Origin of the sequence: Rhodanobacter sp. MP1X3 (genome assembly GCF_014207165.1) — a bacterium.
Classification (GTDB): Bacteria; Pseudomonadota; Gammaproteobacteria; order Xanthomonadales; family Rhodanobacteraceae; genus Rhodanobacter.
In genome coordinates, this window is record NZ_JACHCO010000001.1 from 1 (window position 1) to 57,671 (window position 57,671).

The following is a 57,671-nucleotide window of genomic DNA, read 5'->3' on the forward strand; positions in this document are numbered from 1 at the left end:
TCAACCACTTGCAACCGATTCCTCGTGTTGCGTCTAAGACGTTTCGTCCTAGGTGAGCCGCCCATTCTATATCGTTTTTTGTGGCCGTCAACACCTTCGTTTCACTTTTTCGAAGATGCCGCGACTCGTCAAAACTGCGTGGACGACTCCGGGCCGCGCATCATACGAGCTACAGGAAAAAGCACAAGCACTAAATTTGAATATCGCGACTAAACCGCATTACACCGCGCGTTTTCAGACTGACACGAGACGCACCCGGGCAAAGTTGCGCTTGCCCACCTGCAAGACACCTTCAAATCCCACGCTGAAAATACGTTGTGCGTCTTCAGCCACCTCGGTGTCGATGCGCACGGCACGCTCCTTCAACTTGCGACTTGCTTCTGAATTGCTGGCCGTGATGCCTGCCGCCGTAAGCAATGCGGCGAGCCGGATGCCTTCGGCCGGAACGGCGATGTCGTTGAGCGGAAGCAGCGCGGTATCCCCTTCGCCACGCACTACCGCATGCCAACCGGCAATCGCCTGCTCGGCGGCGGCGGCATCGTGAAAGCGCGTGACCAGTTCGCGCGCGAGACGCAGCTTGGCATCGCGCGGATTCAACGTCCCATCGGCGATCTCGCGCTTCATCTGCGCCAGCTCATCCAGTGACACTTCAAAGCTGAGTAATTCGAACCAGCGCCACATCAACTCATCGCCAATCTTCATCGTCTTGGTGACCATGTCGATCGCCGGCTCGTTGATGCCGATGTAATTGCCGAGCGACTTGGACATCTTGTTGACGCCGTCCAGGCCTTCAAGCAGGGGCATGGTCAGCACGATCTGCGGTGGCTGGCCGTGGTGTTCCTGCAGCGCTCGCCCCATCAGCAGGTTGAATTTCTGATCGGTACCGCCGAGTTCGACGTCGCACTTCAACGCGACCGAGTCGTAACCCTGCACCAGCGGATATAGAAACTCATGAATGGCGATCGGCTGTTGCGATGCGTAGCGCTTGGCAAAGTCATCGCGCTCCAGCATGCGCGCCACCGTATGCTGGGCGGCGAGCTTGATCAGATCGGCAGCGGACATCTGGCCAAACCATTCGGAGTTGAAGCGCAGCTCGGTGCGCTCCTTGTCCAACACCTTGTAGACCTGACTGGCATAGGTCTCGGCATTGGCCAGCACGTCCTCGCGGGTGAGCGGTTTACGAGTGACGTTTTTGCCGGTCGGGTCACCGATCATGCCGGTGAAATCACCGATCAGGAAAATCACCTGATGGCCCAGATCCTGAAACTGCCGCATCTTGTTCAGCAATACGGTGTGACCCAGATGCAGATCGGGCGCCGTTGGATCGAAGCCTGCCTTGATGCGCAGCGGTCGACCGTTTTTCAGGCGCTCAATCAACTCTTCTCGCTTGATGATTTCGTCGGCACCGCGGGTAATCGTCGCCAACGCCTGCTCAAGCTCGCTCATGTATTTCTCTCGGATCGCAAGGTAATGAATCGGCCGTCATCGAAAGTCGTGACTATGCCAAAAGGTTAATTGTGCGTTAATCGGTAATGCCGCGCAAACCCTTGATGCAAAAGGGCGTTGACGCGATTTACACATGACAGTTATGGTACGACCTGTTTGCAATTCTGTATTGGCGGGCGGGTAAAAATGGCTGAAGAGAAGCAGGGCGCGCGTCAAGCGCGCAAGCAGGCCATCTGCCGCAAGGCCCAGCACCGTCACTCCCATTTCTACGAGCGTTTCGCACACTGGTCACTCCACCAGTCAGACGTTGTCGAGCCGATTCACTGGCATCGTGAGCGCTGGGTGCTCGCTGGCACCGCGCTGCTTATCACTCTGCTGTCCGGCTTCATCATGCCGGCCTGGGCCAGCGCGATGCGTCCCGCCGCCGTGCCGGAAGCTCATACATTACTGTCTCTTGCCTTGCCCAAAGTGGCAACGGTGAGCGCACCCACGCCAACCGTCGATGACTGGCAGGTCGTGCATGTGCAGCCTGGTCAAACGCTATCGGACATCTTCACTGGCCGCGGCTTGAGCATGACCGACCTGCAGAAGGTCATGGACGCATCGGGCACTGCCAAATCGGCACTGCACAATATTCACCCAGGTGAAGAATTCGATTTTCTGCTGGGCAGCGGTGGCAATCTCAAGGGTCTGCGTTTCGACCAGGATGACGCCAACCGCGCCACCGTGCGTCTTGACGGTGACCATCCCTCGGTCAGCATCCAGCAGCGTGATATGGATACACGTGAGCAGGTTGCCCATGGTGTGATACGGAGCAGCCTCTATGCTGCGGGCGATCAAGCCGGCATGGACGCAGCAATGGTCGGCAAGCTCGCTGATCTGTTCAAGTACGACGTCGATTTCGTGCAGGACCTGCGCGAGGGCGACAGCTTCACCGTGATTTACGACGACATCTATCGTGACGGCGTCCGCTACGGCGAAGGCAATATCGTTGCCGCCGAATTCATCAACCAGGGCAAGCGCTACACCGCCTATCGATTCAAGAAGGCCAGCGGTGACTATGGCTGGTTCAGCGAAGATGGCCGGCCGATCCAGAAATCGTTCCTGCGTATTCCGGTCGACTTCACCCGTATTTCATCCACCTTCAGCGTGGCGCGACTGCACCCGATTCTTGGCCTGATGCGCGCGCACAAGGGCGTGGATTACGCAGCGCCCACCGGCACACCGATCCATGCCGCCGGCGATGGTGTGATCAAGTTCAAGGGCTGGATGAACGGCTACGGCAATTTCGTCATCATCCAGCACAGCAGCACGATCAGCACGGCCTACGGCCACATGTCGCGCTACGGTACCGAACGTGTCGGCCAGCATGTCACCCAGGGACAGGTCATCGGCTTTGTTGGCATGACGGGTTTGGCCACAGGGCCGCATCTGCATTATGAATTCCGCGTCGATGGCGTACAACGCAATCCGCAGACGGTGACGCTGCCCAAACCCGAACTGCTACCCGCGGTACAGCTGGCCCGATTCAAGGCACAGGTGGTACAGCCGCAGCTGGCGCGACTGACGGAGTTGGACGCCCGTATCAAGCTCGCCCACGCGAACGCCCCTGCCAACAACGACAACTGAGCATGGCACGAGCGTGACTGATGATTCGGCGCTCTATATCGGACTGATTTCCGGCACCAGCGCCGATAGCATCGACGCCGCGTTGGTCAGCTTCGAAGGTGGCTTGCCGCAAGTCCATGCCACCTATGCGCACCCGTGGCCTTCCACACTGCGCGAACGCATGCTCAGCTTGATGCAGGACGAAGCGGCGCTGGATCTCGATGCATTTGGACATCTGGACGTCGAAATCGGGCACTGCTTTGCAGAGGCCGCGCTGCAGTTGCTGGAACAAAGTGGCACACCAGCTCACTTGGTGCGAGCGATCGGTTCGCATGGCCAGACCATTCGTCACCGGCCCACAGGGGACTATCCGTTCACCATGCAGCTGGGCGATGCCAGCGTGATTGCCGAGCGTTGCCACATCGATGTGATTGCCGACTTTCGTCGCGCGGATATCGCAGCCGGCGGGCAGGGCGCGCCGCTGTTGCCCGCATTGCACGCGATGCTGCTGGCGAAGGAAGGCCATGCCCGCGTCGTACTCAATCTTGGCGGCATTGCCAACATCACCGTGCTGGGTGCCGACGGCACGGTGCTCGGTTTTGATACCGGGCCCGCCAACGGATTGCTCGACGCGTGGTGCATGCGCCATCGTGGCGAGCCCTTTGATCGCGATGGCGCTTTCGCGTCCAGCGGCCACGTCGATGCCCACTTGCTCGAAGCACTCCTGGCCGATGCCTATTTCGCACTGCCACCGCCCAAAAGCACCGGACGCGAGCACTTCCATCTCGGTTGGCTGGCAGCGCATCGTGCCCTGGCTGGCATTCGTCCTGCCGATGTCCAGGCAACCTTGCTGGAACTCACCGCTCGCAGTGTGGCCGAAGCGATCGCTCAACAGACACCGACGACGGCCGATGTTCTTGTCTGTGGAGGCGGTACGCACAATCGCAGGCTCATGGAACGACTGACCGCACTGTTGGCGCCGCGCGTCGTCAGCAGCACGGCACAGCATGGCATCGACCCCGATTTTCTGGAGGCCGCCGCTTTCGCATGGCTGGCGCGCCAGCGCCTACTGGGATTGCCGGGCAACCTGCCGGCGGTGACGGGAGCGCGGGGTTCACGAGTGCTCGGTGCCATTTACTCGGCACCCACCGACGATGCGTCGGCATGGCGAAACCTCGGCCACAAGTAGAAGAACAGCAGTGTTGCTGGAATGATCGACAGTACGGTGATCACAAAGTACTGGCCATAACCCGTAGCCGCTGCGATGCCTCCGGCAAAGAAACCGAGTACCTTGCCTGGCAGATTGACCATTGAACTTAACAACGCGTATTGCGTGGCAGTGTGTTCACGATTGACCAGCGATGACAGGAACGCCACCGTCGGCGGGCCCAGCATGCCCAGCGTGAGGTTCTCCCCGGAAATCACCATGGTCAGCACAAGCAAATTGCCCGGATGCGCGATCAATGCCAGGTACAGAAGATTGCTGCAGCCACAAAGCACAACGGTGACACCCAGCGAGCGCCACGCACCCCAGCGAGCTACCGCTGCGCCACCGAGGAATACTCCGACGATGCCGATCCAGATGCCGTAGATCTTGGTGATACTGCCGATCTCGGTCTTGGAAAAGCCCATGTCGCGATAGAACGGACTCATCACGCCGCCAATGGTCGCCTGCTCGGGAATCTTGAACAGCAGGATAAACAACAGCGTCACAACGGCAATATGCCAACCATAACGGCGAAAGAAATCAGCAAACGGATCGATCACGCTTTCGCGCATGGCGGCACGCCAGCCGCGTGGAGCAACCAGGCGTACGTCAGGCTCCCGCGCCGCCAGTGTTGCCGCGATCGGTAAACCCATGGCGATCGCCATCACCATATATACCCAGCTCCAGGCGATGTGATCGGCGAGGATCAACGCCAGCGCACCGGCCAGAATCAACGCGATGCGATAGCCAAGCGAATACGTCGCGACCAGCGCACCCTGCGCCTCAATTGGCGCGATCTCGATACGGTAGGCGTCCACCGCGATGTCTTGTGTAGCGCCAAAGAACGCGACGACCAAGGTCGCGGCGACAAACGGAATCAATTGCGTCGGTGTCAAAAAAGCCATTGCCAGCAGGCCGGCGGCAACACCCAGCTGCGCAAATAGCAGCCAGCCGCGCCGGCGTCCCAGCCGTGAAAAGCCTGGGATACGCCAATGATCGAGTAACGGCGCCCACAAAAACTTGAGTGCGTACGTCATGCCCGCGCTGGCGATCATCGTGATGTCCTTCAACACGATGCCGTTTTCTTTCAGCCAATAAGCCAGTGTGCCGGCCACTAATAGAAACGGTAGGCCTGACGAGAAACCGAACAGCAGCATTGTCCAGGCCGCCGGCTGCGCAAACGATTTCCACACGGATGGCCTGGACGTCTTCACGTCACGCGCAGGCAGGCTTTTTCCGACCGACTCAATCGGCATAGTCGACGATATACGGCGCGTGATCGGAGAATCGCTGGTCGCGGTAGATCGAGCAATCCGTCAACCGCTCGCGCAGGTTTGGCGTGACGACCTGATAGTCGATCCGCCAACCGACGTTGTTGGCGCGCGCCTGGCCGCGGTTCGACCACCACGTGTACTCGACCGCATCGGGCTTGATCGCGCGAAAGCTGTCGACCCAGCCACGCTGCTGGAACAGCAGATCCAGCCAGGCACGCTCCTCGGGCAGACAGCCGGAGTTTTTCTGATTCGAGCTCCAGTTCTTGATGTCGTTCTTGGTGTGCACGATGTTCCAGTCGCCGCAGATCACATAATCGCGGCCGCTCTTCAGCCAGCCATCGAGGATCGGCGTGAACCACTCCATCGCCTTGAACTTGAACTGCTGACGCTCGTCACCGGACGAGCCCGACGGAAAATACAGCGATACGACAGACAGGTTGCCAAAGCGCGCCTCGATATAGCGACCTTCGTTATCGAACTCGTCCCAACCCAGCTCGGTCAGCACCTGATCGGGCTCTCGCTTGGCATAGATGGCGACGCCGCTATAACCCTTCTTGCTGCTGGCGTCCCGATAAAAACAGTGGTGCCCATCGGGGCGAAACATCGGGTCGCCGAGCTGATCTTCCTGCGCCTTGGTTTCCTGCAGACATACGACATCCGCATTTTGTGTGCGCAACCACTCGAACACACCCTTGGTCGCGGCGGAGCGGATGCCATTGGCATTGAGGCTGATGATGCGCATGAGGTATTCCGGCAAGTGATGCGTGATCATAACAACCTCGGGCCAACGTCATGGACCACGACGAGCGGTACCATGGTCGCTGTGCGCCGTGCGGCATCAGCACGCTGAACGATGCATCCTGAATTTTCCTGCCCTGAACATCCACAAACGAGGCGACCTGTGCACGATTACCAGCGCGACTTCATCGAACTCACGCTCAGCCGCGAAGTGCTGCGCTTCGGCGAGTTCACCCTGAAATCCGGTCGGCTGAGTCCGTACTTTTTCAACATGGGGCGGATCGATTCCGGTGCCGCTCTCGCACAGCTTGGCCGCGCTTATGCCGCCGCGGTGGTGGACTCCGGCATAGAGGTCGATATGTTGTTCGGGCCGGCCTACAAGGGCATTGCGCTGGCAGCGGCAACCGCCATCGCGCTGGCCGAGCAACATCAGCGCGATCTTCCCTGGGCCTACAACCGCAAAGAAGCGAAGGATCACGGCGAGGGTGGCACGCTGGTCGGCGCACCGCTGAAAGGTCGCGTGCTGATTGTCGATGATGTGATGACCGCCGGCACAGCCGTTCGCGAATCGTTGGCGCTGATTGAAGCCCAAGGTGCCACCGCTGCGGGCGTATTGATTGCGCTGGATCGTCAGGAGCGCGGGCAGGGCGAGCGGTCGGCCGCGCAAGAAGTGACGGCCGACTATGGCGTTCCGGTGATTGCGATTACCAGCCTCGACGACGTGCTGGCCTATGCAGGTGAACGGCCGCAGCTGACCGATGAACACGAGCGCCTGCTGGCCTACCGCGATCGCTATGGCGTCCAGCGCTGAGCACAACCCGTGCACTGCCAGCGTTGGCGACAACTGCAAACAGAGCATGCCGTATCGCCGGTTATACTGACGGCAACAGGGGGATTTATGCGCAAATTGTTATTTGTTTTTACCGCCGCCGCGTTGTTCGTAAACGTCGCGGCACATGCCCAAGCGCCGACCACAGGCAGCGGCATCCGCTACAAGTGGCACGATGGACAAGGCAAGCTGCACTTCAGCGACAGCCTCAATGCCGAAGCCATGAAATACGGTTTCGACGCGGTGAATGACCAGGGGATGGTGATCCAGCACGTATCGCGCCAGTTAACGCCGGACGAGCGGGCTGCGGCTAACAAATTAGCCGCCGAGCAGGCGGCAAAACAACAGGCCGAACAAAAGCGTCACGACGCCGAAGCGCAGATGCTGGATGCCTATCCCGACGAAAACTCGTACAAGATTTCGCAGCAACAGGCGCTCGATACGCTGGACCAGCAAATCCACACCACCCAGCTCAATTTGAAGACCCAGGAAAAGGCGCTGACCGACCTGCTTGGGCGAGCGGCGGAAATAGAACGGACGCAAAAAACGGTGCCGAAATTCATCAACGACAGCATCGCCAACCAGCGCGCCGTGGTTACCGGCCAGCAAAATACCTTGCAGCACCAGCAAGCGCTGCGCACGCAGATGGTCCAGGATCAGGCGACTCAGCTGGCGCGCTATCGTGAACTCAAAGCGGCACAGGCAAGTCCAGCGCAATAGTTATTGTCATTTAGATGGTTAGATCAGACTCATGGATCTGATCATTTTTAAAAAGGGCCGGTGCAGACCGGCCCTTTTTTATTCGGCTTCGAATCAGAAACACCGCACTATCAAAACGGCATCTTCAGCGTGAAGTCGACTGCCAGTAGCTGCTTGCGGAAAACCTGCTGAATGCGCTTGAGCGCCACCGCATCGTCAGCCTCGAAACGCAGCACAAGCACCGGCGTGGTGTTGGAAGCACGCACCAGCCCCCAGCCATCGGGCCAATCCGCGCGCAGCCCGTCGATGGTGATCAGCGTGGCGTCACCAAAACTGGCCTGCTGCCGCAATTTATCCATGAACGTGTAGTGCTCGCCTTCGGCCAGCTCGATCTTCAATTCGGGCGTGGAAACACTTTTCGGAAGCGTGGCGAAGATCTCTTCGGGCGTACGCCCCTGCATATCGCCGCCGAGGATTTCCATCAGTCGCGCCGCCGCGTAAATACCGTCGTCGAAGCCGTACCAGCGCTCCTTGAAAAAGAAGTGTCCGCTCATCTCGCCAGCCAGCTCCGCACCCGTTTCGCGCATCTTGGCCTTGATCAGCGAATGGCCAGTGCGCCACATCAGCGGGCTACCGCCAGCATCCAGAATCTGACCCTTGAGATGGCCGGTACACTTGACGTCGTAGATCACCGTGGCACCGGGCTGACGTGACAGCACATCCCGCGCAAACAGCATCAGCAGGCGATCGGGGAAAATGATCTCGCCCGAGCGGGTCACCACACCCAGACGGTCGCCGTCGCCATCGAACGCGATGCCCAGGTCGGCGCCGGTACTCTTCACCGAAACAATCAGGTCTTCCAGATTGTGCGGGTCGGATGGATCGGGATGGTGGTTCGGGAATGTGCCATCGACTTCGCAATACAGCGGAATGACATCACAGCCAATGCCTTCCAGCACCTGCGGTGCCAGCGCGCCAGGGATGCCGTTGCCGCAGTCGACGACAATCTTGAGCGATCGTTCGACTTGCACGTCACCGACGATTTTCTCGATATAGTCAGACGTCACGTCAACTTGTCGCAGCGCACCCTGACCGTCGCTGTTGAGCGCGCCTGTGGCGATACGCTGATACAGATCCTGGATCGCGCCTTCGGATAGCGTCTCGCCACCGACCACAATCTTGAAGCCGTTGTAGTCCGGCGGATTGTGGCTGCCTGTGACCGCTACACCGCAACCGGTGTTGTATCGAAACGCTGCGAAATAAACGACCGGGGTCGACACTGCGCCGATATCGATCACGTCGATGCCGGCAGCACGCAGACCATCCGACAGTGCACCAGCCAGTTCGGGACCGGACAGACGACCGTCTCGGCCCACCACGATTTCGCGCAGGCCCTTTTCGCCCATCAGCGTGCCGATCGACTGACCGAGTGCACGGGCAACCTCCTTGTTCAAGGTTTTTCCCACCACACCACGCACGTCGTACGCGCGGAAAATGCTGGGATCGAGCTCGATTGCCGGTGCAGAGGGCAACGGCGGGGAGGGTCGCGCGGCAGCTGCCGCGGTGTCGACCGGTGGACTGAGCTTTTTAATTCTTGCGGGCAGCGCCACCTCTTCGGGTTCAGGCGCTGCGGATTCAGTCGCACGGATGCGCAGGCGCAGCAGAAAAAAGGCACCCCCGATCCCTAACAGAGTCAGCAGAGCTGCCAGTGGCCACACGTGCGGCAGCACGATAAACGCATCCGGCAGCCCCGCATAGACACTGAATGCGCTACCGGCCACCGGCTTTCCCGCTACCTCTGCTATCGCCGACGTGGCGCCATCGGAGGACAAACCCATCTCTCCATGGTCGTCGCCCTGACGAAGCTCGAGCCGACCACCGGCTGGCGACACCGATTCGAACAGTTGCTGCAACGGCGCAAACGGCAACTCGACCCAGACCCAGACCGTCGGTTGTTGCGATGGTCCCAGCGGCACGATGAGGCTGAGATGACGATCCCCATTACCCACGGATACGCTTTGCATCAATGAAGGGCCATCGGCACTCCGCGCCGCCATCAACTGGGCTGCCTTGGCATAGCCAAATTCGTGATAGTTGGCGTGCAGCACTTCGTTCAGATCACCGCTATACAACTCCAGCCTTTGCACCTGTGGAAGCTGCTGGCGAAGCGCCAAGGCGCTCTTGACCGGATCGCTCATCACCGTGGCGGGATCGACCGAGCCCAATACTTTTTGGACCTTGCTGCGCTGGGCGGCGATCTCGACGGTCAGCGCATGCACGGCCTGATCCTGCGCCGCATGAACGCGCTCGATCGAACTGCCCTCTTCAGCAATCAACCAGGTCTGCCATGCGCAAAAAAGCCCGAGCAGGAACAGCAGCGTCGCGCCGGCCAACGGCAGCTGACGCCGCCAGTCAACCTGCGAATGCCGCAAACGTCCTACCGCGATGCTCAACGCCATGTTCCATCCCCGAGATTTTGGTTGCAGCCCCCCAACACATCCAGCCCATCCTACCTAATTGATACCGGTAGAACCGAACCCGCCAGCACCACGTTCGCTGACAACAAATTCCGTCACGACATTGAGGCGTGCCTGTGCGACCGGCACCAGTAGCAGTTGTGCGATGCGATCGCCGACGTCGATGGTGTACGGCTCGATGCCGCGGTTCCAGCACGAAATCATCAGCGGCCCCTGGTAATCCGCATCGATCACGCCAACCAGATTACCCATCACCAACCCATGCTTGTGGCCCAGGCCCGAGCGCGGAACGATCAACGCACACCAGCCCGGATCGCCAATATGAATGGCGATGCCGCTGGGCACCAGCACACTCTCGCCGGGCGCCAGTGTCAGTGGCCGCTCCAACGCCGCGCGCAGATCCATGCCGGCGCTGCCGATGGTCGCTGTCTCAGGTAGCGGAATGCTGTCGCCAAGGCGCACATCCAGAATTTTCAATGCTATGTCGATGACCGGTCGATTCATCCGGCGCGGCTCGCGCGATAGCACTGCGCAATCTGCGTAATGAGCTGACGGGCAAGCTCGGGTTTGGCTGCGCGCGGCAGCTCGATCGCACCATCGGCCCAGTAGACGCTCAACGCGTTGTCGGCCGCTTCGAAACCGAGGCCTTCACCCACCTGATTGGCAGCAATCATGTCCAGCCCCTTGTTTCGCAGCTTGTGCTGCGCGTAGTTCGCGACATCGTGCGTCTCGGCGGCAAAGCCGACCAGAAACGGATGCACCGGTTTGGCTGACAGGCTAGTGAGGATGTCGGGGTTCTCACTGAGCTGCAACGACAGGCCAGCCCCATCGCGCTTCTTCAACTTGTGCGCGGAGACATCGTTGGGTCGGTAGTCGCCGACCGCCGCCGCGCCGATGTAGATGTCTGCCAGAGCCGACGCATCCAACACGGCAACATGCATCTGCGCCGCGCTGCGCACATCGATGCGCCGCGCTACGCCAGCTGGCGTAGGCAGACTCACGGGCCCTGCAACCAGGGTCACGTCGGCACCGGCCAGTGCGGCGGCTTGCGCGACCGCAAAGCCCATGCGGCCCGAACTGCGGTTGCCGATGAAGCGCACCGGGTCGATATCCTCATAGGTCGGGCCGGCACTGACCACCACATTCAATCCGGCCAGCGAACCGTCGCCAAACGACGCGGCCATGGCATCGCGCAGCTCGTGCGCTTCAAGCATGCGGCCGCTACCCACGTCACCGCAGGCCTGGTCGCCCGACGCCGGACCAAGCAGGCGCACGCCGCGCTGGCGCAGCGTCTCGATATTTGCCTGAGTGGCCGCATGCGCCCACATCTGCTGGTTCATCGCGGGCGCTACATACAGCGGCGCTGCACTGGCCAGACACAGTGTGGTCAGCAGGTCGTCGGCAAGGCCGTGTGCCAGCCGCGCGAGAATGTCTGCACTGGCGGGTGCGATCAAAATGCGTTCGGCCCAGCGCGCCAGCTCGATATGCCCCATCGCCGCCTCAGCCTGCGTGTCCCACAGACTAACCCGCACGCTCTGGCCCGACAGCGCCTGAAAGGTGGTTGGGCTGACGAAATGCGTGGCGCTTTCCGTCATCACCACGCGCACGTCCGCGTCCAGATCGCGCAGGCGGCGAACCAGTTCGCAGGACTTGTAAGCGGCTATGCCGCCGGACACTCCCAGCAAGATACGGCGTTTGGCAAGACTCATGTAGGGCGGGCCTGACAATCGGGCAGACCGCTAGCTTACCGGATTCATTTGCCTCATCCGCTGCCTTTGATGTGCAGCAGCTGGCAGTCTGACGGCATGAGTATTCGAGACTGGCCCGAAGGCGAACGTCCCCGTGAAAAACTGCTATCCCGCGGCAGCGCCACGCTGTCCGATGCCGAGCTATTGGCGGTACTGCTGGGCAGCGGCAGCCGCGGGAAGGATGCCATTGCACTGGGTCGCGAGCTGCTCGGCAATGCCGGCAGTCTCGGCGCGCTACTGAGCAGTCCTGAGCAGCAGATCCGCGCCGGAGGCCTCGGTCCGGCCAAAAGAGCACGGATTGCCGCCGCGCTGGAATTGGCGCGGCGCAGCCTCGCCGAAGAGCTGCAGCAGCGGCAGAGTCTGGGCAACCCACGCGACAGCGGCGATTATCTGCGCGCCCGACTGCGTCATCTGCCTTATGAGGTATTCGGCTGTCTTTACCTGGACAACCGCCACCGGGTGCTGGCCTTCGAAGAACTGTTTCGCGGCACTATCGATGGTGCCAGTGTGCATCCACGCGAAGTCGTACGTGCCTGTCTGCAGCACAACGCCGGCGCGGTGATCTTTGCGCACAATCACCCGTCCGGAGTGGCCGAACCCAGTGCGGCCGATCGTGCGATCACGCATGAACTGCGTGACGCCCTGCAACTGGTCGGGGTACGCGTTCTCGATCACCTGGTGATCGGCAGCGGCGAGCCGGTATCAATGGCGGCGCGGGGGCTGCTGTGAGCTGCTACCACCGCCGCTACAAAATCCTCGGGCACAAAAAAGCGGCGTAGATAAACCACGCCGCCGGGCCGATTTTAGTGAGGGAGAGAGCGGCGTCTCCGGATGCCATGCATGGAGGGGAGTCATGTCAGGCACCTGCTTATCTTCGCCATGCTGCATGACAACCCGATGACCTCTGCCGTTCGAGAGGAGTGCTGCAGGTCTCCGAAACTTATACACAAAATGGTGATACCGCCCCCTGCAGAGGTCATTGTGTATACGGATCGAGGTATACATCGTAAGTATTTAATAATAATCATTTATTTATCGACTTTTGCCGATTCTGCCCATACCACCAACAGCTTGCGTTACCCAAGTCCTGATTTCCCCACAGACTTATCCACAGGCTCAAACACCGCGGTGCATCAAATCAGCACCCGTTTGCACGCGAGATGCCCGCAAAGTCGTTGAGGCGCCGTATTACCGCCTGCCGCATAAGGCGGTCTGTTAAGATCGGCGGTTCCATCCGAATTCGATCTCACCCGTGAAAGCACAGCTGCGCGAACTGGTTCTGCAGGCAATCAAGTCTTTGCAAAACGACACCACCCTGCCCGCGGACCTGGTGCTGCCCAGTTTTGTGATCGAACGCGCGCGCAGTCGTGAGCACGGCGACTTTGCCTGCAATATCGCGATGCTGCTGGCTAAACCGGCTCGTGCCAAGCCACGCGAGCTAGCCGACAAGCTGGTCGCCGCGCTGCCCGCCAACGCCCTGGTGGAAAAAGTGGAGATCGCCGGACCCGGTTTCATCAATTTCACCCTGGCCGCCAGCGCCTATCACGCAGAAATTCGTCAGATTCTCGATCAGGGCGATGCTTACGGCCGCAGCGAAAGTGGCGCGGGCAAGACCGTGGGCGTGGAGTTCGTCTCCGCCAATCCGACCGGACCATTGCATGTGGGCCACGGCCGCAATGCCGTTATCGGAGACTGCCTCAGCCGCCTGTTCGAGGCCACCGGCTGGAACGTGAAGCGCGAGTTCTATTACAACGATGCAGGCGTGCAGATCGCGAATCTGGCGATCTCCGTGCAGGCGCGCGCACGCGGCGTGACACCGGACGACAGCAGCTGGCCGGAAAACGGCTACCGCGGCGATTACATAGCCGACGTGGCGCGCGCCTACCTCGATCGTGAGTCGGTGATCGCCGATGGCGAAACGGTGGTGGGTGCCGGCGATGTCGACAATCTCGATGCAATCCGCCGCTTCGCCGTGGCCAGCTTGCGCCGCGAGCAGGATCTCGACCTGAAGGCGTTTGGCGTTGGCTTCGACGTCTATTTTCTCGAGTCGTCTCTCTACAGCGACGGCAAGGTGGACGAAACCGTGCGGGGATTGGTCGCCCATGGCCACACCTACGAGAGCGAAGGTGCACTGTGGCTGCGCACGACCGACTACGGTGACGACAAGGACCGCGTGATGCGCAAGTCCGACGGTACGTTCACTTACTTCGTGCCCGACGTGGCTTACCACCTCAGCAAATGGCAGCGCGGCTACCAGCACGCCGCCACCGTGCTGGGCTCCGATCACCACGGCACCCTGGCGCGCGTCAAAGCCGGCTTGCAGGCACTGGACGCCGGCATCCCGAAGGACTGGCCGGAGTACGTGCTGTACCAGATGGTCACGGTAATCCGCGGCGGTGAAGAGGTGAAGATTTCCAAGCGCGCCGGCAGCTATGTGACTCTGCGCGATCTGATCGACGAGGCCGGTCGCGATGCCACGCGCTACTTCCTGATCGCTCGCAAGACCGACTCGCAGCTGATCTTCGACATCGATCTGGCGCGCTCGCAGAGCAACGACAATCCGGTGTATTACATCCAATATGCGCACGCTCGCGTGTGCAGCGTGCTGCGCCAGGCGCCCGAAAAGGGCTTCACCTTCGATCTGCAGGATGGTCTTGCGCATCTCGCCCGGCTGGACAACGAACACGAGCAGATCCTGCTGACCGAGCTGTCGAAATACCCGGAGCTGGTCGAGGCCGCCGCAGTGAATCTGGAGCCGCATATCATTGCCGCGTGGCTGCGCGAACTGGCCAATGCGTTTCATACTTACTACAACTCGCATCAGTTCCTGGTCGACGACGACGCGCTGCGGAACGCGCGCCTTGCACTGGTGGTCGCCACCCGGCAAGTACTGAAGAATGGTCTGGGTTTGTTGGGCCTGAGCGCCCCGGAGAGCATGTAATGGCACCACGCAAGGGCAAGGGTCGGCAGGCCGTGCGCAATAACAGCGGCGGCTTTCCCGGCTGGGGTTATGCGGTGATCGGCATCGTACTGGGCGTCATCATGACGGCGGTGGTGATGCGCGGATCGCTGTTCGACAGCCTGCACAAACCCGATGGCCCGCAGGCCAATCCGCAGGCCACCGCGGAAAGCAGCAGCGATCCTGGCGTGGTGCCGGCAACCTCTGCCGAAGCCGCGCCGAAAAAGCCGCAGTTCGATTTCTATTCCGTGCTGTCGGAGAAGGAAGTGCGGATTCCCGATGCCGTGATCAGCGCACAGGCACGTGCCGAACAGCAAAAACAGGCGGCTGCCCAGCAGCAGGCTGCCGCTCAACCAACCGCCGCAGCGCCGTCAGCGCCCGCCAATACGAATGCGCCGGCGGCTATCAGCGAAACCATTACGGCCGCACCCGCCGCCCCGGCACCGACCTCCGCGGCTAGTAGTGGCTATCTGCTGCAGGTCGGCGCGTTCCCGAACCCGTCCGACGCAGAAACCTTGAAGGCAAAACTGGCCATGCAAGGCTTTGTCGCAACGGTGCAATCCGTCAATGTCGGTGGCCAGGCTTACCATCGCGTGCGGCTGGGACCGTTCCACTCCGCCACGGATCTGGAATCGACCAAGCAGCGGCTGGCCAGTGCCGGCATCAATGCGATTGCCCTGAAGGAAGGCAAATAGCTCAGGCTTAACCGCGCACATGCCTCATGCACAAGTTGCATAAGAGGCGCCGTTTTTGTTTGGACGGCTAAAACGACATCGCGTGTTTAACCGGTTATGCTCAGGGTTCGTCCCCGTATGGATCGTGCCCATGAAACGACTGCTGTTGCTGCTTACCTTGCTGATCGGTGTCAATGTGTCTGCCGCCGAACTGCCGTATAACACCACCGCCGATGCGAATGCCGACGTAGCGCACGCGCTGGCCCAGGCCAAGGCAAGGCATACGCCGGTGCTGCTGATCTTTGGCGCCAACTGGTGCGAGGATTGCCGCTCGCTCGATCGCGCGCTAAAGACCGAAAAGAATGCCGGGCTGATCAAGCAGCAGTTTCAGGTGGTGAAGATCGACGTCGGCAACTTCGATCACAACCTCGATATCACCAAGCGTTACGACGATCCGACCAAGAACGGTATTCCTGCGGCAGTGATCGTGTCGCCGGACGACAAGATTCTCTACTCCACGAAAGCGGGCGAACTGTCGAACGCGCGCCGGATGAATGACGATGGCGTCTACGGCTTCTTCAAGCAGGCGATTGCCACGTCGCAGTCCGCAACGAAGTAACCGCTGCGGGTTGGAAATGAGCTGGGCGGGCCTGAGCCGCTCAGCTTTTGCGCTTCAACCGGATCAGCGCCGAAATATCGTCATCGCCATAGCCCTGACTCATCAGCTCGGCGTAGTCGGCCAATGACTCTTTGATGAGCCGGCTATCGATTCCGGCCTGCTCGGCGATACCGCGTACGATACCCAGGTCCTTGTGCAGCAGGGCGAGCTTGAAGCCCACGCTGAACTCATCGCGCAGCATCGTCGCGCCGCGCTTTTCCAGAAACCAGTTGCCGGCCGCGCCAGCGCCCAGCGTGGGAATCAGCCGCTCCGGATCGAGTCCGAGCGCCTCACCCAAGGCGAGTCCCGCGCACACCGCCTGGGCGATGCCGGCCACCAGCACCTGGTTGACCGCCTTCGTCGCCTGTCCCGCCCCGACCGCACCGAGATGGGTCACCTTCAAGGCATAGGCTTCCAGCACCGGCCGCGCACGCTCGAGCACGTCAGCATCGCCACCGACCATCACCGACAGCTTGCCGTTCTTGGCGCCTTCCACCCCGCCGGACACCGGCGCATCGAGGAAATGCGCGCCGACTTCGCCAAGGCGTGTCGCGGCACGTCGTGCGGTGTCCGGCGCCACGGTCGAATGATCGATCACGATGGCCCCCGGCTGCAGCTGCGGCACCAGCGCTTCGATCGTGGACAGTACATCGGCATCGGCGGTGACGCACAGCGCAATGACATCACACTTCGCGGCCAGCTCGGCCAGCGTGTCCGGTGCGGTTACCTCTAGCTGTTGCGCCAGCGCCGTCGCTTTTGCATGCGTACGATTGGCGACGGCAACCAACAGGCCGTGCTCATTAAGATGGGTCGCCATCGGCGCACCCATCGCGCCCAGACCAATGAAACCTGCCTTGATGCTCATCTGTAGTCCTTGAAGGGTTGTCGATTTTCGCGCTGTACGCAACTAACCGTATCTACTGCATATGCCAGCCGTGGCTGACCACGATCGACTGTCCGGTCAAGGCGGCGGACGGGAAAGTGGCCAGATACAGCGCCGTCTGGGCGATGTCCTCGACCGTAGTGAACACGCCATCGACGCTGTCTTTCAGCATCACGTCCTTGATCACCGCTTCCTCACTGATACCCAGCGAAGCGGCTTGTTCGGGAATCTGCTTTTCGACCAGCGGCGTGCGCACGAAACCCGGGCAGATCACATGCGAACGCACGTTATGCGCAGCACCTTCCTTGGCCAGCGTGCGCGCCAGGCCAAGCAGGCCATGCTTGGCAGTGACATAAGCCGATTTGAGTTTCGATGCCTCATGCGAGTGCACCGAGCCCATGTAGATCACCATGCCGCCCCGGCTCTTGTCGGTCGTGTCATCTTTTTTGTACATGTGCTGCAACGCGGCCTTGGTGGTCAGAAAGCCGCCGTCGAGATGGATCGCCAGCATCTTTTTCCAATCGGCGAAATCGAACCGGTCGATCGGGTTGACGATCTGCACACCGGCATTGGAGACAAGGATGTCCAGACGTCCAAACGCCTTGACCACCGCATCGGTGCCGGCGTTGACGGCGGCCTCGTCGGTCACGTCCATCGCGATACCGATCGCCTTGCCGCCAGCAGCATTGATCTCGTCAGCCACCTTGTCAGCAGCTTGCTGGTTGATATCGGCAATGGCTACGATGGCACCATGCTGCGCATATACCTCGGCAATAGCCTTGCCGATACCGCTGGCCGCACCGGTGATCAGCGCCACTTTGCCGTCGAGACTTGTCATACCGACTCCTTCACGCAAGGGAAGTACCGATGATAGGGCGACTCGATACCTGGCCCTTCCAGACTCGGGCCTCTGCGAGTGCACCGGAAGCCTGCAGGGAGATTCAGGATTGAATCGGGTGCAGTGCAAACCAGCCCAGGCAAAGCGCGCCGGCCACGATGCAGTAGATGCCAAACGACGCCAGACGTCCGTGGCCTTCGAAATAACGCATCAGGAAACGCACACTGAGATAGGCGGCGATAAAGGTCAGTAATCCGCCCAAGGCGGCGGTGGCGAGCTGGGCGTGGTCATGCAGCAGCTTCGGCAATTCCAGCACGCCGGCCGCAAGAATGATCGGCGTGCCTAGCAGGAACGAGAATTCTGCCGCGTCCTTGCGGCTCAGTCCGACTCGACTGCCTGCGATCATGGTCAGGCCGCTGCGCGAAAAACCGGGAATCAGCGCACCAATCTGCGCAACCCCCACCAACGCAGCCTGCACGAGGGTCAGGCGTTGGGGTCCGCCCTGCGGCGCATCGTCCTCGCGCTGGCGACCACCGAGCCACAACACGATGCCATTCACCATCAGGGCCAGCGCCACAATGCGCAAATCGTGGAACAGATGTTCCAGCGGTTTTTCCAGCCACAGACCCACCAGGCCTGCCGGTATCGTGCCGACAATCAAACCCCAGGCCAACTGTCCGTCGTCACTGGAGCGGCCGCGTAAGGTGCCAAAAAATCCCTGGGCAACAGCCATCCAGCGGGCGCGGAAATACCACAGCAACGCCATCGCTGTTCCCAGATGCAAAGACACCAGAAACGGCAGCAGCGCCGGCGTATGTTTGTCCAGATGCACACCAAATAGCGCCGGAACCAGCAAGGTATGACCGAGACTGCTGACCGGGAACAGCTCGGTCACACCCTGGAGGACACTCAGCAATAGCAACAGCAGTACATTCATCTCGTCGTCCTTACTTCGATAGTCATGCGCGATGCGCGCCGATCACTCTGCGCAAGAGGGATCCGCATGGCGTAAGTAGTGATCAGGCGATTTCCGCCAAATAGGTATAACCAAGCAATCCTCGGTGTAGCGATCCGGTGAGCAATGCGGCCTCTTCGCCAACGATACCGGCTGCAGTCATCTTGTCAGCATAGGCTGCGCGCAGCGCGGCCAGGTCGTAGCCGACGTAATCGAGCATCAGATCGGTGGTGTCGCCGCTTCGCTTGTGCGCGAATACATAGCTGTCGCCGTCGACCCGCACGTTGACCGCATCGGTGTCGCCGAACAGATTGTGGATGTCGCCCAGCGTCTCCTGGTACGCACCAACCATGAAGATCCCGAGCCGATAGCTCTCGCCCTCGTTCAACGCATGCAACGGCAGGCTCACGTCGACGCCCTCGGCATCGACATAATGATCGATGCGGCCGTCCGAGTCGCAGGTGAGGTCGACGATCACGCCGCGGCGCGTCGGTTGCTCGTCGAGCCGGGCGATCGGGGCGATCGGGAAAATCTGCCCGATCGCCCAGATATCCGGCACCGATTCGAACACCGAGAAATTGACGAAGTATTTGTCGACCAGCTTCTCGTCCAGCTCGTCCAGCGCCTGCCGGTGCGAGCGTTCGGCAGGCAGCAGGCGCGTGCGTACGGCGTTGGCGATGGCGTAGTACATCTCGTCCAGCCGCGCGCGATCGGTCAGCGTCAGCTGGCCCAGCGCGTACAGGGCCTGACCTTCGGCAAGATGATGCTGGGCTTCGTGGAACAGTTCCAGCGGTGGGCGGCGATCCAGCTCCTCGTGCGTTTCGCGCAAGCGGCGCAGCACGGCCGGCTCGACCGCATCCGGCGGTGGAATCGAGCCGGTCGGCACTTCTTCCACTTCGGTGACATTGACCACCATCACCGCGTGGTGTGCGGTCATCGCACGCCCCGCCTCGGTAAGGATGTGCGGCGCGGTCAGCCCCTCCGACTCCACCGCCTCGGCCAGCGACTGCACGATGGTGGCGGCGTACTGGTCGATCGAATAGTTGATCGAATTGTGGCTGCGCGAGCGCGTACCTTCGTAGTCGACGCCAAGGCCACCGCCAACGTCGACGATCTCCAGCGGCACGCCCATGCGGGTCAGCTCGACGAAATAGCGCGTGGCTTCGCGCATGCCATTGGCAATGTCGCGCACGTTGGAAATCTGCGAGCCCATGTGGAAATGCTGCAGCTTCAGCGTGTGCTTGAGCCCGGCCGCATCCAGCCGCTTGATCAGCGTGAGCACCTGATCGGGCGACAGGCCGAACTTGCCCTTGTCGCCACCGGTGTTCTGCCACTTGCCCGCGCCGATGGACGCCAAGCGCACGCGCACGCCGAGCAACGGCTCTACACCCAGCGCCTTGGCCTCGGCAAAAACATGGTCGAGCTCGGACAATTTCTCGATCACGATATGCACGCGCAGGCCCAGCTTCAGCCCGATCAGCGCGAGTCGCACATACTCACGGTCTTTGTAACCGTTACAGATCACGATGGAACCGGGTCGCGCCATCGCCAAAACGGCCATCAGCTCGGGCTTGGAGCCGGCCTCGAGGCCGAAGCCGTGCGTGCCCGCGGCCACCAGCTCCCCGGCCACGCCGCGCTGCTGGTTGACCTTGATCGGGTAGATGGCCGTATAGCCGCCCGCGTAATTCCACTCGCCGATCGCCTTGGCAAACGCGTCCTGCAGCCGCGCCAGGCGATCGGCCAGGATGTCAGGAAAACGCACCAGCAGTGGTAACCGCAGGCCCTCTTCGCGGGCGCAGGCCACGATACCGGGCAAGGAAAGGACGGGGCCGGTCGGGCCGCGGGGACGCATCACGATATGACCGGCCGCATCGACGTCGACATAGCCGTCGCCCCAGTGCGCCATCGCATAGGTATCGCGGGCGGCGGCGGTATTCCACTGTTTCGCCATGGAAGGCATCTCCTCAAGTAACCAGATCTGGACGGCCGTGAGCGTCGTGCCCAAACAGCCTGTCACTAGCAGATGCGTCGCAGCGGCGAGCCTTGACGGCGTTGTCCGCTAACGCGCCGCCAACAGGGCTACGCGTCATCGGGCACGAAGTTCGGCCGACCGGAAGCCTCGCACGCCGCGGGGCCGATCGAACTTGCCGGCCGAACAACGCACTGCGCCGGTCAACCGAACCGCCATTGTAATGGTCACCTGTGACGATATGCGTATGGCAGTTGGACGCGCCTTGACGGCAAGCTTTTTTAGGATGCCGCCACAGCAGTTACAATGGACGACCCTAATCTCCCTTCGCACGTCAGGAACACCCGCCATGTCGCAGCAGCCCACGCCGAATGAAGCCCGCTGGTTCACCGAAGCCCACCAGGCTTCCGGCTCCTCCATCGGTTTCCGCACCGAGCAGCAGCTGCACGCCGAGAAGACGCCGTTCCAGACCATCGAGATCTACAAGACCACCGACTGGGGCAACCTGATGGTGATCGACGGCTGCGTGATGCTGACCACGCGCGACAATTTCCTCTATCACGAGATGATGACGCACCCGGCGCTGTTCACCCATGCACGCGCCAAGCGTGTGGTGATCATCGGTGGCGGTGACTGCGGCACGCTGCGCGAAGTACTCAAACACGAGGAAGTGGAATCGGCTGTGCAGGTCGAGATCGACGAGCGCGTGACGCGGCTGGCCGAGGAATATTTTCCCGAGCTGTGCGACAGCAACAACGACCCACGCGCCCAACTGCTGTTTATCGACGGCATCAAGTACATGGCCGAAGCGGAGCCGGAGTCGCTGGATCTGATCATTGTCGATTCGACCGATCCGGTTGGCCCGGCCGAGGGCCTGTTCAATTCCGCGTTCTACGCTAGTTGTTACAAGGCGCTGCGCCACGGCGGCATTCTGGTGCAGCAGAGCGAATCGCCGCTGGTCCATCTGGACCTGATCAAGTCGATGCGTTCGGCGATGCGCACTTCGGGCTTTTCCGCCGTGCGCACGCTGCCGTTCCCGCAGCCGTGCTACCCCACCGGCTGGTGGAGCTGCACCATGGTGCGCAAGGGCGGCGATCTGTCCGGCTTCCGCGAGCGTGGCGCGATCAGCAAGAATTTCCCCACCCGCTACTACAACGCCGACATCCACAAGGCCGCGCTGGCGCAGCCGGAGTTCATGCGCGAGGCTCTGGGCGAGTAATCGCGCGCGAGTCATCGAAGTGACACCACGACACGGCGCTTCCGCCGTGACGTGATGATTGGGCCACACTTCCTGGCCGCAGACTAGCGGGCCACAGGCCCGGCCTTTTGAAAGATTTGCTCAAACCTGATGCCCATGAACCAAGAGGTTCATGGCACGGGCGGTCGTGCGTTGGGCGAATACCCAACAGGACCATGAACACCGCAGATCTGCCAAGTCAATCGCATAATCCGCGCCAGAAGCCGAACTACCGCCCAAAACGGGCATCCGGACGCGCTGTGTTCCGCGGACGTTCGGTTTTCTTCGGATAGGGTGAAGGTGAATCAAGGACGTTCCATTTCGCATGGTGTGACGATCACCCCGGTCGCACATCTGTCTTGAGGCATGTTCAGAAATAGCCAAGGCCTTCACGTGTTCAAAAGCATCCTAGTCGTGTGTGTAGGCAATATTTGTCGCAGCCCTACCGCCGAGTACCTTTTCCGCCACCGCCTTTCCGCTACCGATATAAACGTTGAATCTGCCGGCCTAGGTGCGCTGGCTGGGAATGGCATGGATGCAACCGCTCTTGCTGTTCTTGCCGACCACGGCATTGATGGTGGCGCACACGTCGCACGTCAACTCAATGAAAACATGCTGCGCTCTGCAGAGTTGGTCCTGGTACTGGAGAAGCGTCATGTGGCCACGATTGTTCAAACCGCACCACAAGTCAGCGGCAAAGTTTTCATGCTAGGCAAATGGCAAGGGGACAGGAACATTCCTGATCCTTATCGCCAGCATCGCGTCGCTTTCGAACATGTCTACGACTTGATCGACGATGCAATCTCGAGCTGGGTCGAACGCCTCCAGTGATTCACCTCAACCCCCGCACATCAACGATCGTGCAAAGCAGGTAACGAATGCCCCATACGACCGATCAGAAAAAAGACGATGACAGCATCGACCTCCGTGAGCTCATTGGCACATTGCTCGACCGCAAATGGCTGATCATCGCCGTGACGCTTATTTTTCTGGTCGTCTCGCTGGCTTATGTGACGCTGGCCACGCCGATCTATCAGGCCGATTCGCTGCTCCAGGTAGAGCAAACCATGCCAACGCTGCCAGGGCTGAGCCAGCTCAGCCAGACCTTGGGAGCCTCCACTTCACAGGCCGTGACGGAAATCGCGCTGGTCACATCGCGCCGTGTGCTTGGCAAGGCGGTAAGCGATCTCAAGCTGGATATCCTGGTACAGCCATGGCGCTTTCCGCTGATCGGCGGCTACATATCACGCCATTACCTACCCGATCATCCCGGCGATGTGGCTCCGCCACATATAGGTCTTAGCCGCTACGCATGGGGTGGCGAAAAGCTGGACATCTATCAACTGGATGTTCCCACGCCACTATTCGGCAAGACACTGACTTTGCGGGCCGGGCAGAACGGCCAGTTCACCCTGTATGACAATCACGACGACCTGCTGTTGAACGGCGTCGTCGGTCAACCGGCCAGCGGACACGGTGTAACCATCCAGGTCGCAACACTCAAGGCCAATCCGGGTACCAGTTTCGACGTCGTCCGGCAGCGCACCCTGGCGGCCATCGATCAGCTGCAACAAAAGGATATCGATGCCGAGGAACAAGGCAAGGACTCGGGCATCATCCAGGTGACCTATCCCAACGCCGATCCTGACCTTGCGATCGCCGTACTGAACCACATCGACGACGAGTACGTACGTCTGAACGTGGCTCGCAACTCCGAAGAAGCCGCCCATCAGCTCGAGTTCGTCAAAGGCCAACTGCCCGGCGTGCGCCGCGACCTGGAAAAAGCGGAGGCAGCGATGAATGTCTTCCAGGTCAAGGCCCACTCGGTAGACATCACCATGCAGACCAAGGCCTTGCTGGATCAGTCCGTCGCCCTGGACAACAACATCGAGCAGTTGCGCATGCAACAAGCCGATATCGAACGTCGCTACACGAGCCAGCATCCGGCCTACAAGGCATTGATGCAGCAGATCGGCACATTGAATACGCAGAAGGACGGCCTTGAGAATCAGATCGGCCAATTGCCCGACACCCAGCAGCAACTGTTGAAGCTGGACCGTGATGTACAAGTCAGCAATACCACCTATACCAGCCTGCTCAATCAGGCCCAGCAACTCGATATTGCGCGCGTCGGTACGATCGGCAATGTGCGCGTGGTGGACGTGGCCGCAACCGACATTACCTCGCCGCTCAAGCCAAAAAAGATCCTGATCGTGTTGATCGCCCCGTTCCTTGGCTGTTTCCTGGTCATCGGATACGTGCTGCTGCTGCAGGTTTTCAACCGCGGCATCGAGGATCCTGCCAGCATCGAGGAAATCGGCCTGCCGGTTTATGCCTCTATTCCGCTGAGCTCGGCACAAAGTGAGGACTCCGCTCGCGAGCGGCGGCGCGATGGCAGACTGCATTTGTTGGCGGTTAATGCGCCGGCAGACCTGGCCGTCGAAGCATTGCGCAGCTTGCGCACCAGCCTGCACTTTGCCGGGCTGGAGGCGAAGAACAACGTGATGATGATTTCGGGCGCCAGCCCGAATGCGGGTAAAACCTTCATCTCGACCAACCTGGCAGCGGTGATCGCCAACGCCGGCCAGCGCGTGCTGCTGATTGACGGCGATCTGCGCCGGGGCGATTTGCACCGTACGCTAGGTGACAAACACAACAATGGTCTGTCCGAACTGCTCAGCGGCAAGATCGATCTGGAAAAGGCCAGACGCCATTCCACCGTGGAGAATCTGGATTTCATCCCGCGCGGCCAGGTGCCGCCGAATCCCTCGGAATTGCTGACGCACCCGAATTTCGGCGCGTTCATCGAGCGTATGGCCGCGTCGTACGATCAGGTGATCATCGATACGCCACCGATTCTGGCAGTGACCGACGCCGCCGTGATTGGTCGCCACGCTGGCATCAGCCTGCTGGTAGCCCGATTCGGCGTCAATCAACCGAAGGAACTGGCACTCGCCATGCAGCGATTTGAACAAAACGGTATCCCGCTCAAGGGCGCGATCTTCAATGCCGTGGAGAAGCGCACGTCCGGCTATTACAGCTACGGCTACGCTAACTATGGAAGTGCCGTTGACGACGGCTGAAGCAAAGTCGTCCGGGCGCCACCGGAAAACTTGGCTCAGCGCACACAGCGCAGAACCAGTTCCCGGCAATGGCGCCCCTCGGCATGGTGGCTCATCCAGGCGTCTGCCACGCACGGCCGTGTGGTTCCGACGGTCTGATTGTCGCTGTCAGCTGAATCCGCAGAAACAACCATGCCCTTGCACAAGGTAAGACAATTGCTCTTGAATCGATGGCGGTCACTCCATCAAATCGCCCTGCTCTGGGGCAGCTCCATCATTGCGGCCGGGCTCGCCTTCCTGACCCAGCTGGTGCTCGCGCGCCACCTCGATCCGGCAACCTACGGCATCTTCGGCAGCTCCCTGGCGCTGATTACCATGCTGTCGCAGTTTTCCGGCTTCGGACTGCAGGGCTTTTGGCTGAAAGCCTTTGGTCAGGAGGGCTGGACCGCCCAGCGCTGGGTCAGCGGCTCGCTGCATTTCGTGGTGCTCAGCACAGCTATCACCTTGCTCGTGTTTGCTGCCTGGGCGCAGTTCGGACCCAACGACGACACGACCCGAATCACCTTGTTACTGATGGCGCCCAGCATCGCCGGCCTGGCGGCCATCGAGCTAACCATCAGCAAGTTGCAGCTCGAAGAACGCTACATCTTCATCTCGCTGTGGCAGATTTCCCCGCAGGCTGCGCGGCTGATCCTGATCTCGCTGGCTTTTCTGTTCGTGAGCAGCGCCCATCGATTGGCCTGGATTGCCATCATCTACACCATCGTCGCGGTGGGACTGATTGCAGTCACCATCAAGCAGATCATCGAGATGGGCGCACCGGGCTTTGACCTTCGCGGACACGGTCCACGCAGCGCAACGCCGGCTTATCTGCCGCCCACCTCTTCAACTACCGCGACGCCCACCATCGGGACGGTGGCTCGGGAAGCATGGCCGTTCGGTCTCGATGTGATCCTGTACCTGGCCTATTTGCAGATCAGCAACGTATTACTCAAATATCTCGACGGCAACGAGGCGGCGGGCCTCTACTACGCCGCGTTCAATATCATGAACGCGATCTACCTGTTGCCCATCGTGCTGTACACGAAGTTCCTGCTGTCCAAGCAGCACCGCTGGGCACGCAACGACAAACCACGGCTGCTGTCTTCGTTGAAACTGGGCTCGGCGGCCATGCTGGCGATCGGCGTTGTCGCCATGCTTTTCATCTGGCTGGTGGCGCCCTACCTGGTGCCCCTGTTGTTTGGTCACAAATACGCCAATGCCTCGAGCTTGCTTGACATCCTGGCCGTGTGCGTGCCGCTGCGCTTTCTGAGTACCAGCGTCGGCTCGGTGCTGAGCACCGGCGACCACATGCGGCATCGGGTGAAGCTGAAAACCATCTGCGCCATCGTCTGCATCGTACTCAACGTGGCGTTGATTCCTCACTACGGCACCACGGGCGCGGCGGTAGTCACCGTCATCACCGAACTGACCCTGCTGCTGCTTTTCACGGTCAGCGTACTCAGGCGCTACGATCAATTGTTCACCGATACGTCTCCCCAGGCCGCGGAAGCGCATTCATGAAAAATGTGATTTTTACCGGCTATTACGGGATGAAAAACTATGGCGACGATCTGTTCGGCGTCGTCAGTACCTACGGTGCCAGGACTTGGTGGCCGCAGTTCTCTCCCACCATTCTCGGTCCGCGCATTACCGGGCAGACTGAGCGGTTCTCCGTGCCGACTTTCATCTCCGCCGACCACTACGCCAGCGAGGGCAAGGCCGGCAAGCTGATCCGTACACTTTTCTCCACCAAGGAACTGTTGAGTGGTGGCAAGTTCGTGTTCAGCGGTGGCTCGCTGTTTTCGTCCAATCGCTCCCGCATCATGGACATGGCCGAACGCATCTCCAGGCTCAGCGGCAAGAAGTTCTCGGCGATCGGCGTGTCGATCGGGCCATTCGACTCGCGCGCATCCGAGGACGCCGTGGTCTCTTTCCTGCGTCGTTTCGAGTACATCTCGGTGCGCGACCAAGCGTCATATGCGATGTTACAGAGCTATCAGCTCGATGCGCGCATCGCCGTCGGACGTGACCTGGCTGGCCTCGCACCAGCGCTGGCGGGGCCGATGGAAAAGACCGCAAGCGAGACCAAGGTGATCGGCTACGCTCCATGCAACATCGGCGGCAAGCCCGAGACCACCCGACGCATCGACGATCTGTTCGTCGCGACCGTCAGTAAACAGCGGAATGTTCGCGTCAAGATTTTCAGCCTCAACAGCCATGCCATCCATGGTGATACCGAACGCAGTCAGTACGTAAGCGAGCGCCTGAAGGCTACCGGCGTCGCCGTGGAACGAATCGAATATGCGGAACGCGGCGTTATAGGCACCTGGCGGGATATCGCCGCCTGCGATGCCGTGGTGAGCGTGCGTCTGCATGGTGCAATCACCGCCTATCTGTGCGGCGTACCCTTCATCCTGTTCGAGTATCACAAGAAGTGCAGCGACTTTCTGGACGACATCGGCCAGCCCGGTGCGATCCGGGTTGGTACCGACGACGCGGCGCTGGCCAATGAGCTCGCCGGAGATTTCGAACACAAACTCCTGCAACTGTTCACCGATCAGTCCGCTCCGAAGTTGTCCCCGACGCAATATGCCGAGGAATCGACCCGTCACTTCACCGGCGCTCCCTGGGTCAGTCAACACCAGTCAGTCGACGCCAGCGCGACGCGGCCTGAGTCATGAACACGCATCCCATCATCCCCGCATTCCGAGCGCCGCACGTCCCTGTAAGCGTCGTCATCCCGTGCTATCGCTGCGCGGACACGATCGCGCGTGCCGTCAAGTCCATCGCCATGCAAAGCCAGCTGCCTGAGGCAGTCATTCTGATTGATGACCTGAGTGGCGACGACACCCTGGATCAGCTCTACCTGCTCCAGACGCAATACCCGCCCGGCTGGATCCAGGTGATCGCGAAGCCTCAGAACGACGGTCCTGGTGCCACCCGTAATGCGGGGTGGGATGCGGCAACGACAACCTACATCGCCTTTCTCGACGCCGACGACAGCTGGCATCCGCGCAAGATCGAATTGCAGTACCGCTTGATGACTGACAATCCGCAGCTCGCGCTCAGTGGCCACCGTGGCGGTCACATGGAGACGTCAGGTCAACCAGCGGATGAGCCTGCACTGTCATCGCAATCCGATGGTCATGCCCGTGCCGTGAGCAAGACTCGGCTGCTGCTTTTCAACGAATTCATTACCCGTTCGGTGATGTTGCGCAGAGATCTCCCGCAACGTTTCGAACCCAAGAAGAAATACTGTGAGGACTACCTGCTGTGGATGCAGATCGTCTTCGCCGGCAACAAAGCCAGCGTGCTCGAGGTGCCGCTCGCCTTTGCCTACAAGCCTGATTTCGGTGCCGGCGGGTTGAGCCAACAGGTATGGCGCATGGAGCAGGGCGAGCTGGACAGCTATCGTCGGATTTTCCGTGAGCAACATATCGGCGTATTCACGGCGGTGCCGATCTACCTGTTTTCGCTGGCCAAGTTCGCAAGGCGCTACCTGCGTTCCCGATTACGTCGATGGAACAAAAAACCGGTCGGGCCCCATCAGCCCGTACGTAGCTAAGCCTCATTCTGCGGAGCCACTACGTTGCCGACCAACCTCAGATTCAGTCCGACCAAAGCCATCGCAACACTGCTGTTGGTGTTTCTGTTCGTCCAGATTCCGCTGACTCAAAACACGGATGACAAGACGCATATCAACGTCTATCACATCCTGCTGCTGCTGCTGCCTTTCCTGTATGTCCCATCGCTGAAGCACTTCCGCATCAATACGGCCACGATCTTCATCGTGGTACTGACCATCACGACGATCTTTGCCGCGCCGGCCTATGGCGCCGGCCTGCGCTCGACCCAGCTGGTCTTTGTAGTGATGGCCTTCTTCATGGGCAGCATGTACGGCCGCAAGTTCGACGATCAGGACTGGACGAAGATCTTCTCGATCGTGTTCGTCTGCACTGTGATCTTCGTCATCCTGCGCGACATCGCTTTTGCCGGTCAGCTGGCGGCGATCTACACACGTACCGGCTATGCCGCGAACATGCTCTACCTTTCCACCGGCGGGCGTAATATCGAGGCCAGCTTGCTGGTCATGCTTTCCATCCTGCTGCTAGGCACGCGCCTCTACTTCCCTTCGATCATGCTCGCTTTGCTCACCAGCGGCATGATGCAGTCTCGCGCCGGCCTGATTGGCACCGCCATATCGCTGTGGATCTTTCTCTGGCGTACGCGCAAAAACAAACTTTATTACCTGAATCTTGCACTGGGGCTTGCTCTACTGGTGCTCATGGCCGCGCTGATCTTCACTTCGGTCGTGGATATTCCGGTGCTTGACCGCTTCAACCTGAAATCGGAGACCGAGCTCGAACAAAACGGTGTCGGACGTCTAGTCCTGTGGCACTACGCTGGCGTCGCTCTGCACAAGAACCTGCTTGGCTATGGCATCGGCAACGGGGTGCCGGTGATGGAGAAACTATCCGGCATCGCGTTCGTGGAAAACAACGTCCACAACGTCTATCTGCAGTTTCTGCTCGAAGGCGGTGTGCAGTCTCTGGCCGCTTATCTGATCATGATCGTGGCGATTCTGTTCAAACGCGCCACCACGCCGATGCAGCGCAACGTCAAGGCGTACCTGATCTGTTATCTGGTCCTCAGTACGATCCAGTTCAACGGCTCCGAGGCCTACCTTTGGTTTTTCATCGGTGCCTTTTTTGCCTTTCCCAAGTGGACCGCAGACGAAGCTCCGACTCCCGTCGATCACCCGGGGCCGGCTCAGTCGTTGCCGCTTGCTTACCAAAACGACAACCCGGCACTGATCCATTTGCAGGAGCCTCGATGAGCGATTTCCGCAAAGATTGCCAACGCTACAAATCCTTGCCCGGCTACCGAGGCATGATCTGGTGGATGCTCGACCAATCGTTCTGGGTGATCCTGACCTATCGATTGATTGCCAGCGCTCAGGGCAAATGGTTCCATGCCCCGTTGCGCCTATTCGAGAAGGTCGCCGAGTTCATTTTCAAATGCTATGTGCCGACCACGGCCAAGATCGGACCCGGTCTGGTCATCTATCACGCTTTCGGGCTGATCATTAACGGCAAGTCGGAAATCGGCGCCAATTGCACGCTCTATGCAAGGGTCTGCATCGGCAACCGCTGGCCCGGTGACGGCACGCCGATCATCGGCTCCAACGTCACCATCGGCACGGGCGCGTGCATCTTCGGGCCCGTACTCATTCCTGACAACTACACCGTGAAGGCCAATGCCGTCATCACGCCATCGACCGTACTCTTTCATTGAGGCATTCAGCATGGATGACTTAACGTCGTGTCTCGTCACCCACCCCGGCATGACTTCCACAGTCGGGCCTCTGCAGCACCGAATCAACTATCGCCCGTCAGGAAAATTTCAATACGTCCAGACAACCGCGCCCACGCCGTGAAACATCTATGGGAATTTCTATGAGCGCAAGACCGGTACGCCTGTCCATCATCATCATCACCTGGAACGAGCTGGAGAATCTCCGGCGTTGTATCGATTCGCTGCTGGACAAAGTGGATTTCGAAAAAGACGAAGTCATCGTCGTGGACAACGGCTCCAGCGATGGCAGTGCCGAACTGATGGCCCAACATCCGCAGATTCGCTATTTCCCGCTCGACCGCAACTATGGCGTCGGCCCAGCCCGCAACCGGGGCTTGTTTCTGGCCCACGGCGAGTACTGCATGACGCTGGACAACGACACCATTTTTCTAACCCAAGATCCGGGCACCATCGTTGAAGATTTCTTCAATGCTCATCCAGATACCGGCGTGGTCGGTTTCCAACTGCTCAATGTCGACCGCACCCGTCAGGACTCCACGCGCCGCTTTCCGCGCTTCTATCAACCGATCGCCGCGCGCATCGCCGCCAGTCGCAAGCTGAAATTCGTCAACGATGAACTTGAGCGTCACCTGATGACCGATGTGCGCTTCGATGAAGCCAGCGACCCGATGGAAGTGGACTACGTGCTCGGTGCCAACCAGACCTTCACCAAAAAGATCGCCACGCTGCTGATGGGCTACGACGATCAGATTTTCTTCGGGCCCGAAGATGCCGAATTCTGCGTGCGCACGCACAAACTGGGCCTGCGCAACTATTACTGCCGATCCATCTCGATCGTTCACGACTACAAGCGCAGGACGCGCAAATTCTCGAAGCTCACCATCAAGCATCTGGCCGGCTTCGCCTACATGCTCAAGAAGCATGGCGGCATTTATCGCTATTCGCTGAGTGCGCGTAGCTGACATTTTCCTTGAATCATTTTCTCTGGAGTAAAGCCAATGAACCGACGTGATTTTCTTCGTCACTCGACCATGGCCCTGGCTGTCGCTGCATCCTTCGGTATGGGTACCGGAACTTCGTTTGCCGCGGCAACCGGGGGCCGCACTTTCTACCTGGATGGTGAAGCCGGCAACGACGGCGCGCCCGGAAACAATCCGCAGCAGGCGTGGCGCAGCATCACGAAGCTCAATAGCGTCACCTTCCAGCCGGGTGATCGCATTTACTTCAAGCGCGGCAGCAGTTTTCCCGGGCAGTTCCATCCGCAAGGCTCAGGCAGCGCCAGCCAGCCGGTCGTGGTGGACAGTTACGGTAGCGGCGCGCTGCCGCACATCCATGCCTATGGCAAAGCGCAGTGCTCGGTTTACCTGCACAACGTCGAGTACTGGACGCTGCGCAATCTGCAAGTCTCCAACAAGGGTACGCAGAATCAGGGCAATCGCGCGGGCGTCTACGTGCACCACGAAGATTTCGGCGTGGCCCACGGCATCGTGCTGGACGGCCTCTACGTGCATGACGTCAACGGCTCGCCGATCAAGAAACAGGGCGCCGGTGCCGGCATCATGGTCAACGCTACCGGCAAGCAGCGCCCCAGCCGCTACGAAGGCCTGCAGATATCCAATTGCAGCGTCATCAACACGCAGCGCAACGGCATTCATTTTCTGGCCGGCGGCAGCCGCGAGGGCGGCCTTGGCCGCAACGTGATCGTGCGCGGCAACAAAATTCAGCAAGTACCGGGCGACTGCATCCTGATCATCGGCTGCGATGGCGCCCTGGTCGAGCACAACACGGTCAGCAACTGCACGGAACTACCGCCCGGCGAAGCCGCCGCCGGCATCTGGCCGTTCAACAGCGACAACACCCTTATTCAGTACAACGAGGTCAGCGGTCATCAGGCACACGCCGACGGCGAGGCGTTTGATGCTGACTTGGCCTGCAACCACACGGTGATTCAATACAACTATAGCCACGACAATATCGGTGGCCTCGCGCTGATCTGCAACATGGGCAATAAGAATCTCGGCGCCGGCAATACCGGCACCATCGTGCGTTACAACGTCAGCATCAATGATTCATTGCGCCCGTCGAACAGCGCATCGGTGCGGATAACCGGTCCGGTCGAAGGCAGCGCGATCTTCAACAACATCTTCATCATTCCACGCCGCCCCAGCGGCGACGCTGGCACCTTGTTCAAGGCCGACAACTGGCAGGGCGTGCCGAACAACACGGCGATCCACGACAACATTGTCTTCGCCGAGCAAAGCCCCGGCGTGGAACTTGGCCTGGCCCAGAAAAACGTCCTCAGCCGTAATACCGTCATGGGGCCAGACGCGGCCGCTATTCATTCCATGGTGAGCGGCCTGACAGCCATGCCGGTGCCGGCAGCGAACGGCGCGAGCGCACAGGCGGAGAACCTCGACAGGATGCTTGAGAAATATCGGACATTTCGGCCCAGCCTGGCGACTGTCGTGCATTGGGCGCAGACGTGCTTCGTCAATGGCAAGGCAATACCCAACGCCTATGCGGTGATCGAGAATACGGCTCAGATGAGCTAGCTCGTCCCGCGCACGGGCCAACGGATTGGAGATCGACACCTTGTCGGGCCGGCATGGCGCGGCGAACGCGAATTCCCTGCCATTACTGGTGCATGAAATGGGGATATCACGTGCACCGCTACATCGCCAAAAGTCCAGGCGAGAGCGGATAAACCTCGACGGCCAATACCAGCCAAGAAAGGGTGGGGCGGACAAGAGAAGTCAATCCGCAGCCGACTGGCGGCCAAAATCTTCGCTATCTGTCAACGTCACGACGATGAACAGTATGCCGCTGTCGGTCTGCGGCCGGTCACTTGGCTAATACGAAACGCTCATAGCAAGCGTTAAGGCCTTCGCCGCCAGCGACTAGTCTTCCAGCGCTCGAGCATCAAATTCGTTGCGGCTCAGTGGCACCAATGCCGACTGGCTGGTGGGTTGAAATGGGAATACCCGCCGAAATACCGCTGCCGAATTAGATCCCATTATTAAATCTCATTCCCGGAAATATCCGGATGGATACGTACGCATTAACGGCCGACCAAACACCGCTTCACGCCATTCCGGAAAGCATCCACGCTTTGTGCACTTATCTTACCTGTACTATAAAAAATCTTAAGCGTTTGAGATTTATATCACACTAATGAGTTATGAATGGCCTGAATAAGGCATGACTATCGAATCCACCAAGAGCCGTAAGTAGTACCTGCTTGCAAGTGAATCTCGGGGTAATAAGTCCCGATTTAAACATCTCTTGGAACGTCATCTGGATTGCATCTGCGTTTAATCAAGAACGGCTTGGGTTACGGCCATAAAACTGAAAGAAAAGGCACGCGCCTGCAGCGATGCGGCGCGCAAGTCGCGATGTTCGAATTCGGTTGAAAGCAAATCCATTTCGAACAATGCAATCCAAGCTGAGGAGTCAACGTGTTAGACATTACCCGCTCCTATCTCCCCAGCCTGACGAAGTACCTCAGCTATGTCGAAGGCATCTACGCGCGAGGTCATTTGACCAATAACGGCCCGCTCGTGCGTGAGCTTACCGAGCGCCTTGAGGCCTACTTTGGCATACGCAATCTGGTGTTGGTCTGCAGCGGCAGCGCTGCGCTCGATCTTGCCTATCACGCCCTGGATGTATCTGGCAGCGTAGTGACGACCCCATTTAGCTTTGTAGCCAGCAGCAGCGTTCCGGCATGGCATGGAATCGAACCGATTTTCGCGGATATCGATCCACAAAGCTGGAACTTGGATCCTGGCGAAATCGAATCAGCCATTCGGCCAGATACGACGGCGATCGCTCCGGTGCATGTCTACGGAAACCCTGCAGATGACGCGCGCATTAGCGAGATTGCCCGACGGCATGGGCTGAAAGTGATTTATGACGCCGCACACTGTTTTGGTGTGCGCAAAGGCGGGCAGAGCATTCTCGATTGGGGTGATGCCTCGGCAATCAGCTTCCATGCGACGAAGGTGTTCCACACGATCGAAGGTGGCGCGGTGGTGTTCCGCGACGACGATGCCTGCGAGCGCGCTCGCCGCATGATCAATTTCGGCATGGATGCGCATACTGGCGCCATCGTCGATGTAGGTACAAATCTGAAACTGAGTGAAATGCACGCCGCCATGGGCCTGGCCATGCTCGACGACATGGATTACGTGATCGAACGACGGCGCAGTCTGACTGATCTTTATCAGCGGAGGCTTGGCGACCACGTGCAGTGCCAGAAGGTCGAACCCGATGTGACTACCTCCGGCAGTTACATGCCACTCGCCTTCGCCGACGCGAGTACATGCGAACACGTCGTAACGTTATTGAACGATCAAGACATCAGGACTCGACGCTATTTTTTCCCGTCGCTGGACGCGAACCTGCCGTATGCCCGGTTCGGCTCGACTCGACACTCACCGCGTATTGCCCAGCGTGTGCTGTGCCTGCCGTTGTATGCCGAGTTGCTGCCCACAGACGTGGAACGGGTCTGCGCGACGATCTTGAATGCCCTGCCGACGAAAACCTACATGGCCTCGCAGAGTGACTTGCTGTCGTGTTCGGTTGCGCAATGAATGCGGGCACCTTCAAGTTACCGCATACGTCGCTGATGGAGACCACGCATTGCCGAGAAGACATCCCGGGCTCACTCCGACTAACCGTCTGCGTCATCACATACAACCAAGCACCCTACATTCGTCAGTGCCTGGACAGCATCCTGAGCCAGGATCTCGATGAGCCATTTGAAGTTCTAGTGGGAGACGATTTTTCTACCGACGGCACCCGGAAGATCATCGAGGAATATGTCGCGCAATATCCCGGTGTCGTGCGTCTGCTTCCTGGCGAACAAAACCGGGGCGCGACAGCAAATTACTTCCTTACACATGCCGAGGCCCGCGGGGAATTCGTCGCCCATATCGATGGCGATGATTACTGGTTGCCAGGAAAGCTGCGTGCTCAGCTGGATGCCATGCAGCGACATCCCGAGTGCGCCATCTGTGCTCATGATTGCCTGGTCTTCGACGAAGCAACCGGCCGTATCGAGGCAAACCATTTCTTCCGCAAGCGGCTAAAGGTAAACCCGCAGAGCGAAGCAGTGCTCGACCTTGCCTTTCTTGCAGCACACCTTCCGTTTTTTGCTCACTCGACAAAGATGTATCGCCGCTCGGCCGCCGAGGGGCTGATCTACGAAGGGCGCGAAATGATCGATTGCCACTGGCACCTGTACCACGCGGGCCGAGGATCGATCGTCTACATCAACAAAGTTCTGGGCGCGTATCGCCGGGGCGTCGGCGTAAGCCATGCCTCGCTGAGTGTGCAGGTGCCAAGCCAATACCTGCGCGATATGTTCGAGGATTCTGTTGTCTATGGCGTTGCGCTGGGCATTCCACAGGCGGCATTGAACAGATCTGCCGCGAGAACCTATGGTCGCTGGGCGGTAAAGTTCGCGCTTGCCGGGCAGATGGAAGAGTTTGCGCAATACGCCAAAAAGTCGCGCGCATCGGGAAGGATCGCCGCCTATCTCTGGATCATGGAGATACTGGCTCCGTTTCCCTTCATGTCCCGCCGACTCGCAAGGTTGGGCGTCTGGGGGCTGCGCTTCTGGAATGAGCGCGATGAGATCTGAGCCATTGGGCTGCGCCATCGTAGGACTGGGGCCGGCAGGCGCAGGTTTCTTGTTCAATGCCTTCAAGAGCGGCAAATGCGAACGTCTTGCCGCGCATGGCCTGCTCATCCTGGATGGCGCAAACAGCGTTGGCGACGGGCGGCTCGGCGAGTATCAGGTGAGCGCCAACTCGGTCAACGATGTGTTCCTGAATTGTCTCGTGGACCCTGCGTTTGGCAATATCTTCATGCCATTGCAGCAGCTGCCCGCTTATCAGCGTATGCATGCAAACCCGCAGAGTGTTTCCATGCTCCCCGAAGTGGCGGCGGTGCTTGGCGCCGCTACCGAGCTGCTCGTTGCGCACATCGAACGGACTTATGGCGTGCTCGTGCGGCGGGCGAGCCGGGTCGAATCCGTCATCCGGCGGGGAGAGCATTTTGATTTGCGCGTGCGTGCGCCGGACGGTTCACGCTACGAAGTACGCACTGCTTCAGTCGTCATGAACATCGGAGGCACCCAGACGCCGCATCTGTTGCGGGATGCGCTGAGAGAAATGAAGCTTGTTGCGCCTCAAGAGGACGAGCGGATGCTCACCTCTGACCGCGTTCTCAGCGAGCCGGTAGCCGCGCTGCGAGCGCATTTCAGTCAATTGATGCGAGATAGTCAATCGCTGGTGGTGGTGGGCGGTTCGCACAGTGCATTCTCGGTGCTGGAACGTCTGGCGGTTGAGCTGGAAGCCGTTGGGCTGAAAGAAATCGTGCTGTTGCATCGCTCACCGATCAAACTGTTTTTCGAAACCCGCGAGGCAGCACAGCAGGCGGGATATGTCTTTGACGAAGAGAGCGATGTCTGTCCTGTGTCGGGACGCATCAATCGATCAGGGGGATTACGCTATCGGGCTTTCGAGATAGGCGGTGGTGTGCTGACCGAGGGCGTGGTGCCTGGCACGCGCGTAAAGGTGCGCACGTTGCCGGTCGGCGGCGGCGATGCTGTCGCCATTGCAGATGCCCAGGGTTGCCTGAATGCCTGTGCCGGCGTTATTCAGTGCATCGGCTATCAGCCCAGTCTGCCTGAACTGCTTCGCGACGATAAAGAGCCTGTCGCCCTGCGAGAAATCCAGGGAGGTCTTGATTCAGATGCGGCCGGCTGCCCATGTGATACCGATGGCCGTCGTATCGAGGGACTGCATCTGTTTGGGCTCGGCAGCGGCTTGGCCGTGGACCCGAAGATCGGCAGTGAGGCCTCGTTCCACGGACGCATCTACGGCATCTGGCAGTTCCATCACGACGCCAGCCGGCCGGCCCTGGAGCGCGTGCTGACCAAGGCGGCGTGGCATGAGCAACTCGCCCATTCGCAGACTCTTCATCGTTACCGCCTGGGTCGGGGAAGGCGTTAGGGCGTTAGGGCGTTAGGGCGTTAGTACGTCGGCAGCATCGCTGCCTTTCACAGTGCGGTCTCCAGATGCTGCGTTCGAGTCGCGACTCTGCTTACTCTCTCAACGAGATGAAGTTGAAACAGTGTTGTTATTTATCCGTGGCATCACGGCCGAACGGGAACTGGAAGACGCGGTGGATTTGACCGACGATTTGACGGCGCCCGGACTACCATCGCCCCACATGGCGGCCGAGACACCTTTCACGTAGATCGGATCCTTGGAAAGATTGACGGTGATCACGCCGTTGTTGGTCTGTACGGTCTGACCATTGCCCATCCAGTCGTAGACGACGACGGAGCTGGCGCCCGTGTTCACGCTGACGTTGTTGCGCGGACCGTAATAGTCCCAGAGCGCCAGCGTGGTATCGGTATCGTCGGTGTTCGCATAGGCATAGCCGATCGCGGTGCTGCCCAAGCCGGTGACCGGCTGCACGCCATGATGGCCTTCGAGCAGGTAGGTCATTGCCGAATATGCAGCGGCGGAAGGCTTTGGACCTACCTTTGCCGGGTGATACCAACCGTTGGCTGGATCGAGGTTGTAGTAGAGACCGTAGTAGCCCTGCTCGGAGGGCGTTACATAGTCGGAGCCGTAAAACGAGACACCCAATTTTAAGCCCTCACCCATGAGGATCAGGTTCTCGCGGATAAGACCCTGTGCCTGACCAAGCTCCATCGATACGCAGGGTAATTCGGAGTCCGGGCATTTGGTGTTGCCGCCGAACTCGGTGGAGTACATCGGAATGTCGTGACCGATGCGATTGCTGATCTGCTGCTTGGCGATCTGAATCGACTGAGCCAGCGTGTAATAGGGGCCCGGCGGAGTTTGCGGATCCGGGTCGCTCACGGAATGACCTTGCGCGGTTTCGGATGGCCACACGGTATAGGTATGCATGGCCAGGCCATCCATGTACTGGAGCAGGTTCGCATTGAAGAAACGGGTCAATTCGAACATGCGCTGGGCATCATTCATCGCCGACGCACTGGGACCGGCCACGATGGCATGCGGATCGACGGCATGAATCAGCGGGTACGCGATCTGATAGATGCGCGTGATCTGATCGTATGTGCCCTTGTAGCGTGGCTCCCAGGTAATCTGATAAATGCGCTCGTCGTAGGTCGTATCCGGATGGAAGTCGACGAAGGCCTGCGCGGCCTCTTGGGCAAACGTGGCCCACCAGGTCACGCCCGCCGGATTGCCCTCGGTCAGCGCCGCCGTCATGAAACTCGCCGTGCTCAGGATCACCGGCAGCGGAGTGGTCTGCCAGTCTTTCGCCTGCGCATCCGGGATCGGGTACATGAACAGCGTAGGGATCTCATACAACTGCCAGAGACCGCCTTTCCAGGTGACTTTGTCGGTAGAGCCGGGGAAAGTGGGATCGGCGGTACGACGATTCAGGAACTGCCCCGGATACTGGTGTTCGCCATAGCGCCAACCGTAGTCCCAACTGGCCAATATCCAACGCACGCCCAGATTGGGTGCCAGATAGGTGATGGTATCCGGCATCTGCAGGCCGAAAAAGGTTTGGCTGGCCGGATACTGCACCCGCAAGGTGGGATCGGGCAGCACCACATAGGTCAGGTAACCACCGGGCCGCGAACGCAAGGCTGCGAGGGTCAGATTGGTGCGCATAAGATGGATGCCGGCACGGTAGAAGCCGAGCTTGCTGCTGGACACGGGTATGCACTGGTGCCAGTACAGCGCACTAGGGACGATAGGGACATACTGATCGGTGACGATCACCCCATCCGCATCTTTGATCACCATGTGCAAGGTGTCGTTGGCGGACATGCCTTGAACGGTTACACAGACGTTTGCCAGCTGACCAATGGTGTAGGTGCCATTCTTCGGATGATCGGTATCGGCATAAAAATGGATATGCGATACATCCAACTGTTGTGTGCTGCTGGTCTGTGCAGCAGTTGTCTTGGCATTGGCCATATTGTCGACGGCGTCACCGGCCTCCGGCGCCACCGACAAACCCGCAGGCATCGGTGCATGGTCGTCACCGGGGGCATGCATTTCCAGCCGGTCCCTGGGCGCTCCCGAATCATCGTCGGCTGCAGCAGCTGCTGCAGCCTGGGACTGGACCTGAGCTTGAGGGGCTGCTACCTGAGGCGAAGCAATCGCATTGCCAGTAACAGCGCATATCAGGCATATCAGGGGAGGAAGTGACCGCCTCGCCAGCGGGAGCAAGCGCATGTCATCGAATCGGGAGATCGCTCTGCTGAATCTGGCCATCTGCCATACCTCTCCGTTTCTGCAGTTCATTTGCAGTGGTGAGCCGCATCGCGACGTCCAGCTTGACGTTAGTACGATGCGCTAGCTGATTCTCGTGACTCGGTGCCGGTTTTCGACATCAGCACTGTCGTCTCGAGACAAGGTCGATCTGCCGACGCTCAATAGGCTGGCTTGGTATGCCAGTCCCAAGCGCTAGCGAGAATGTCGTCCAGACGACTGAACTCCGGCTGCCAGCCAAGCAGTTCGCGCGCGCGCTGTCCTGACGCCACCAGCGTCGGCGGGTCTCCTGGTCGGCGCGCGACCATGTCATAGCTGACCTCTTGTCCGGTGACACGCTCGGCTGCCGCAATGACTTCGCGCACGCTGAAACCTTCGCCATTACCCAGGTTGAAGATATGCGCACCTTCATGATCAAGCATGAACTCGACCGCCTTAAGGTGTGCCGAGGCCAGATCGTTGACGTGTACATAGTCACGCACACAAGTGCCGTCCCGCGTCGCGTAGTCGCTGCCAAAAACCTTCAACTCGGGTCCCTGACCAAGCAGCGAACGCAACACGTTCGGGATCAGATGCGTCTCCGGGGAATGTGCTTCGCCGATCTCTCCGGAGGGGTCCGCGCCAGCCGCATTGAAATAGCGCAGCGCCACTGAGCGCAGCCCATAAGCGTTCGCTGCATCGCTCAGGATCTTTTCGACCATCAGCTTGCTTTGCCCGTAAGGATTGATCGGAGTCGTCGGATGCTCTTCGGTAATCAACAGGGTTTGCGGATTGCCGAATACCGCGGCCGTCGACGAAAACACCAGACGGTCGACGCCGGCCGTCCGCATCGCTTCCAGCAGAACAAGCGTGCGGGCAACATTGTTGGTGTAGTAGAGATAGGGTTTGCTGACCGATTCTCCGACCAGCGAAAGAGCACAAAAGTGCATCACAGCATCGAAGCGATGCTGCGCAAACAACTGGCCAAGTGCGGTGCCATCGCCTATATCACCGATGACCAGTCCCTCTGCGGGTACCGACTCGCGGTGCCCCGTGGACAGATCATCGTAAACCACGACTTCATGCCCCTGCCTCAACAGGTAACGCACCATATGCGAACCGATGTAGCCCGCACCGCCGCAGACAAGAAATTTCAAGCGATATCCTCAAGCCAGATTCAAGATAATTGACGATTAACTGCGAGTGCGTGTCAGACCAATGCTTTGGCGCATTACCAATTTCTGGAAACGACAACGGTCAACTTGACGCACTTACCTCTTCTTTTTCCGCAGCTGTTTTCTCTGCCCCCTTCTCGCTGTGCACGAAGCCTTTGAAGATGGTGAGGAAGATGATCTTCAAGTCGAACCTTAGCGACCAGTGGTTGATGTAATAAAGGTCGTATTCGATTCGCTTGACCAGATCGGTATCGCCACGCCAGCCGTTGATCTGGGCCCAACCGGTGATACCCGCCTTCACCAGATGCTTGTGCATATAGCCCGGGATTTCCTGCTTGAACTTTTCCACGAATACCGTGCGCTCGGGACGCGGGCCGACGATCGACATGTCACCCTTGAGCACGTTGATGAACTGCGGTAACTCATCCAAGCTGGTCTGGCGAATGAAGCGACCGAAACGAGTGGTGGTCTTGCTTCCCGCGCCACCCCATTGCACCTTGCCTCGCTCCAAGTTCACCGGCATGGAGCGGAATTTCAGCATTTCAAATTCCTCACCATCCAGGCCGATGCGGCGCTGGCGGTAGAGAATCGGCCCGGGGCTGGAAAACCTGACACCGCAAGCGACCACCACGAGTACCGGGCTGATCAATAGCAGGATCATCGCGGCGATCAGCCGATCCTCGAAAGCCTTCCATATCCACGCGTAGCCCGACAGCGGGCTGGCGCGCAAGGTCATGACCGGGGTGCCGGCGAAATCGTCAATGCGGTGATTGATCAATTCGGAACCCAACGTGTCAGGTACGAACTTCACTGTGATGACGCGATCTTCAGCACAGTCCAGCATATGACTGATGGCTTTGGCGGCCTTGTTGACTGGAAGAGCGATCAGCACCTGACTCCATGCTTCCGAATCAAACACGGCATCAATGTTGTCTAGGGTGCCGACCTGCTTCAGATCGATTGGACCGGCCTGATCATAGGGAGTGGATACGTAACCGGTGATATTCATCCCCAGGCCGGGGTCGTTGCGTGAATGCTCAAGAATGCGCAGGCCGGCATCAGTGGCGCCAATCAGCAAACAGTTGCTGAGGCCCACGCCGCGCCGGGACATGTTGCGCAAAATGGCCAGGGCAACTACGCGGGTCAGCACCAGCAAAGCCATGCCAATGGTAAAGAACAACGTGACCCAGGCACGCGAATAGCTCTCGTCGATCTTGAGCATAAAGCCGAGAGCAATAACCAAACCGAAAATCGCAATCCATGATGCTGCGACGCAGCAAAAATGCGTCACCGGCCTTTCTTCCAGCGGTTGCTCATAGAGTTTTAGCGCGCCGAAAACGGCGAAGGCAGCGACGACGACCATCGCCTGCGCCCCGATGTAAGCATTGCCCATGCTCAGCGTGTGAAAACGCATCGCATAAGCGATACGGGCTGCGACAACAATGCACAGCAAGTCGGCTATGCGCAGCCCCATGTCGAGCAAGGCCTTGAAATTTGAGTAATTTGATTTAGATGGATGCATGGTCCGTACCTTCCTTTGGAATCGACTCGCGTCGATTTCCTATGGATCCCAGAAGGTACGTGCCCCCTGTGGGCACGTCGATCCATCGTTTAAATGGATCAACTCATCCAACACGCTTTCCTGACCTCAGCAATTATTTGCTCAGGCTTGGGATGGCGATAGTGAAAATAACTCAAATTTTGCGGCTTGGAAATTCATGTTGCGATGCCACAAAATTTATCCTACGCCGCAGCGAATTCGAGGGCAATCGGAATGTTTCGTACTTAGCTAATCAAATTTTCAATCGGTGATGAGGGTCACACGTTTGCATCTTTTTGCTTAACCCACAGGGAATACAGCCATCGTCCAACGAGCTGTTGAAAATTTCATTCAGGCATCACGCTCCTGGATCAAACCTGCGCCAAGGCGCAACGCAACACAGCGACCAGTCATACCGTCCGTTTTCCTTTTACGTCTGCGAATTTGCCGACTCGTGACGTCACTATTTTCTCGTATCGCAAGTCCGTTGCTGGCAACGCTCGCACGTACTGACTAGAGGCATCATGTACTCGAAAAACTTCTGCGTGATCGCTTGGCGGAGCCGACAGACATCTGCTTCTGCATAGCGTGAACAGCGCACTCGAGCTTCCTTGGATGACATCAACCATCATCGCAACTAGCTTTTCGGATGATCGTCCGGAAAGCGTTTCGCTACTGACAAAGTCAAGATCACGCACTGCTGTTGAGCGTCGAAACTGGCTACTGGCGCAAGTATTCGAATCATCCAAACATCAGAATCACCTAATGTCAGGCGCATTCACCCAGGCAACAGGGTCTGGCGTTCATGATTATGGCTCGCAGTCTTGCGGCCCACCGCCCTGGAGGTATGCATTTAGCAATCAAACATGCGTTGAACTTGGTCTACCGGGTGTTGGCATCGTCGCGACGACCCATACGGCTGATGTAATTTGCAGTATCGCCGAAGCTACTTGATCGATTGTCGCAGCACGACTGCGGGTCGAAGATCTCCGCTGATTGCAAGGGAGTTTTGCGCCCATTTCTTACCATCTTTGCACTGATTTCCAATGCACCGGCTGTTCAACTTGAAGGCTTTCTTCAAGTTGAACAGCCGGGCGTCGGAATTAAATAATCTCTACAAAGGCCGATCGCACCCATGAAGATTTTTCCGATACTAGGGGCAGTGACTTTCTGCCTCGCGCTGAATGGATGCGTTTTGTATCCGGGCCAGCACATGAACCTGCGCGCTTCTGCCGACAACAGTAATCCTGATGTCGCACACTTCAAGGTCATACCGATTACCCCCAGGCAGATCGCCGCAGACCAGGCCGCCACGCCACCACCGAGCATTCCGCCCGCGCTGATTTCCTACCAGCCCGAACCTTATCGCATCGGTCCGGGTGATTCGCTCTACATCACGGTATGGGATCACCCCGAGCTGACCTCGCCTGCAGGCGCACAGCAGCAGGCCTTGGCCAACGGCCGCCTGGTTCGTCCCGACGGTACCCTGTTCTATCCTTACGCAGGACTGCTGCAAGCCGCCGGCAAGACGGTGGAGGAACTGCGGTCCGAGCTCACACGTCGCCTGGCCAAGTATGTACCGTCGCCGCAGGTGGATCTCACCATCATCAGCTATGGCAGCCAGAAAGTGACTCTGGGTGGCGCCTTCGTGAGTGCCGCACCGCAATTCATCACGGTCACCCCGCTGACCCTCGCACAGGCCATCGGCACGGCGAATGTCAACACCACCCAAGCCGACCTGTCCAATGTGGTGTTGAGCCGAGACGGGCATGACTATCATCTGGATATGGACGCGCTGAGCGGCGTGCCGAAGGGCATGCAGGATATCTACCTCAAGGGCGGTGACCGCGTTTTCCTGTCTTACAACGACAATCACGAAGTCTATGTGGTGGGCGAAGTCGTGCAGCCGCAGGCTTTGCGTTTCAAGACAAGCACGCTGACTCTGACTCAGGCCATTGGGCGCGCGGGAGGACTCAACCAGGACACCGCCAAGGGCAAGGCTGTGTATGTGATTCGTGGGGTCAAGAACCTGCAGCAGGAACCGTCGGAAATCTATCAGCTCGACGCTTCCTCGCCGGACGCTTTTGCCATGGCCTCGCAATTCCCTGTGCGGGCAGGCGACGTGGTGTTCGTCGGCGCAGCCGGTGTCGCGCGCTGGAATCGTTTCGTAAGCCAGCTATTGCCGTTCAGCACCCTGCTGAATAACACCTCGAACACACGCCTCACCAACGAGCAGACCAATCAGCTTTGATTGGCAATGCCTCCCGCGTCAGCATGCGCGGGAGCATCGCTTGGTCCAGCGCAGCCAAGGGCTCAGGCTCTTGGCTGCGTCTAGTCTCCTGTCACGGGCCCCGAAGCGCCATGGACTAAGTAGCGATGAGCCGTGCGATCCGAGTCCAACCGGGGATATGGACCCTGAACAGCAGCGGCCGAGCGAGCCACTAGGTCAGACGCGGTGTTATGGAAAAGCCGGCTGGACAAACTGAACGCTAGAGTGCGCCCGGTTGGCGATCATCCGGGAAAGGCTTTAGGCATCTTTGATGCAGCGCACCATAGCTGGATCCGCTAACCCGGCGTCCTTTTCATCGACGCGGAAATTTGCATGCATATGTGGCTTTTAATCACCGCTTTTGGCGATTGCTCGGTATTACTTCCGGTTTTCCTGGTCACCGCGGCATGGCTCATCAGTCGTGCTGCCACGCGGCGTAACGGCCTGCTGTGGATCCTGACGGTGTTCATCTGTATCGCCGTGGTGGGTTTGTCCAAGCTGATGTACATGAGCTGGGACATCGGCATACCCGGTCTGGATTTCAGCGGCTTCAGCGGTCATACGGCCCTATCCAGCCTTATCTGGCCGTTGGTCCCGGCGCTGCTGATTCCCGAGCGAAACGTTCTGCTTCGGCGAACCGCTATCGCCTTGGGCGTGCTGCTGGCGGTTGGTGTGGCGGCATCGCGACTCGGCCTCGGTGTGCATTCGATCTCCGAAGTGATCCTCGGTGGAATGCTTGGCTTCGGCTTCACAGCAGGGTTTTTCTTCAAACTACGCAATACGACTCCGCGAAACAGCGCACCCGCCTGGCAGATCGGCATCAGCCTGCTACTGCCTTTGCTTCTATGCTACGGACATACTTTTCCCTCGCAGCAACTGCTCAAGGATATTGCGATCTCCGTCAGCGGCCACGATACCGTCTTCAACAACGCCCCCGGAACACGTTATTAGGTCAAGCCTGCAACCTCTGTTGAGGACCGGATCACTGGTGCACGTGGTGTCTTAGCTAGTGGACCTCGCTCTGGTCGGCTAAAAGAGCTTCGTACGCACCTTGGGCAGCAGCACCAGCAGCAACGTCGCGAATGGGCCGAACAGCAATGACAGCACGAACCAAAGCAGTCCGTTGCGATTTTTTCCCTGCGCCAGTGCCGCATTGATCAATGCCAGCGTGCCCCAGCCGACAAACCACGGCGCGCCATTGGCGAAAGTAAGATAGTGGTCCACTGTGGATCTCCCGAACGATTTGTGGCCCGTCGCGTTCTCGCGCCGGAAATAGCCATCCTAACAAGCATCGCATGCTGTGCCTGCCCGCGCGACCGCTCGGATCAGCAGCGCTTAATCCCCGCAAGGTATGCTGACCGCTTTGAATTGCGGACGAAAGCCCATGATGCGTGGACTGCAAAGCCTTGCCCTCTCCTGTGCGTTGTCGCTTGCCATCGCCCCGGTATTCGCCGACGGCGTCAGTAAACAAGCCGTTGCCGCAGGGCAGCCAAGCGCTGCAGCGCGGTCCCGCGACAAGGCACTGCTGGCATTCCAGCATGATCTGGTCAGCGTGCTCGCGCCGCGTGCCGATGCGCTGCCGTTGCTCGCCGCCGCCATCATCTCCCGGCCATTGACCGACCTGCCCAAGTTCAACAATTTCCACGGATTGATCAATCGCGCGACACATGCCGAAGGCGCGGCCGATATCGATGCAGCGATCAGCTGGACGCGCCTGGCCGATTGCGACAGCAAGGCCGACGCCTGCCCCAACACGTCGGCGCTGGATCAGCTGACCACGCAGGCGCCGGACAACGCGGCCGTGTGGCTGCTCAAGCTGGGCGAAGACACCCGCAACATGAAGCAGGACGCCGCGCGCGCGGATCTGGCCAAGGCCGCCAACGCCAAACTCTACGACGACTACGCCGGCACCAGTCTGAAGGCGCTCGCGAGTTCGATCGGCGTACTGCCGCCGCCAGCCAATACGTTCGACTCCAGCAACGCCAGTGGCGGCGCCGGGGTACAGGCCGTGCTCGTCTACGGCTTGGCCAGCGCCCAGCCGCAGCCGGTTCTGCAAGTGACGGCCAAACTCTGCGATAGCGCCGCCGGCGACGCCGCGATCAAGACAGACTGCCTGAAGTTGGGCAAGGTGCTCGAATGGGGTTCCAGCCCACTCGGCCGCTCGCTCGGCCTGCATCTGCGCGAAGTGCTGGCGGACGATCCCGCCCAGCAGGAAGACGCCAAGCACGCGCGGCTCAGCCTGATCTGGCAGGTACAGAACTTCGGCCAATTGCTGGGTCGTGCGCAAAATGACGCAGCCATCGCGCAGCATCTGGTGAACATTGCACGCCACGGTGGCACCGAAATGAGCGTGCTGTTGACCGCGCTGCGTGACAACAATATCCCTACCGAGGCCCCGGCCGACTGGAAGCCGCAATCGTCAAAGCAGCCACAAGGCTGAGTTAATCGCAGCGCAGCTTTGCGCCGCATCCCCAGCCGTGTAGGCTTGGCCCACCTTCCGCGGCAGGGGTCAGTCGATGCTTACGACGCTGGTGGCAAGCAGCAAAGGTGGTTGCGGCAAAAGCACGCTGGTGACCCAGCTGGCTTCGCACTGGGCGCAGGCGGGTCAGCACACCGCCATCCTCGATGCCGATCGGCAGGGTTCCAGCTTTCGCTGGGCGACCCTGCGGCCTGACAACGTACCGGGTGTCCTGGCGCTGGAGGGCGGCAAAAAATCCCTACAGAAGGTCCCGCCGGATACCCAGCAACTCTTGATCGATACGCCGGCCGGCGTCGGCGAACGCGAGCTGGAACCGTATATCGAAACGGCTAACGTACTGCTGGTGCCGGTGCTGCCGTCGTCATTCGACCTGCACGCCACGCTCGGCTTTATTGAAGAGCTGCAGAAGATCAATCGCATCCGCCGCGGCAAGCTGCCGGTTGCGCTAGTCGCCAACCGGCTCAAGCCGTGGACCCACGCCAGCCAGGACGCGGTGACCCAGCTCGCCGAACAATCCCCCTTCCCGATCGCGGCGCAGCTGCGCGACAGCCAGGCCTACGTGCTGCTGAGCGCGCTGGGCAAAGGCATCTTCGATTACCAGTCCGAGCAGGTGCGCAACCATCAGCAGGACTGGAAAGCGCTGCTGCGCTGGATCAAGCGACATCAATGAAGGATCGATCCCATGAGAGACGAACCAAGCAGGAGCTCCAGGGTCAAATGAGCGCCAGATCACCATAACCTTCGGTTGCCTGCATCCATCTGCCCGCAGCCATCCTTGCGAAGCAAGCCCGCGCGCCGACGGCGCGACATCACCTGACGGAGTCAACCATGCACGAACTTATCCTGCTGCGACATGCCGAAGCGGTCCCCATAGAAAAGGCTGGTGACGACCAGCAGCGCTCGCTGAGCGCGCGTGGCGAGCAGGAGGCCCAGGCCGCCGGACTCTGGCTGGCGGGCCATGGCGCCCATCCCGACCGCGTGCTGTGTTCGCCCAGCCGCCGCACCGACGAAACCGCGCGACTGGCGCTGGCCGCCATCAACAACGCGCCCGTTCCCCAGTTGGCCAACGAAATCTATGACGCCTCCCCGGGTGAACTGCTAGCGCTGCTCGACCAGCACGGCGATGCCGATACGGTAATGCTGGTTGGCCACAATCCCGGCATCGAGCGGTTGGTGGCGCTGCTGGTCGAAGGTCGTTCCGATGAGTTTCGCGGCATGCCACCAGGCGCGCTGGCGGTATTGCATCTCAACGGTGCGCTTGAACCAGGCAACGCTCGACTGGACGCCTTCTGGTCGCCGTGAGTCGCCCGTTCGTGCCGTCCCTGATTACTCCATCCCTGATTGCCCCTTTTTTGCTCGTCGCGCTGTTGCTCTCCGCACCAGCGGCGAGCTCGATGGACTACCGCATCAACCCGATGCGCTCGGATGCCGAATTCGGTATCCGACTGCTGTGGCTGCAAACCATCAGTGGGCACTTCACTCAGATCGCCGGTGAGGTAAAGCTCGATGACCATGGCCTGGCCACCGTCGATGCGCGCATCACCGCGGACAGCATTGTGATGAACTCCGATCGACTCCGCCGCTGGGTGATGGCGCCGGATTTTTTCGATGCCGTGCAGTACCCGACTATCCGTTTTCTGTCCCAGCCGATCACCTTCGCCATGCTTACCAGCGGCGGTGTGCTGCAAGGTCAGTTGACCCTGCGTGGGGTTACGCAACCCATGCGTTTTGAACTGCAGCCCGCCCACTGCACACTCTCGACCGAGCAGACCTGCATTATCGAAGCACGCGGTTCGCTGTCGCGCAGTGCGTTCGGCATGAACACCCATCGAACGGCCCTGTCGGATCAGGTGCAGCTGGGTCTGCTGATCGCACTTGAGCATGCTCCGAACTGAAGCACACTGCCCGTATCATGCAGGGTATGTCCCTGCGCGCGCTCACCCTGTTGAATCTGCTCCTTGCAGTCCTGCTGCTGCAGGGCTGCGTGGCGTCGAAGACGCAGATCCGTCGTGCCGATGCCGTGGTCGCGGCCACGGTCGATACGCACGTGAACTGCGATCGCGCCGACCATTGCGCCACTGCATCCCCGCTACTGGATGCAGCAACGGATGCCGTGGCGGCGTCCACACCGAAACAGCCGGTACATATCGTCAGCCTGCTCAACGACAGCGAGGCGGCAATGGTGGCGCGGCTCAGCCTGATCCGCGCGGCGCGAAGTTCGATCGACGTGCAGACCTACATCTGGGATGAAGACGATGCCGGCCAACTGGTGCTCGATGAGCTGCTGCAGGCGGCACGGCGCGGCGTAAAGGTGCGCATCCTGGCCGATCAGCTGTCCTCGTTCGACGACATGGCGCTGCTCAACCGGCTCGCGCGGATCAGCCCGAATCTTGAGGTACGGCTGTACAACCCGACCTTCCACGATGCACATACCTCACCGCTGCAATGGGCCGCGGGCATCGCCTGCTGCTTCTTCAAGTTCAACCAGCGCATGCACAACAAGGTGATCCTGGTGGACGACAGCGCCGGCATCACCGGCGGGCGCAATTACCAGAATCGCTACTTCGACTGGGATAACGACTTCGACTACGTCGACCGCGACGTGCTGGTCGGCGGCCCTGCCGCCAAGGCAATGGCCGACAGCTTCGCGTTGTTCTGGAACCACCCCCGCTCGGTGCCGCTGACGCATCTGCGCGACGTCAACCGCTATATCGTGACGCATCCCGCCGCACCGGACTGGCCGGCACCGAAATACCTGCATCCCCAGCGCGTCTATCGCGCGCAGCAGGAAGCCAGCGATGCCGACTGGCTGCGCGCGCACGTGCTGGCGGACAGCATCCAGACCGGCAACGTGGAATTCTTCAGCGACATGCCGGCAAAAACCGACAAACCGAACAAGAAAAGCGCACGCGAATTCACCCGCCATGTGATGCAGATGGTTGCCAGCGCAAAAAGCGAAGTGATTCTGCAAACGCCCTACCTGGTGATGAGCCGTCGGGCACGCAAGATTTTCGACAAGCTGCACAAGCAGACACCCGCGCCGCGCATCGTGGTAGCCACCAATTCGCTCGCCTCCACCGACGCCTTCGCGGTGTATGCGCTGTCGTACAAGCACCGCAAACCCTATCTGAAGGATTACGGTTTCGAAATCTACGAGATGAAACCCCATGCGCCCGGGCCGGCCGAAGCCAATGCGTATGCCAGCATGGAATCGCCCGAGGAAAACGCGCCGAACGGTAGCGGCGATTCATCGGATAGCGGCAGTCAAGTCGGCAGCAACGGCCAGTCGACCGGCAACGTTCCATCCAAAACCGGCAACACCAAAAGCAACAATGCCTCACGCCACTTCGTCGATACCGAAAGCCATGGTCTGCTTGGCAGTCACGGCAGCAGCAGCAGACCGGCGCCCTTGCTCAGCAGCGGCCGTCGCTTCGGTCTGCACGCCAAATCGATCGTGATCGACGATGACATCGCGATGGTCGGCTCGCACAACTTCGACCCGCGCTCGGATCACTACAACACCGAGGCCGGCGTGATCATCGTGGACCAGCGCTTTGCCACCCAGCTGCGTCAGAGCATCCTGCGCGACACGCAGCCGGAAAACGCCTGGGTGATCGCACCGCGGCAAGCGACGGTACCGCTGCTCAGTGACATCAATAACGCCATCGGCAGCATCTCGGAAGAATTGCCGCTATTCGACCTGTGGCCGTTTCGCTACGCCACCAGCTATCAGCTCAAGCCCGGCTGCCAGCCGTTGCGCGTCGGCGATCCGGGATTTTTCGCCTGCTATCAGCCTGTGGGCGATTTCCCCGACGTCGCCGTCTCGCCAAAGATGTTCTACACGCTGCTGATCACTGCATTCGGTGCCGGCGTCACAGGCATTCTCTGAGAAGCCGTTTAAAAACCTACTGCGCTCGGTATTTCGGGCACGTACGGTTTTTAAACAGCTTCTGAGAGCTTCGCCGCATGCCTCAGGGCACACTGGCCAACGGATCGTCGCGTGAGGAAAAGCGCATCGGCAAATCGGCGCTCAGACCATCGGGATGATCCGGCGGCACCGCGAAGCGCCAGTTGCGCACGCTGCGTAACGCATGTGCATCGAGCACCGCATCGCCGCTCGACTCAGCCACACTTGCTGCAGTGACACGGCCACCACCATCGACGCTGACGTGCATGACTACGCGGCCATCCAGATGGCCACGCAACTGGTCATAGGCGACGTCACGATGGATCGGCATGTCCAGCGGAACGAGCTCGGGCGGCAGAGCGGCAGACGCGGCTTGGCTTCCACGACTTTGATCCGAGGTGACGCCACTGCGCTCCATCCGTGATCGGTGAGTATGCGGTGCGTCGGCGAGCGCGCGAGCATACGGCGACGGTCGAGCAGGGTGATGCCGGGATGGCATCGGCCGCTTCACCTTCGCAACCCAAGGCATCGCCAGCGGCTCATTCGTGCTTCTGTCGCTGAGCCAATCGGTACCCGCAACGCCAACGGCCAGTGCCAGCAAGCTCAGGACGACGGTGGCGCGCAGGCGCAACATGGCGTGATGCGCGGTCGGTTACGGCCGTTCGAGTATCGCCGTCACGCCCATGCCGCCGGCGGTGCAGATCGAGATCAGCCCGCGACCGCTGCCTTTGTTTTCCAGCAACTTGGCCAGCGTGGCTACCACGCGCGCACCGGTGGCGGCAAACGGATGGCCGACCGCGAGACTGGAGCCATGCACGTTAAGCTTCGCCGGATCGATGCTGCCCAGCGGAGCATCGAGGCCGAGGCGGTTCTTGCAGTACTCCGCACTTTCCCACGCGCGCAGCGTGCAGAGCACCTGCGCGGCAAAGGCCTCGTGGATTTCGTAGTAATCGAAATCCTGCAGGGTCAAGCCATGGCGGGCCAGCATGCGCGGCACCGCGACGGTTGGCGCCATCAGCAAACCTTCGCCGTGCACGAAATCTACCGCGGCAATTTCCGCGTCGAGCAAATACGCCTGAATCGTCAGCCCGCGTTTAGCGGCCCACTCGTCGCTGCCCAGCAATACCACGGCAGCGCCATCGGACAAGCCGGTGGAGTTGGCCGCCGTAAGCGTGCCCTGGCCGGAGGTCTTGTCGAAGGCTGGTTTGAGCGAAGCCAGTTTTTCCATCGTGGAATCCGGACGCAGGAAACCGTCACGTTTCAGTCCGCGAAACGGCACCAGCAGATCGTCAAAGAAGCCTTCCTCGTACGCAGCGGCCAGTTTGCGATGGCTGTCCAGCGCCAGCTGATCCTGATCGGCGCGGCTGATATGCCACTCCCTGGCCATCATCTCGCAGTGATCGCCCATCGATTTGCCGGTGCGCGGCTCGGCCACACCCGGGAAAGAAGGTTTCAGTTCGCTCAGCGAGAACCCGCGCGTGGCCGCCTTCAGTTTTTCCATCGGCGTCTTGGCACGATTGACTGCCAGCAGCCGTTTGCGCAGTCGCGTACCGTAAACAATCGGCACATCGCTGGTGGTGTCCGAACCACCGGCGACCCCGGCTTCGATCTGCCCGGTCGCGATCTTGTTGGCGATGATGATGGCGTTGTCCAGCGAGGTGCCGCAGGCGCGCGCCGTGGTGATGCCTGGCGTGGTCGGCGCCAGGCCGGAGCTCAGCAGCGCCTCGCGTGCCAGGTTCCACTCCGACGAATGCTTGATCACCGCGCCCATCGCCACTTCACCCAGTTCCACGCCGTGCAGCCCGAACCGTTCGACCAGCGCGCCGAGGACTTTCACCGACATGCCGAAATTGCCGACGTCGGCGTAGGCGGTGTTGTTGCGGCAGAACGGGATGCGTACACCACCGATCACCCCAACGCGCTTTTGCGTTTTTTCCATGGTCAGAACAGTCCGGAACTCAAGTCCCCCAAGGCTAACCCGCGCTGCGGTGTGGCGGAAGCCCAAAACGCTGAATGATACGATTCGCGTCTTGTTTATACGAACGGAGCCGCTCCTGATGGAAGCGCAAACGCTGCTCGCCCTGCCGGTGGTGCTGGCCCTGGAACTGGTGGAGGGCGAAGTGCCGCCGCGGCTGAGCCTTGATCGCGACGAAGCGGCGGAGCTGGTGGAACTGATCGCGGCCGATCTGCACGGGCTGGTACCGCAGGTCAATCAGGCGCGACTCGCGCTGGCCGGCGCGCTGTTCGATCAGGTCGAACTGCTGCGGCCGGGCTTTCCGGTATGGGCCACACTGGACGAACTGGCGCGACGCGTGCCGCGCGGCCATCTTGAGAATGTGGTCGCTTTTGGCAGCCATGGCGGCCATATGCCGGCGCTGCCACTGGAGCCGTCGCCGCAATTTTCTGGTGGCCCGATGCGCCTGCTGCCGCTGAGCCTGCTGGCACCTGAGGCGCTGGCCGGTGACTTATCCGAGCAACTGGAAGTGCAGTTGGTCGGTCGCGGGGAGGCTGGCGCGCTGACTGCCGACTGGCTGATGCGCACGCTGGGCATCCGGCTCGAACACGTGCGTTATCTCAGTCGCAACGATCTGCTGGCGCTGACCTGCGTGCAGTACGAACACGTCAATCTGGCGGCGTTGTGGTCACTGCTGGAGGCCGCGCTGTTGACGCCGTATCGCGACGAATCGGCGGTGACCGCGCGTGGTCTGGCGCTGCATTACGCGAACGGCAAGGTATTTGCCCAATCGCCGACGCAATGGCTGGCAGGCCAACCGCACGAGAGCCGCGACGACCACGCGCCGCGACGACATGCGCTGGCCGGCATCCTGTTTGAATTACGTCAATATGCGGCGCTGCTCGACGCGCATCAGCTGCCGCTGCGGCTGCAGCCAGGGACTGATCGCGGCGGCGAAGCGGGCGCCGGCTATCTGCTGGAAACCCTGGCCACCATCGAATCCGGTTACGACGAATCCGATTACGGATCGCCGACGCTGTTCGCGCATGAAGCCCCGGGCCTGGGCGTGGTCGCGATCACCGTAGCGCAACGTGGTGCAGGCGGTAGCGCGCGCGCGCTGGCGCACGGTTACCCGCTGCAGTCGCAGGCGCTGGGGCCGCTGCTGGCCCTGCTGGCCGATCGATACGGCATTGCCGCCGAGCCGCAGGCGCTGGGCCGCATCGTGCTGGATGAGCACGGTGCGCTGGGCGCCCCGGCCACTGCTCTGCACTGAGCCCGCCGGGTCACTGGGCAACGGCAGCAGGCAGGCGCATGATGGCCCGAACACGGGGACGGAACGACCATGCAGCCGCACGAGCCTGCCAGGGTATCGCCATCGCTTGAAAAAGATTCGCAGGAATGGTCTGCGAAGGTTCTGCGTGGGGCACCGGTATTGCTCGCCTATCTCGATAACGAGCAGCGCTTTCGCTACGCCAATGAAACCCACCGCACATGGCTGGGCGTCGATCCACAGGAGCTGATTGGCCGTACCGTGATCGAGGCGGGCGGGCGACGCAATTACCAGAAGATCGAACTGGCGCTGGAACGCGCCTTCGCCGGCCGCACGGCCCACTATGAAGGCGAGCTGTTCGGTGGCAGCGAGCGGCGCTACGTGCACGCCAATTTCCAGCCGGATCTTGATGAGGTCGGTGCCGTGCGCGGCGTGTTCACCACCTTTGTCGATATCACCGAGCGGCGCAGTCTGGAGCTGCAGCTTCACGAAAGCGAGCAGCGCTTCTTCGGCGCGTTTCAGCACGCCGCCATCGGCATGGCGCTGATTCATCCGGACGGCCATTTCCTTCGAGTCAACGCCGCGTGCTGCCAGATGCTCGGCTATCGCGAAGATGAACTGCTGGCGCTGGATATCACCACCATCACTCACCCTGACGATCTCGCGAGCGACATGGAGTTGCTCAACGAGATGCTCAGTGGCAAGCGCGACTCTTACCAACTGGAAAAGCGCAATTTCCACAAGGACGGCCGGGTGGTGCACATCCAGCTCAGCGTATCGGTGGTGCGGGACGAATACCGCCAGCCGCGCTATTTCGTGTCGCAGGCGCAGGACATCAGCCAGCGCAAGGCGTTCGAGGATGCACTGCACCGCGAGCGCGAGCTGGCCGAGGTGACGCTGCGCTCGATCGGCGACGCCGTGATCACCACCGACACCCAGCTGCGCATTACCTCGCTCAACCCGATTGCCGAGGCAATGACCGGCTGGACCAGTAGCGAAGCGCAAGGCCGCGCCATCGATGAGATCTTCCAGCTGTTCGACGCGCATAACGGCCAGCCGGTGATCAATCCGCTGCGCGCGGCGATCGAACACAACACCATCGCCGATCTCGCCGGCAGGACATTGCTACGCCACCGGCACGGTTTCGATACACCGGTGGAAGATTCCTCTGCACCGATCCACGACCATGCCGACAACGTGATTGGCGGCGTGCTGGTGTTTCACGATGTCAGCGAAAACCGCGCGCTGGCGCTGAAGATGATCCACCTCACCCAGCACGACACGCTCACCGGCCTGCCCAATCGCAGCCAGCTGCACACGCATATCGAACAGTCGTTGATCACCGCCGCCCGCCGTCAGCAACGCGCGGCCGTTCTCTACATCGACATTGATCACTTCAAGCAGATCAACGATCTGTACGGCCTCGCCGGCGGTGACCGCGTGCTGCGTGCGCTGACCGCACAATTGCGGCGCAGCCTCCCTGGCGGGGAGTTGATCAGCCGCTTCGGCGACGACGAATTCGTGGTGATGCTGCCGCACCTGGACAGCGTGGGCGAGGTGGCCAGTCGCTGTCAGATCCTGATCGCCCATTGCCAGGAAACACGGGTAACCGACCTGCCCGAGCTGTCCTTGCGCGTAAGCGTCGGGGTCAGCATCTATCCCGACGATACCCACGATGCAGAAATGCTGCTGCAACAGGCCCAAACGGCGATGTATGCAGCCAAGGCGCAAGGCCAGCATGGCTACCGCTTTTTCACTGCTTCGATGAGCGAGCGTACGCAGGCCCGGCGCAAGATCGAGACGGCATTGCGCCACGCGCTGACCCGACAGGAGCTCGCGCTGGATTACCAGCCAAAGGTGGATGCGCAGACTGGCCGCATCGTCGGTGCCGAAGCGCTGCTGCGTCTGCGTGCCGACGGGCGGGAGCTGTATGCACCGGACCAGTTCATTCCGGTCGCCGAGGACACTGGCTTGATCCTGCCGATTGGCGCCTGGGTGCTGCGCGAAGCCTGCCAGCAGGCGCAGCGCTGGAAAGATATCGGCCTTTCCGTGCCCATCTCCGTGAACGTATCGCCACTGCAATTCCAACGCGCGGATTTCTACGCATGGCTCGATACCGTACTCGATGAAAGCAGGCTCGATGCGAGCCTGCTGGAGCTGGAGCTGACCGAGCGCATGGTGATGTCCGGCGGCGATGCCACCACCGAATTGCTGCAGCGAATCAAGCAACGCGGCGTACGCCTGTCGCTGGATGATTTCGGCACTGGCTATTGCAGCCTGTCGTACCTGAAACATTTTCCGATCGATGCGCTGAAGATCGACCGCACCTTCGTGCGCGATGTCACCAGCGATGCGGGCACCGCTGCCATCACCCAGGCCATCATCGCGATGGCGCGCAGCCTGCAAAAAGAGGTGGTCGCCGAAGGGGTGGAGACACTGGCACAAGGCGATTTTCTGCGCCGCGCCGGCTGCTCGCAGCTGCAGGGTTTCCTGTACGGCGCGCCGATGCCACCCGCGGCGTTCGAAGCCTTGCTGAGCTAGGCCTTGCTGCCACCCGCCAGCAGACTTTCATACATCCAATAGTGGCAGCGCTGCATGCCCAGATCAGCGTAAGTAGCCTGCGCCCGAGAATTCTCGGTTTCCACATACAGCCGCAGGCCGACCGCATTTGCAGCGACCGCGCGCTGCTCCACCTCCGTGTGCAGCGCGCGGAAGACCCCGCTGCGGCGTGCCTCGGGCGTCACATAAACACTCTGGATCCACCAGAAGTCACCGCAGCGCCAATCGCTCCACTCGTAGGTCACCATCAGGCTGCCGACCGGCACACCCTCGCGTTCGGCGATCAGATAAAAGCCACGCTGCGGCATCGCGAACACACCGGCGATGCCGCGTTCGAGCACAGCGGGATCGAGACGCTTCTTTTCGGTCTCCCAGGCCATCGCCGCATTCCAGGCAAGCAGGGCGGATAGATCGTCGGGCCTGGCGGCGCGAATCAGCAACGAGGGCACAGGGTAACTCCAGCGGAGGCATCAGTTGGACTATCGTAGCCTGCGTGATCTTCACACGGCGGCGCGTATCTTTCGGCACGAATGCCATGATGCCTTGGCAGTCGTCACACGCAGCGGCGAACCTGATAGAAGCCGGCGGTGAAAGCGCATAGAGGCATCACGCCGGCTGTGTCACTCTGAA

47 protein-coding genes are annotated in these 57,671 nt (G+C 60.1%); 30 read left to right on the top strand and 17 right to left on the bottom strand.

Going from position 1 to position 57,671, the window contains the following annotated elements; genetic code table 11:
• Positions 1-234: 234 nt before the first annotated feature.
• Positions 235-1,446, bottom strand: coding sequence for a tyrosine--tRNA ligase (gene tyrS / locus HDE79_RS00005; RefSeq protein WP_184599886.1), 1,212 nt, complete (start codon positions 1,444-1,446; stop codon positions 235-237).
• A gap of 186 nt (positions 1,447-1,632) precedes the next feature.
• On the opposite strand from tyrS, the gene HDE79_RS00010 reads away from it, so the two are divergent.
• A complete protein-coding gene (locus HDE79_RS00010; protein WP_184599887.1) occupies positions 1,633-3,075 on the top strand; it encodes a M23 family metallopeptidase in 1,443 nt (480 codons plus the stop codon).
• A gap of 13 nt (positions 3,076-3,088) precedes the next feature.
• The gene (locus HDE79_RS00015; protein ID WP_184599888.1) at positions 3,089-4,243 is read left to right on the top strand and encodes an anhydro-N-acetylmuramic acid kinase; all 1,155 of its coding nucleotides are present in this window, start codon (positions 3,089-3,091) and stop codon (positions 4,241-4,243) included.
• Here HDE79_RS00015 and HDE79_RS00020 read toward each other — a convergent pair.
• Positions 4,189-5,418, bottom strand: a complete 1,230-nt coding sequence (locus HDE79_RS00020) for an MFS transporter (RefSeq protein WP_184601037.1) — start codon at positions 5,416-5,418, stop codon at positions 4,189-4,191. The two genes, HDE79_RS00015 and HDE79_RS00020, sit on opposite strands and share 55 nt — an antisense overlap.
• An 88-nt stretch (positions 5,419-5,506) precedes the next feature.
• The gene (locus HDE79_RS00025) at positions 5,507-6,277 is read right to left on the bottom strand and encodes an exodeoxyribonuclease III (RefSeq protein ID WP_184599889.1); all 771 of its coding nucleotides are present in this window, start codon (positions 6,275-6,277) and stop codon (positions 5,507-5,509) included.
• 159 nt (positions 6,278-6,436) lie between these two features.
• Between HDE79_RS00025 and pyrE the strand changes: the two genes are divergently transcribed.
• Positions 6,437-7,084, top strand: a complete 648-nt coding sequence (gene pyrE, locus HDE79_RS00030; protein ID WP_184599890.1) for an orotate phosphoribosyltransferase — start codon at positions 6,437-6,439, stop codon at positions 7,082-7,084.
• Positions 7,085-7,093: 9 nt separating this feature from the next.
• A complete protein-coding gene (locus HDE79_RS00035) occupies positions 7,094-7,822 on the top strand; it encodes a DUF4124 domain-containing protein (RefSeq protein WP_343205885.1) in 729 nt (242 codons plus the stop codon).
• A gap of 110 nt (positions 7,823-7,932) precedes the next feature.
• Here HDE79_RS00035 and HDE79_RS00040 read toward each other — a convergent pair whose 3' ends face one another.
• From HDE79_RS00040 to coaBC, 3 genes are read right to left on the bottom strand one after another with little or no spacing between them, the layout of a single operon-like run.
• Positions 7,933-10,260: a phosphomannomutase/phosphoglucomutase gene (locus HDE79_RS00040; RefSeq protein ID WP_184599891.1), complete on the bottom strand. Its 2,328-nt coding sequence runs from the start codon at positions 10,258-10,260 to the stop codon at positions 7,933-7,935.
• A gap of 54 nt (positions 10,261-10,314) precedes the next feature.
• Positions 10,315-10,782: a dUTP diphosphatase gene (gene dut, locus HDE79_RS00045; protein WP_184599892.1), complete on the bottom strand. Its 468-nt coding sequence runs from the start codon at positions 10,780-10,782 to the stop codon at positions 10,315-10,317.
• Positions 10,779-11,987 (bottom strand): bifunctional phosphopantothenoylcysteine decarboxylase/phosphopantothenate--cysteine ligase CoaBC, encoded by a 1,209-nt coding sequence (gene coaBC, locus HDE79_RS00050; protein ID WP_184599893.1) that lies wholly within the window; start codon positions 11,985-11,987, stop codon positions 10,779-10,781. The genes dut and coaBC overlap by 4 nt, the downstream gene beginning before the upstream one ends.
• Before the next feature lie 96 nt (positions 11,988-12,083).
• Between coaBC and radC the strand changes: the two genes are divergently transcribed.
• The 4 genes from radC to HDE79_RS00070 all read left to right on the top strand — a co-directional run bounded on the left by radC (position 12,084) and on the right by HDE79_RS00070 (position 16,278).
• Positions 12,084-12,755, top strand: coding sequence for a DNA repair protein RadC (gene radC, locus HDE79_RS00055; RefSeq protein ID WP_184599894.1), 672 nt, complete (start codon positions 12,084-12,086; stop codon positions 12,753-12,755).
• 523 nt (positions 12,756-13,278) lie between these two features.
• Positions 13,279-14,967: an arginine--tRNA ligase gene (gene argS / locus HDE79_RS00060; protein WP_184599895.1), complete on the top strand. Its 1,689-nt coding sequence runs from the start codon at positions 13,279-13,281 to the stop codon at positions 14,965-14,967.
• Positions 14,967-15,680, top strand: a complete 714-nt coding sequence (locus HDE79_RS00065; protein WP_184599896.1) for an SPOR domain-containing protein — start codon at positions 14,967-14,969, stop codon at positions 15,678-15,680. Before argS ends, HDE79_RS00065 begins: the two co-directional genes overlap by 1 nt.
• A gap of 130 nt (positions 15,681-15,810) precedes the next feature.
• Positions 15,811-16,278 (top strand): thioredoxin family protein, encoded by a 468-nt coding sequence (locus HDE79_RS00070; RefSeq protein WP_184599897.1) that lies wholly within the window; start codon positions 15,811-15,813, stop codon positions 16,276-16,278.
• A gap of 40 nt (positions 16,279-16,318) precedes the next feature.
• Here HDE79_RS00070 and HDE79_RS00075 read toward each other — a convergent pair whose 3' ends face one another.
• The 4 genes from HDE79_RS00075 to speA form a co-directional block, all read right to left on the bottom strand.
• The gene (locus HDE79_RS00075) at positions 16,319-17,182 is read right to left on the bottom strand and encodes an NAD(P)-dependent oxidoreductase (protein ID WP_184599898.1); all 864 of its coding nucleotides are present in this window, start codon (positions 17,180-17,182) and stop codon (positions 16,319-16,321) included.
• A gap of 52 nt (positions 17,183-17,234) precedes the next feature.
• Complete coding sequence (locus tag HDE79_RS00080; protein WP_184599899.1) at positions 17,235-18,038, bottom strand: 3-hydroxybutyrate dehydrogenase; 804 nt, start codon at positions 18,036-18,038, stop codon at positions 17,235-17,237.
• 103 nt (positions 18,039-18,141) lie between these two features.
• Positions 18,142-18,975, bottom strand: coding sequence for an undecaprenyl-diphosphate phosphatase (locus HDE79_RS00085; protein WP_184599900.1), 834 nt, complete (start codon positions 18,973-18,975; stop codon positions 18,142-18,144).
• Positions 18,976-19,057: 82 nt separating this feature from the next.
• The gene (gene speA / locus HDE79_RS00090) at positions 19,058-20,944 is read right to left on the bottom strand and encodes a biosynthetic arginine decarboxylase (RefSeq protein WP_184599901.1); all 1,887 of its coding nucleotides are present in this window, start codon (positions 20,942-20,944) and stop codon (positions 19,058-19,060) included.
• A gap of 367 nt (positions 20,945-21,311) precedes the next feature.
• Between speA and speE the strand changes: the two genes are divergently transcribed.
• The 13 genes from speE (at position 21,312) to HDE79_RS00155 (ending at position 37,635) form a co-directional block, all read left to right on the top strand.
• On the top strand, positions 21,312-22,181 hold the full coding sequence (gene speE / locus HDE79_RS00095) for a polyamine aminopropyltransferase (protein ID WP_184599902.1): 870 nt from the start codon (positions 21,312-21,314) through the stop codon (positions 22,179-22,181).
• Positions 22,182-22,565: 384 nt separating this feature from the next.
• The gene (locus tag HDE79_RS00100; protein ID WP_221439971.1) at positions 22,566-23,030 is read left to right on the top strand and encodes a low molecular weight protein-tyrosine-phosphatase; all 465 of its coding nucleotides are present in this window, start codon (positions 22,566-22,568) and stop codon (positions 23,028-23,030) included.
• Positions 23,031-23,077: 47 nt separating this feature from the next.
• Positions 23,078-25,282: a polysaccharide biosynthesis tyrosine autokinase gene (locus tag HDE79_RS00105; protein WP_184599904.1), complete on the top strand. Its 2,205-nt coding sequence runs from the start codon at positions 23,078-23,080 to the stop codon at positions 25,280-25,282.
• A gap of 201 nt (positions 25,283-25,483) precedes the next feature.
• A complete protein-coding gene (locus HDE79_RS00110; RefSeq protein ID WP_184599905.1) occupies positions 25,484-26,824 on the top strand; it encodes a polysaccharide biosynthesis C-terminal domain-containing protein in 1,341 nt (446 codons plus the stop codon).
• Positions 26,821-27,984 (top strand): polysaccharide pyruvyl transferase family protein, encoded by a 1,164-nt coding sequence (locus tag HDE79_RS00115; RefSeq protein ID WP_184599906.1) that lies wholly within the window; start codon positions 26,821-26,823, stop codon positions 27,982-27,984. The genes HDE79_RS00110 and HDE79_RS00115 overlap by 4 nt, the downstream gene beginning before the upstream one ends.
• The gene (locus HDE79_RS00120; RefSeq protein ID WP_184599907.1) at positions 27,981-28,868 is read left to right on the top strand and encodes a glycosyltransferase family 2 protein; all 888 of its coding nucleotides are present in this window, start codon (positions 27,981-27,983) and stop codon (positions 28,866-28,868) included. Before HDE79_RS00115 ends, HDE79_RS00120 begins: the two co-directional genes overlap by 4 nt.
• 24 nt (positions 28,869-28,892) lie before the next feature.
• The gene (locus HDE79_RS00125) at positions 28,893-30,140 is read left to right on the top strand and encodes an O-antigen ligase family protein (protein WP_184599908.1); all 1,248 of its coding nucleotides are present in this window, start codon (positions 28,893-28,895) and stop codon (positions 30,138-30,140) included.
• Positions 30,137-30,598, top strand: coding sequence for a hypothetical protein (locus tag HDE79_RS00130; protein ID WP_184599909.1), 462 nt, complete (start codon positions 30,137-30,139; stop codon positions 30,596-30,598). The genes HDE79_RS00125 and HDE79_RS00130 overlap by 4 nt, the downstream gene beginning before the upstream one ends.
• Before the next feature lie 161 nt (positions 30,599-30,759).
• Positions 30,760-31,581 (top strand): glycosyltransferase, encoded by an 822-nt coding sequence (locus HDE79_RS00135; protein WP_184599910.1) that lies wholly within the window; start codon positions 30,760-30,762, stop codon positions 31,579-31,581.
• A gap of 36 nt (positions 31,582-31,617) precedes the next feature.
• Positions 31,618-33,171 carry a right-handed parallel beta-helix repeat-containing protein gene (locus tag HDE79_RS00140; RefSeq protein WP_184599911.1) on the top strand — a complete coding sequence of 518 codons (1,554 nt, stop codon included), beginning with the start codon at positions 31,618-31,620 and terminating at the stop codon, positions 33,169-33,171.
• 903 nt (positions 33,172-34,074) lie between these two features.
• On the top strand, positions 34,075-35,208 hold the full coding sequence (locus HDE79_RS00145) for a DegT/DnrJ/EryC1/StrS family aminotransferase (protein WP_184599912.1): 1,134 nt from the start codon (positions 34,075-34,077) through the stop codon (positions 35,206-35,208).
• Positions 35,205-36,260 carry a glycosyltransferase gene (locus tag HDE79_RS00150; RefSeq protein ID WP_184599913.1) on the top strand — a complete coding sequence of 352 codons (1,056 nt, stop codon included), beginning with the start codon at positions 35,205-35,207 and terminating at the stop codon, positions 36,258-36,260. Before HDE79_RS00145 ends, HDE79_RS00150 begins: the two co-directional genes overlap by 4 nt.
• A gap of 286 nt (positions 36,261-36,546) precedes the next feature.
• Positions 36,547-37,635, top strand: coding sequence for a hypothetical protein (locus HDE79_RS00155; RefSeq protein WP_221439972.1), 1,089 nt, complete (start codon positions 36,547-36,549; stop codon positions 37,633-37,635).
• A 99-nt stretch (positions 37,636-37,734) separates the two neighbouring features.
• On the opposite strand, the gene HDE79_RS00160 is transcribed toward HDE79_RS00155, so the two are convergent.
• From HDE79_RS00160 to HDE79_RS00170, 3 genes are all read right to left on the bottom strand, one after another.
• Positions 37,735-39,693: a hypothetical protein gene (locus HDE79_RS00160; RefSeq protein WP_184599915.1), complete on the bottom strand. Its 1,959-nt coding sequence runs from the start codon at positions 39,691-39,693 to the stop codon at positions 37,735-37,737.
• Between the two features lie 377 nt (positions 39,694-40,070).
• A complete protein-coding gene (gene galE / locus HDE79_RS00165) occupies positions 40,071-41,045 on the bottom strand; it encodes a UDP-glucose 4-epimerase GalE (protein WP_184599916.1) in 975 nt (324 codons plus the stop codon).
• A 100-nt stretch (positions 41,046-41,145) separates the two neighbouring features.
• A complete protein-coding gene (locus HDE79_RS00170; RefSeq protein WP_184599917.1) occupies positions 41,146-42,585 on the bottom strand; it encodes an undecaprenyl-phosphate glucose phosphotransferase in 1,440 nt (479 codons plus the stop codon).
• A 1,231-nt stretch (positions 42,586-43,816) separates the two neighbouring features.
• Between HDE79_RS00170 and HDE79_RS00175 the strand changes: the two genes are divergently transcribed.
• Together HDE79_RS00175 and HDE79_RS00180 are read left to right on the top strand one after the other, a co-directional pair.
• Positions 43,817-44,854 (top strand): polysaccharide biosynthesis/export family protein, encoded by a 1,038-nt coding sequence (locus HDE79_RS00175; protein ID WP_255488194.1) that lies wholly within the window; start codon positions 43,817-43,819, stop codon positions 44,852-44,854.
• A 351-nt stretch (positions 44,855-45,205) separates the two neighbouring features.
• Positions 45,206-45,823, top strand: coding sequence for a phosphatase PAP2 family protein (locus HDE79_RS00180; RefSeq protein ID WP_184599919.1), 618 nt, complete (start codon positions 45,206-45,208; stop codon positions 45,821-45,823).
• Positions 45,824-45,901: 78 nt separating this feature from the next.
• Here the strand turns inward: HDE79_RS00180 and HDE79_RS00185 are convergent, their stop codons facing one another.
• Positions 45,902-46,096 carry an antitermination protein NusB gene (locus tag HDE79_RS00185; protein WP_184599920.1) on the bottom strand — a complete coding sequence of 65 codons (195 nt, stop codon included), beginning with the start codon at positions 46,094-46,096 and terminating at the stop codon, positions 45,902-45,904.
• A gap of 163 nt (positions 46,097-46,259) precedes the next feature.
• Between HDE79_RS00185 and HDE79_RS00190 the strand changes: the two genes are divergently transcribed.
• The 5 genes from HDE79_RS00190 (at position 46,260) to HDE79_RS00210 (ending at position 51,240) form a co-directional block, all read left to right on the top strand.
• The gene (locus HDE79_RS00190; RefSeq protein ID WP_343205886.1) at positions 46,260-47,312 is read left to right on the top strand and encodes a hypothetical protein; all 1,053 of its coding nucleotides are present in this window, start codon (positions 46,260-46,262) and stop codon (positions 47,310-47,312) included.
• 76 nt (positions 47,313-47,388) lie between these two features.
• A complete protein-coding gene (locus HDE79_RS00195) occupies positions 47,389-48,021 on the top strand; it encodes a ParA family protein (RefSeq protein WP_184599922.1) in 633 nt (210 codons plus the stop codon).
• 158 nt (positions 48,022-48,179) lie between these two features.
• Positions 48,180-48,653, top strand: coding sequence for a histidine phosphatase family protein (locus tag HDE79_RS00200; RefSeq protein ID WP_184599923.1), 474 nt, complete (start codon positions 48,180-48,182; stop codon positions 48,651-48,653).
• A gap of 92 nt (positions 48,654-48,745) precedes the next feature.
• Complete coding sequence (locus HDE79_RS00205; protein WP_184601039.1) at positions 48,746-49,246, top strand: YceI family protein; 501 nt, start codon at positions 48,746-48,748, stop codon at positions 49,244-49,246.
• Positions 49,247-49,272: 26 nt separating this feature from the next.
• Entirely contained in the window at positions 49,273-51,240 is a 1,968-nt protein-coding gene (locus HDE79_RS00210; protein WP_184601040.1) for a phospholipase D family protein, read from the top strand.
• An 82-nt stretch (positions 51,241-51,322) separates the two neighbouring features.
• Here the strand turns inward: HDE79_RS00210 and HDE79_RS00215 are convergent, their stop codons facing one another.
• The gene (locus HDE79_RS00215) at positions 51,323-51,892 is read right to left on the bottom strand and encodes an energy transducer TonB (RefSeq protein ID WP_184599924.1); all 570 of its coding nucleotides are present in this window, start codon (positions 51,890-51,892) and stop codon (positions 51,323-51,325) included.
• Between the two features lie 18 nt (positions 51,893-51,910).
• Positions 51,911-53,197, bottom strand: a complete 1,287-nt coding sequence (locus HDE79_RS00220) for an acetyl-CoA C-acetyltransferase (RefSeq protein WP_184599925.1) — start codon at positions 53,195-53,197, stop codon at positions 51,911-51,913.
• Positions 53,198-53,315: 118 nt separating this feature from the next.
• On the opposite strand from HDE79_RS00220, the gene HDE79_RS00225 reads away from it, so the two are divergent.
• Together HDE79_RS00225 and HDE79_RS00230 are read left to right on the top strand one after the other, a co-directional pair.
• Positions 53,316-54,485 (top strand): hypothetical protein, encoded by a 1,170-nt coding sequence (locus HDE79_RS00225; RefSeq protein ID WP_184599926.1) that lies wholly within the window; start codon positions 53,316-53,318, stop codon positions 54,483-54,485.
• A gap of 69 nt (positions 54,486-54,554) precedes the next feature.
• Complete coding sequence (locus HDE79_RS00230) at positions 54,555-57,023, top strand: GGDEF and EAL domain-containing protein (RefSeq protein WP_184599927.1); 2,469 nt, start codon at positions 54,555-54,557, stop codon at positions 57,021-57,023.
• Here the strand turns inward: HDE79_RS00230 and HDE79_RS00235 are convergent.
• Positions 57,020-57,490: a GNAT family N-acetyltransferase gene (locus HDE79_RS00235; protein WP_184599928.1), complete on the bottom strand. Its 471-nt coding sequence runs from the start codon at positions 57,488-57,490 to the stop codon at positions 57,020-57,022. The two genes, HDE79_RS00230 and HDE79_RS00235, sit on opposite strands and share 4 nt — an antisense overlap.
• Between the last annotated feature and the right edge of the window lie 181 nt (positions 57,491-57,671).

Coding starts and splice junctions, on each gene's coding strand:
- tyrS (WP_184599886.1), bottom strand. CDS start 1,446: ATGAGCGAGCTTGAGCAGGCGTTGGCGACGATTACCCGCGGTGCCGAC.
- HDE79_RS00010 (WP_184599887.1), top strand. CDS start 1,633: ATGGCTGAAGAGAAGCAGGGCGCGCGTCAAGCGCGCAAGCAGGCCATC.
- HDE79_RS00020 (WP_184601037.1), bottom strand. CDS start 5,418: ATGCTGCTGTTCGGTTTCTCGTCAGGCCTACCGTTTCTATTAGTGGCC.
- HDE79_RS00025 (WP_184599889.1), bottom strand. CDS start 6,277: ATGCGCATCATCAGCCTCAATGCCAATGGCATCCGCTCCGCCGCGACC.
- HDE79_RS00040 (WP_184599891.1), bottom strand. CDS start 10,260: ATGGCGTTGAGCATCGCGGTAGGACGTTTGCGGCATTCGCAGGTTGAC.
- dut (WP_184599892.1), bottom strand. CDS start 10,782: ATGAATCGACCGGTCATCGACATAGCATTGAAAATTCTGGATGTGCGC.
- coaBC (WP_184599893.1), bottom strand. CDS start 11,987: ATGAGTCTTGCCAAACGCCGTATCTTGCTGGGAGTGTCCGGCGGCATA.
- radC (WP_184599894.1), top strand. CDS start 12,084: ATGAGTATTCGAGACTGGCCCGAAGGCGAACGTCCCCGTGAAAAACTG.
- HDE79_RS00065 (WP_184599896.1), top strand. CDS start 14,967: ATGGCACCACGCAAGGGCAAGGGTCGGCAGGCCGTGCGCAATAACAGC.
- HDE79_RS00070 (WP_184599897.1), top strand. CDS start 15,811: ATGAAACGACTGCTGTTGCTGCTTACCTTGCTGATCGGTGTCAATGTG.
- HDE79_RS00075 (WP_184599898.1), bottom strand. CDS start 17,182: ATGAGCATCAAGGCAGGTTTCATTGGTCTGGGCGCGATGGGTGCGCCG.
- HDE79_RS00080 (WP_184599899.1), bottom strand. CDS start 18,038: ATGACAAGTCTCGACGGCAAAGTGGCGCTGATCACCGGTGCGGCCAGC.
- HDE79_RS00085 (WP_184599900.1), bottom strand. CDS start 18,975: ATGAATGTACTGCTGTTGCTATTGCTGAGTGTCCTCCAGGGTGTGACC.
- speA (WP_184599901.1), bottom strand. CDS start 20,944: ATGGCGAAACAGTGGAATACCGCCGCCGCCCGCGATACCTATGCGATG.
- speE (WP_184599902.1), top strand. CDS start 21,312: ATGTCGCAGCAGCCCACGCCGAATGAAGCCCGCTGGTTCACCGAAGCC.
- HDE79_RS00100 (WP_221439971.1), top strand. CDS start 22,566: ATGTTCAGAAATAGCCAAGGCCTTCACGTGTTCAAAAGCATCCTAGTC.
- HDE79_RS00105 (WP_184599904.1), top strand. CDS start 23,078: ATGCCCCATACGACCGATCAGAAAAAAGACGATGACAGCATCGACCTC.
- HDE79_RS00115 (WP_184599906.1), top strand. CDS start 26,821: ATGAAAAATGTGATTTTTACCGGCTATTACGGGATGAAAAACTATGGC.
- HDE79_RS00120 (WP_184599907.1), top strand. CDS start 27,981: ATGAACACGCATCCCATCATCCCCGCATTCCGAGCGCCGCACGTCCCT.
- HDE79_RS00130 (WP_184599909.1), top strand. CDS start 30,137: ATGAGCGATTTCCGCAAAGATTGCCAACGCTACAAATCCTTGCCCGGC.
- HDE79_RS00135 (WP_184599910.1), top strand. CDS start 30,760: ATGAGCGCAAGACCGGTACGCCTGTCCATCATCATCATCACCTGGAAC.
- HDE79_RS00140 (WP_184599911.1), top strand. CDS start 31,618: ATGAACCGACGTGATTTTCTTCGTCACTCGACCATGGCCCTGGCTGTC.
- HDE79_RS00150 (WP_184599913.1), top strand. CDS start 35,205: ATGAATGCGGGCACCTTCAAGTTACCGCATACGTCGCTGATGGAGACC.
- HDE79_RS00155 (WP_221439972.1), top strand. CDS start 36,547: ATGCTCCCCGAAGTGGCGGCGGTGCTTGGCGCCGCTACCGAGCTGCTC.
- HDE79_RS00160 (WP_184599915.1), bottom strand. CDS start 39,693: ATGCATGCCCCCGGTGACGACCATGCACCGATGCCTGCGGGTTTGTCG.
- HDE79_RS00170 (WP_184599917.1), bottom strand. CDS start 42,585: ATGCATCCATCTAAATCAAATTACTCAAATTTCAAGGCCTTGCTCGAC.
- HDE79_RS00175 (WP_255488194.1), top strand. CDS start 43,817: ATGAACCTGCGCGCTTCTGCCGACAACAGTAATCCTGATGTCGCACAC.
- HDE79_RS00180 (WP_184599919.1), top strand. CDS start 45,206: ATGCATATGTGGCTTTTAATCACCGCTTTTGGCGATTGCTCGGTATTA.
- HDE79_RS00190 (WP_343205886.1), top strand. CDS start 46,260: ATGCGTGGACTGCAAAGCCTTGCCCTCTCCTGTGCGTTGTCGCTTGCC.
- HDE79_RS00195 (WP_184599922.1), top strand. CDS start 47,389: ATGCTTACGACGCTGGTGGCAAGCAGCAAAGGTGGTTGCGGCAAAAGC.
- HDE79_RS00200 (WP_184599923.1), top strand. CDS start 48,180: ATGCACGAACTTATCCTGCTGCGACATGCCGAAGCGGTCCCCATAGAA.
- HDE79_RS00205 (WP_184601039.1), top strand. CDS start 48,746: ATGGACTACCGCATCAACCCGATGCGCTCGGATGCCGAATTCGGTATC.
- HDE79_RS00210 (WP_184601040.1), top strand. CDS start 49,273: ATGTCCCTGCGCGCGCTCACCCTGTTGAATCTGCTCCTTGCAGTCCTG.
- HDE79_RS00215 (WP_184599924.1), bottom strand. CDS start 51,892: ATGTTGCGCCTGCGCGCCACCGTCGTCCTGAGCTTGCTGGCACTGGCC.
- HDE79_RS00220 (WP_184599925.1), bottom strand. CDS start 53,197: ATGGAAAAAACGCAAAAGCGCGTTGGGGTGATCGGTGGTGTACGCATC.
- HDE79_RS00225 (WP_184599926.1), top strand. CDS start 53,316: ATGGAAGCGCAAACGCTGCTCGCCCTGCCGGTGGTGCTGGCCCTGGAA.
- HDE79_RS00230 (WP_184599927.1), top strand. CDS start 54,555: ATGCAGCCGCACGAGCCTGCCAGGGTATCGCCATCGCTTGAAAAAGAT.